The 45,418-nt window shown below is 51.2% G+C and carries 31 protein-coding genes and 1 pseudogene (1 of these 32 running past the window's edge); 24 read left to right on the plus strand and 8 right to left on the minus strand.

What is annotated here, in order from left to right:
- The 5 genes in view from I2D94_RS10450 to I2D94_RS10470 are tightly spaced (at most 31 nt apart) and all read left to right on the plus strand, a layout consistent with a single transcriptional unit that may run on beyond the window.
- Positions 1-328: the final stretch of a glycosyltransferase family 2 protein gene (locus I2D94_RS10450; protein ID WP_195396811.1), read on the plus strand. The gene continues 695 nt to the left of window position 1, outside the view; 328 of the gene's 1,023 nt are visible here — the last part of the coding sequence; the start codon falls outside the window, past its left edge; its stop codon occupies positions 326-328.
- Positions 329-332: 4 nt separating this feature from the next.
- Entirely contained in the window at positions 333-2,858 is a 2,526-nt protein-coding gene (locus tag I2D94_RS10455) for a YfhO family protein (protein ID WP_195396813.1), read from the plus strand.
- A gap of 31 nt (positions 2,859-2,889) precedes the next feature.
- Positions 2,890-3,849, plus strand: coding sequence for a glycosyltransferase family 2 protein (locus I2D94_RS10460; RefSeq protein WP_195396815.1), 960 nt, complete (start codon positions 2,890-2,892; stop codon positions 3,847-3,849).
- Positions 3,850-3,864: 15 nt separating this feature from the next.
- A complete protein-coding gene (locus I2D94_RS10465; protein ID WP_195396817.1) occupies positions 3,865-5,409 on the plus strand; it encodes a hypothetical protein in 1,545 nt (514 codons plus the stop codon).
- Entirely contained in the window at positions 5,406-7,463 is a 2,058-nt protein-coding gene (locus I2D94_RS10470; RefSeq protein WP_195396819.1) for a LamG-like jellyroll fold domain-containing protein, read from the plus strand. Before I2D94_RS10465 ends, I2D94_RS10470 begins: the two co-directional genes overlap by 4 nt.
- 116 nt (positions 7,464-7,579) lie before the next feature.
- Here the strand turns inward: I2D94_RS10470 and I2D94_RS10475 are convergent, their stop codons facing one another.
- Positions 7,580-9,100, minus strand: a complete 1,521-nt coding sequence (locus I2D94_RS10475; RefSeq protein WP_072686047.1) for an arylsulfotransferase family protein — start codon at positions 9,098-9,100, stop codon at positions 7,580-7,582.
- 164 nt (positions 9,101-9,264) lie between these two features.
- On the minus strand, positions 9,265-10,011 hold the full coding sequence (locus tag I2D94_RS10480) for a carboxylesterase (protein ID WP_072686049.1): 747 nt from the start codon (positions 10,009-10,011) through the stop codon (positions 9,265-9,267).
- Between the two features lie 111 nt (positions 10,012-10,122).
- Here I2D94_RS10480 and I2D94_RS10485 point away from each other — a divergent pair, with 111 nt between their 5' ends.
- Positions 10,123-11,505: an NAD(P)/FAD-dependent oxidoreductase gene (locus I2D94_RS10485; RefSeq protein WP_072686050.1), complete on the plus strand. Its 1,383-nt coding sequence runs from the start codon at positions 10,123-10,125 to the stop codon at positions 11,503-11,505.
- Positions 11,506-11,572: 67 nt separating this feature from the next.
- On the plus strand, positions 11,573-12,148 hold the full coding sequence (gene pduL / locus I2D94_RS10490) for a phosphate propanoyltransferase (RefSeq protein ID WP_072686052.1): 576 nt from the start codon (positions 11,573-11,575) through the stop codon (positions 12,146-12,148).
- A gap of 239 nt (positions 12,149-12,387) precedes the next feature.
- On the opposite strand, the gene I2D94_RS10495 is transcribed toward pduL, so the two are convergent.
- From I2D94_RS10495 to I2D94_RS10505, 3 genes are all read right to left on the minus strand, one after another.
- Complete coding sequence (locus I2D94_RS10495; protein ID WP_195396821.1) at positions 12,388-13,743, minus strand: hypothetical protein; 1,356 nt, start codon at positions 13,741-13,743, stop codon at positions 12,388-12,390.
- Between the two features lie 12 nt (positions 13,744-13,755).
- Entirely contained in the window at positions 13,756-14,760 is a 1,005-nt protein-coding gene (locus I2D94_RS10500; RefSeq protein WP_234973205.1) for a phosphodiester glycosidase family protein, read from the minus strand.
- Positions 14,761-14,931: 171 nt separating this feature from the next.
- Positions 14,932-15,939 carry an acyltransferase gene (locus tag I2D94_RS10505; RefSeq protein WP_072686055.1) on the minus strand — a complete coding sequence of 336 codons (1,008 nt, stop codon included), beginning with the start codon at positions 15,937-15,939 and terminating at the stop codon, positions 14,932-14,934.
- A 195-nt stretch (positions 15,940-16,134) separates the two neighbouring features.
- On the opposite strand from I2D94_RS10505, the gene I2D94_RS10510 reads away from it, so the two are divergent.
- Positions 16,135-16,923: a ZIP family metal transporter gene (locus tag I2D94_RS10510; RefSeq protein WP_072686057.1), complete on the plus strand. Its 789-nt coding sequence runs from the start codon at positions 16,135-16,137 to the stop codon at positions 16,921-16,923.
- Positions 16,924-17,077: 154 nt separating this feature from the next.
- Positions 17,078-18,949, plus strand: a complete 1,872-nt coding sequence (locus I2D94_RS10515; protein WP_072686059.1) for a serine hydrolase — start codon at positions 17,078-17,080, stop codon at positions 18,947-18,949.
- Positions 18,950-19,301: 352 nt separating this feature from the next.
- On the opposite strand, the gene I2D94_RS10520 is transcribed toward I2D94_RS10515, so the two are convergent.
- Positions 19,302-20,906: a sensor domain-containing diguanylate cyclase gene (locus tag I2D94_RS10520; RefSeq protein ID WP_072686061.1), complete on the minus strand. Its 1,605-nt coding sequence runs from the start codon at positions 20,904-20,906 to the stop codon at positions 19,302-19,304.
- A gap of 430 nt (positions 20,907-21,336) precedes the next feature.
- On the opposite strand from I2D94_RS10520, the gene I2D94_RS10525 reads away from it, so the two are divergent.
- Entirely contained in the window at positions 21,337-23,016 is a 1,680-nt protein-coding gene (locus tag I2D94_RS10525; RefSeq protein ID WP_229056848.1) for an FMN-binding protein, read from the plus strand.
- Positions 23,017-23,338: 322 nt separating this feature from the next.
- Here I2D94_RS10525 and I2D94_RS10530 read toward each other — a convergent pair whose 3' ends face one another.
- Together I2D94_RS10530 and I2D94_RS10535 are read right to left on the minus strand one after the other, a co-directional pair.
- A complete protein-coding gene (locus I2D94_RS10530; RefSeq protein ID WP_195396825.1) occupies positions 23,339-24,697 on the minus strand; it encodes a M14 family zinc carboxypeptidase in 1,359 nt (452 codons plus the stop codon).
- Positions 24,698-24,830: 133 nt separating this feature from the next.
- Positions 24,831-25,637, minus strand: coding sequence for a pantothenate kinase (locus I2D94_RS10535; RefSeq protein WP_195396827.1), 807 nt, complete (start codon positions 25,635-25,637; stop codon positions 24,831-24,833).
- Positions 25,638-25,839: 202 nt separating this feature from the next.
- Here I2D94_RS10535 and I2D94_RS10540 point away from each other — a divergent pair, with 202 nt between their 5' ends.
- The 14 genes and pseudogenes from I2D94_RS10540 to I2D94_RS10605 all read left to right on the plus strand — a co-directional run.
- Entirely contained in the window at positions 25,840-26,370 is a 531-nt protein-coding gene (locus I2D94_RS10540; RefSeq protein ID WP_195396828.1) for a hypothetical protein, read from the plus strand.
- Complete coding sequence (locus I2D94_RS10545; protein ID WP_195396830.1) at positions 26,360-31,666, plus strand: InlB B-repeat-containing protein; 5,307 nt, start codon at positions 26,360-26,362, stop codon at positions 31,664-31,666. The genes I2D94_RS10540 and I2D94_RS10545 overlap by 11 nt, the downstream gene beginning before the upstream one ends.
- Before the next feature lie 304 nt (positions 31,667-31,970).
- On the plus strand, positions 31,971-33,116 hold the full coding sequence (locus I2D94_RS10550; protein ID WP_072686071.1) for an anaerobic ribonucleoside-triphosphate reductase activating protein: 1,146 nt from the start codon (positions 31,971-31,973) through the stop codon (positions 33,114-33,116).
- A 21-nt stretch (positions 33,117-33,137) separates the two neighbouring features.
- Entirely contained in the window at positions 33,138-35,525 is a 2,388-nt protein-coding gene (locus I2D94_RS10555; RefSeq protein ID WP_072686073.1) for a ribonucleoside triphosphate reductase, read from the plus strand.
- Positions 35,526-35,675: 150 nt separating this feature from the next.
- On the plus strand, positions 35,676-36,383 hold the full coding sequence (gene deoC / locus I2D94_RS10560) for a deoxyribose-phosphate aldolase (RefSeq protein WP_072686075.1): 708 nt from the start codon (positions 35,676-35,678) through the stop codon (positions 36,381-36,383).
- Entirely contained in the window at positions 36,380-37,546 is a 1,167-nt protein-coding gene (gene nagA, locus I2D94_RS10565; RefSeq protein WP_072686077.1) for an N-acetylglucosamine-6-phosphate deacetylase, read from the plus strand. Before deoC ends, nagA begins: the two co-directional genes overlap by 4 nt.
- A gap of 134 nt (positions 37,547-37,680) precedes the next feature.
- Positions 37,681-38,223 (plus strand): DUF3783 domain-containing protein, encoded by a 543-nt coding sequence (locus tag I2D94_RS10570; RefSeq protein WP_072686079.1) that lies wholly within the window; start codon positions 37,681-37,683, stop codon positions 38,221-38,223.
- Positions 38,224-38,319: 96 nt separating this feature from the next.
- A complete protein-coding gene (locus I2D94_RS10575; protein WP_195396832.1) occupies positions 38,320-39,495 on the plus strand; it encodes a MalY/PatB family protein in 1,176 nt (391 codons plus the stop codon).
- A gap of 452 nt (positions 39,496-39,947) precedes the next feature.
- A complete protein-coding gene (locus I2D94_RS10580; RefSeq protein ID WP_072686083.1) occupies positions 39,948-40,520 on the plus strand; it encodes an HD-GYP domain-containing protein in 573 nt (190 codons plus the stop codon).
- Positions 40,521-40,618: 98 nt separating this feature from the next.
- Positions 40,619-42,574 carry a S9 family peptidase gene (locus I2D94_RS10585; RefSeq protein WP_195396834.1) on the plus strand — a complete coding sequence of 652 codons (1,956 nt, stop codon included), beginning with the start codon at positions 40,619-40,621 and terminating at the stop codon, positions 42,572-42,574.
- Positions 42,575-42,726: 152 nt separating this feature from the next.
- Positions 42,727-42,990, plus strand: coding sequence for a helix-turn-helix transcriptional regulator (locus I2D94_RS10590; protein ID WP_072686087.1), 264 nt, complete (start codon positions 42,727-42,729; stop codon positions 42,988-42,990).
- A 236-nt stretch (positions 42,991-43,226) separates the two neighbouring features.
- A complete protein-coding gene (locus I2D94_RS10595) occupies positions 43,227-43,934 on the plus strand; it encodes a hypothetical protein (RefSeq protein ID WP_072686089.1) in 708 nt (235 codons plus the stop codon).
- A gap of 79 nt (positions 43,935-44,013) precedes the next feature.
- On the plus strand, positions 44,014-44,760 hold the full coding sequence (locus I2D94_RS10600) for a 4Fe-4S binding protein (RefSeq protein WP_195396836.1): 747 nt from the start codon (positions 44,014-44,016) through the stop codon (positions 44,758-44,760).
- Positions 44,761-45,098: 338 nt separating this feature from the next.
- Positions 45,099-45,418: pseudogene (locus I2D94_RS10605) on the plus strand (3-deoxy-7-phosphoheptulonate synthase); the annotation flags it as partial.

Raw genomic sequence — 45,418 nt, forward strand, 5'->3', positions numbered from 1 at the left:
CGCCCAGGTGTTCTCCACGATTCTGGATCAGGCGGAGCGCTGCGCTGCGGTTCCAGCGTTGTTTTATTACCGGATTTTTGAAGCCTATAAATTCTCATTTTATCAGCTGCGCCGGATCAAGGGCACACCGGCGGAAAAACTGGAACATGCCGAAGTTCTGTACCGGCTGGTTGAAAAGCTGATGCCTCACCGGGCCGCGATCCTGGAAGGGATGGCGCGCTTCGGCTACACCGGCAGCCGCGAGCGGATGAAGGATAAGCTGGTTCTGACGGCGGGGATTTCGCATCCGGTTTACCGCCGCTGGGTGAAATCCTTCGTTAAGGAGTAACGGAATGCGCCGACTGAGATCCATCCGCCGGCCGTTTTTCGCGTTTCTGGGCGCAGCCGTCCTGCTTTGCGGAATTTTCGCGGCGCTGGGCTTCGTTCCATTTGGCGGCCGTTCGCTTTTGATCAACGACCTGAACATTCAATATGTCGAATATTTGAAATATCTGCATACGGTCGTCACCGGGCAGAACAGCCTGACTTATGCGCAGGCGGCGGGCATGGGCGGCAGCTTCATCCCGATTTTTTCCTACTACTGCTCCAGTCCGCTGCAGCTGCTTCTGGCCTTGCTGCCTAACGATGCCATTTTGCTTTCCGTCAGTCTGGCGACCCTTCTGAAGCTGAGCCTGAGCTGCGGGACAATGATGTTCTATCTGGAGGATCGTTTTGGTCCGCGCCGGGTTCATGGCTTGTTCGCGCTGAGTTACGCACTGAGCGGCGCAGCGCTGGCGTATTCTCAATGTTTAATGTGGCTGGACGGTTTAATCTGGCTGCCGATGGTGCTGAGTGGTGTTGAACAGATCCTGCGGGGGAAATCGGCCAAGGGATTTACGCTGGCGGTAGCGGCCAGCGTGTTTTCCAATTACTACACGGCGATCATGGGTCTGATGTTCGCCTGTCTGATGGCGTTGACGCGCTATTTCAGTGAGGACCAACACGCGGTTTCATTTTGGACAGTCTTGAAGAAGGGCATACTCGGCATGGCGATCGGCCTGGCTTGCAACGGCTGGCTGCTGATGCCCAGCTTCTTATCTGTGATCAACAACCGGCTTGCCCAGCCCGCAGAGGCGCTGCCGCTTTTCAGCTTCGCCCGGCTGGCAGGATTGAACAATGCGTTTCCAGGTGTGCCGGCTGTGACGCTGGGGCAGGAGATCACGTTTGATTACGCCGGATTGTTGTGTCTGATCCTCGTCTTTTCTTCATTTTTCCAGCGGCTGCGATCAAACCGGAAGAAGCTCGTCGATGGTCTGACGCTGCTTTTCTTTGCGGCGTCGGTGTTCTTCACGCCGTTGTATAAGCTCTGGCATTTTCTGTCGATGCCCTATGGTTTCCCAACGCGGTTCAGCTTTGTGATCGTGTTCTGGCTGATCGCCGCGGCGGCGGACGCGTGGGACACGCGCGACAAGAAGTCGCTGGTCTGCGGGGCGTTTGTAGTCTTGCTTCTGTTGGTCGCGAACGGAACGATGACGCTGCCGGCCAAGCTGATTACCGCCGGGTTCATCGCGGGGATCACGGCGCTGCTGTGTCTGGGGTTTCAGAAAGTGCTGGCGGTCACCGTCGCCGCCGAGCTGACTTTCGCTGGCGCGGCCACATTCATTTCACTGGATCGGGATAACGTCTATGACGGCTATGCCTCGGCCCAGACGGTGCTGGATTACCAAAACGAAGTGCGGACCGCCCTGGCAAGCTTTGCGTCTGAGCCGGGCTATCGGATTGAAAATCTGTCAGCGCGCAATCAAAACGAAGGGCTGGGCTATAACTACCCGAGCATCTCACATTACTCGTCAACCTACGATAAGAAGGTCAGCGATTTCCTCGAACATTACGGCGTCAGCCACCGGATGTTCGGCAGTACCTATCACGGCACGACGCTGGCGCTCGACGCATTTCTGGGCATTCGCTATGTGCTGCGGGAAAAAGGCGCCGTTCACGTTCAGGTCCAGACCGATCATTACCGGAAAATTGCGGAGACTGAAACCTTCGAGGTGCTGGAAAATCCCTACGCGCTGCCGCTGGGATTTGTCATTGACGATCATGATGAGACGCCGGTGCCTCAGACCTATTCGATTGCCGCGCAAAACGAGCTGGTCCGGCTGTGCGGCGGGGAACCGCTGATCACGCGGCTGGATGATCCCGATCTGTTTGTGTGGGATGGGGATGAATTGAGCCGCTCGCCGCTGATTGTGGCGAAACGGCCGGAGGCGGAAACCTCGGTTGCAATCTACACCCAATCCTTGAATGAGGAAGATCCGCTCTATCTTCAGCTGCCTTTTGAAACGGATGAAACATGGTTTCAGCTGTGGATCGATCAGAACTATGCCCAAGACGAGCATACCGGGATCGATGCGGGCGCGTTATATCTGGGCGCCTATCCGCCGGGACAGGATATCCTGATTCAGCTGGTTGTGCGCGATCAGCTGCTGCGCTTAACCCGGGCCGAGGTTTATTCCCTGGACATCTCGGCGTTAGCGCAATGGACACAGAAGCTGCAGAAGCAGGCGGCGCAGGACATTCAGATTCACGGCGCAACGATTACGATGCACGTTCAGGCGGAAGCGGGGCAGCGGCTGCTGACAACGGTTCCCTATGATAAAGGCTGGCATGCGGAAATCGACGGACAGCCGGCGGCGATTACGCCGTTTCAGAACACGTTCATCGAACTGCCGCTGAGTGAGGGAACCCATGAAATCAAGCTTGTTTTCCGTCCCCGCGGACTGACGCTGGGTCTGGTGATCACCGCCGGTGGCATCCTGACAGCGCTGGCCTGCGCGGGGGCAGAACGAAAAAAACGAACTGTGAAGTCACGATTATGATATACTTATTTCATCAGACAGGAGGAACGCTGTGGAACCCAAAATTACTGTGATTGTGCCCGTTTACAACGTGGAAAAATACTTGCCGGAATGTCTTGATTCGTTAGCCGGCCAGACCTATAAAAACTTGCAGGTGCTGGTGGTCAACGATGGTTCGACCGATTCCTCCCCGCAGATTATTGAAGACTATGTGCGTCGGTTTCCGGATCGTTTCGCGCAGTTGAATAAACCCAACGGCGGGTTGTCGGACGCCCGCAATTTCGCGATCGGCAAGGCCGAGGGCGAATGGATTGCCTTCCTTGACAGCGACGACTGGGCCGATCCTGAGTATTACGCGAAAATGGCGGAAGTCATGGTGCGGGGCGCGGACGTCGTGGTCAGCGATATCGAATATTTTTATGAAAACGGCCAGCCGTCCTGGATCATGCTGGGACTGAATCCGCATGTCTTCGACAGTCCGGTAAAGCAGGCGTTTCTATCGCCGATGTTCGCCTGGAACAAGCTCTACCGCGCGGACTTTTTCACCCAGAAGCATTACCGCTACCCGTTGGGTACCTGGTATGAGGATATCCCAGTCACGATGCCGATCTTCGCGCAATCCCAAACGATCGGAATTCAGCACGAGGCGCGGATTCATTACCGCCAGCGGGAAGGTTCGATCATGTCCGTCACTAAGAGCGAGCGGCTGAAAGAAATCTTTCCGGTCATGAAGCAGGTCCGCGAACAGTTTGCGGAAATGGGCCTCAGCGAACGGTATCACGATGAGCTGGAATATTTACATATTGAGCATCTGCGTCTGTACGGCATGTTCCGCTTTCTGCGCTCGCCGCTAACCAACGAGCTGAAAGCGATGAGCGACGCCGTGATGGCGGAATTTTACCCAAACTGGAAAAAGAATCCCTACATCCGCAATTTAGGCTGGAAGGATCAGCTGTTTTTGAAAACCTTCGGCAGTCTGACGCTGCCGCTCTACAAACACGTGATTCATTAAGATTAGGAGGAGCTTATGCGCACAAAATATTCATTTTACAATTTTTTGGTGAGCCTGATCACCAGCGTCGCTCTTCCGATTTTCGGATTTATCAAGGTGCGGATGTTCATCGACCTGTACGGCAGCGACCTCAACGGTCTGCAGCTGACGATCATGAACGTCATCACCTTTCTGAATGTCTTTGAGCTGAGCTATTCGCTGGCCTTCCGCCAGCTGTTGTTTAAGCCGCTGGCCGAGAACGACCAGGATCGGGTGCTGTCGATCTATAACGGCGCCGTCAAGGTGTTCCGTTTTACCGGCATGGCGGTCTTGGTTGTCGGCGCGCTGACCGCGCTGTTGTTCCCGATGTTCGCCGAATCACCGCTGGGCTACGGCGAAACGGTGACGATGTTTTTAATCCTTTGTGTTCCTTTTGGTTTGTCTTATTTTCTGATGGGACCGAATTTTGTCATCATCGCCGATCAAAAGGAATACAAAATCAACATCTGGATCCAGACGATCGCCATTTTGCGGATGGTGCTGATGGTCGGCGTCATCCTGCTGAAGCTGCCGTATATTTATATCTTCTTGATCGAGGGCTTGCAGGTGTTCATCGCCAACTTCATCGCCCGCCGGATCGCTTTGAAAAACTATCCGTGGCTGAAGGAAAGCAAGCAGCTGCCCTATGACGACGCGTTCCAGAAAAACGCCAAGTACACGATTATCCAGCGCCTCTCGACGCTGGCCACTAACAACACGGACAACCTGGTGATCACCTTTTTTATGGGCTACACGATGACCAGCGTCTATGGCTCTTACAGCTATCTGACCGAGTCGGTGTCCAAGATCATCAACTCCGCGATCACCTCGCCGATCAACAGCTTCGGCAACCTGTTCAACGATTCCGGCGCGGATTCCTACAGCGTTTTCACGGAGTTCTTTAACTTCGCCGTGTATATCGCCTCGATCATCGGCGTGTGCATCTTCGTTGTGATCGGACGGTTCGTTTTGATCTGGATGAAGATGCGGCCGGAGTATTCGGTGACGATTCTGATTGCCTTCCTGTTTGCGATCAATATTTTCTACATGACGATGCGCGAGCCGATCATCATCTGCCGCGACGCCAACGGTTTGTTCAAAGACGCGAAAAACAATGCTTATTTACTGGCGATTTCCAAGGTCGTCCTGTCGATTGCGCTGATCCAGCCGTTAGGGATCGCAGGCGTGCTGGCAGCGACGATGCTGACGAACTGGACTGTTGATTTCTTATACAATCCGGTTCTGGTCTATAAAAAAGTGTTCCATCTGAATCCGCTGCGCTATTACAAGATGGTGTTTACCCGGCTGGGTGTAGCGATCCTGATCGGCGCTGCGGCGTATGCCGGCTGGCAGACCCAGCAGGCGTTTGTGACGTCCTCGACCTTGCATTTTTTGATGGGGTGTGTTGTCCTGGGACTGATCGTGTTTGTTGTCTTTACGATTGTTTACTGGTTCTCCTACGCCTCCTTCCGCAAACTGATCCAGCGCGGCTGGCGTTTAATCCGGCATAAGATGAACAAGAACAAAGAGGTGCAGGCATGAAAAAAATGATTCAGTGGCTGTGCGGCTTTTGTCTGTTAGCGGGGTTGCTGGGCGGCTGTCATACCAAGTTTATTCAGGATCAGGTGGAGATCTACGCACCGGAGGATCCGGAGCTGTTCAGCACCGCGGGAATCGACGCGCAGGGCTATCGCCTGGATGCGCAGACGGAACATCGGATTCAGTCGCAGATTCTGCGCAGTTCCAAGAGCTTTACGATTTCGTTCTGGTTTAAACCGGAAGCGAACTTTGAGTGGACGACGCTGCTTTCGATGGGTCGCGACGACCGGCATGTGATGCAGCTGGCGACTTCCGGCAATCCAACCGGCGAGCGCTGCGGACTGAATTATTCGATTCAGTCGGGAAACAAAGCGTACCGGGTTATCTCCGAGAAAGAAGCGACGGTTGAAACCGGCATCTATAACCATATCGTGCTGACCCAGGAGGGCAACACGGTCACATTGTATATCAACGGCGAGGAAACCGCGTCGGGCAATGTGGCCAAGCAGGTGAAACAGCTGCGGACAGACGAGCTGATCCTTGGCAAAAGTTTGATCTACAACGACCCGCAGGCGGAAGGCACGTTCCAGAATTTCCAGATTATCAACCAGGCCTGGACCGCCGAGGAGGTCCTGGCGGAGTTTGACCGTTTCTATCCAAAAGCTGTGCTGGATACGTTCCATTTCAGCAATCAGGACGATCTGACCGACAATCTCTGGTTTGCCGAGAATCCGGTGCGCGATCTGTATTTCAGCTGGTCCAGCGATAAGCCGGAGATCATCACTGATCAAGGCAAGCTGACAAAACCGACGGCGGCGCAGGGCGATCAGGAAGTGACGATCACCGCGAAGGTGGAACATAAAGGGCAGACCTTTACCAAGGACTTCAAATTTGCGGTGCTGGCGGATTCGCCGAAGACGCGTTTAAAGCGCGATCGGATCGCCGTGAATAACGATTTCCAGCCGCTGATGAACGAAAACGACGTGCTGCCGGCTGCGGCGGAAAATGGCTCAGGGCTTGAATGGACAGTGCTGTCCGGCGGGATTGAGCTGCAGGAAAACCGAATCGTTAAAACCACGGCTTCGGAAAAGGTTAACGCCCGGCTGCGGGTTACAATCCGGCAGGGAGAGCTGAGCGAAACAATCGAACGCGATGTCGTCGTACTCGACGCGTTTACCGGGTATGTGCTTTCCTATTTTAACGGCGAGCTGGGCGAGGAGCGCGGCAAGCTGGCTTACAGCCGCGACGGGCTGCATTGGACTGATCTGAATCGGGGGGAAGCCGTGCTGAGCTCTGAGCTGGGCAACGGCCGGATCCGTGATCCGTTTATCGGCCGGGATCGAGATGGAAATTTTGTGCTGCTGGCAACGGAGGGATTTGACAATCCGGATATTTATCTCTGGCGCAGTTCGGATTTAGTGACGTTTACCGATCATCAGCTGGTGCCGGTTTCACTGTGGGATCCGTTTTTAAAGATGAGCGGGACCCGTGCCTGGGCTCCGGAAATGAGCTACGACCCGCAGCAGGATCTGTATTACATTTATTTCTCCGATCCGACAGAGAAGGATGAAAGCGCGCTGTATTATGTGACAACGCGGGATTTCGAACATTACAGCTATCCGGGCAATTTCTTTAAACCGGGCTATACCGTGATCGACGGAACGGTGCTGCAGACACAGGGAAAATACTGGCTGTTCTATAAGGATGAACGAAAAGCGGCGCAGACGATTTATTACGCGTCGACGGACGCGCTGTCCAAGCTGTTCGGCGAAGCCTATGATCAGGAATTCCTGTTTCCGCTGCGGTTTATGGAAGGTCCGTTCGTCTTCCCAGTCAACGGCGAAGATCAATATTACCTGTACGAGGACTATTACCCGTACGGAACCTTCCATGTCGCGCAGTTCTCAACGCTGGGCGAAGACAGTGATCTGCGCTGGCTGGAAGAATCGGAATATACGCTGCCGAATGAGGATGTCCGACATGGATCGGCCACGCCGGTGACGGAGCAGGAATTGCAGCGGCTGCTTCAAGCCTATCCGCCAGCTCTGATCGATTAAAATGAAAAAAGTCAGGAAGAGAAAAAACCACTTCTTTGCCTGGCTTTTTAATATGAAAAAAATGGAAGCAAAGTACGAGAATTCCAGTTCTTTCCTGTGGATGTAAAAACGCATTTCTACTTGAACTTCACAACCCGGTAGCTGTATTGTCCATACGCCGGAATCATTTCCGCAATGACCTCCCGGTTCTCAAAGTCGATCTCGCTCATTAAGGAATGGACGCTGCCCGTGCCCCAGCCGATCACATAGGTGTCCGCTTCGGTCTTCATCACCGAGCCGGTCGCAAACGAATATTTTCCCGCAACGATCCTTTCCTGAAACGATGTCACGGACTGATTCTTTTCATTCAGCTTGAATTCCAGAATCCGCGTCTGTTCGTTGGCGTTGCCGTTATCAAACAGAAGCAGTGTTCCCGCATCCGTCAGCTTGGCGTAATGCTGACGGGAGAACCGCTGGTCCTCGGTTAACCCGAAATCATCGCCCAAACCGCCTAAAGTCCAGAGAATCTCGCCGGTCTTCCGGTCGATCTTTAATACCTCGTCCAGATTGCGGAACGAAGCGATCACATGGCCGTCGCTTGGGTCGACGCACAGGCTGTTGATATGCGCGTAATCCGCGGCATAATAAGTATCGTTGGTATTGGTATAGTCGTTGTTTTCCACAGATTGTTTCAACAAGGCCGGATGATCGCTGCTGCACCACTCAAAGATGACCTCGTCATCCTGAATTTCCTGAATCAGCGCCGCCTTGATCCGGACATACCGCCGTTCACTGGACATCCATATATTCTGATCCACAGAACCGGTGATCAGATAATGATTTTCTCCCAGCATCAGAAATTCATGATTTTCACACATTCCGCCTGATGGCAGCGCCTTGGAAGGCAGAAGTTCAACTTGTTTAACCGGCTGATATTGATTATCCAGAATGTTGATGTGACCCACTTGCACGCCCCTGTATAACAGATGATTGGAGACATCTGCCGTTGGTTCAAAGAAGGAGTAATAGATAACGCCGTCAATTTCATGTTTTTGAAAGTTCATGACCGAGCCGCTCTTATTATAGAATCCGCGGTAGTAATACAACAGCTGTCCGTCATTATCCATTTTAAAGATGTAGGAATCGCCGTCATCATTCATCAGATCCCCATAGAAATCCCCTTCGCTGCGGCTGTGACCCGTAAACTGCACGGTCGGAAAGCTGTCCGGCAGCGTTTGAATGGTGACGCTGCGTTGGCAGTCTCCTTTGCGGATCGTCAGCGTGGCGGTTGTCTGCGGACTGAGCTGATCCACTTCGATCATGGCCGGGGATGACAGCTTCTGACCATTCCAGCTGAGCTGAAGATTCCGGTCGCTTGTCGTCCAGGTCAGGATGTTCGCCGTCTCACAGCTTAAGGACACTGGCGCGGCGATCGGTGCGGTTTGGGAGAGATCCAGCGAGAGCGGCAGACCATTGATCTGAATTTCCAGATCGCTGGTCGTCAACAGGTCGCCGAGATGGCTGCCGTCAGCGCTGATGCTGACAACACAGCCCGCAGCTTCCTTGGACGAAAAGCCCACAACAGCGAAAAAAAACAAAGCAGCGCCGAATAACCCCCAGGGTAAAATTCGAAGCAGAAGGGATCGATCCAATTTCATGTCTGTTCACCTCATGAAATTATTATAAAAAACAATCATGAATTTCGTGTGAAATATGTCATAAAAATGTAATAATTTCGAAATAAATGTTAAAAAAGAAATTGGCTATCCGCAGCCTGAGAAAAGACTGGGATAAACCAATTTCATATTTCATACGGGTAATTTTAATCTTCAACGGTTTCTGCCGCTGGCGTCGCTTTACGAATCACGATCTGATCGTTCAGATACAACTGAATCAAGGCGAGCGCTTCCTGACAGACACCTTCATCCTCAAACATCACATGATGACCATTTTCAATGATAAACATCTGTTTCTGCGTTGCCGGCATCCGTGAAAACGCGATTTTGGAACTCTGCGGGGAGACAATCCCATCTTGAGAACCATGAATTAACAACACCGGGCAGGTGAGCCGTGAAGCATAAGGCCGGAATTGAACGACCACGTCGATCAGCGTCTGAAAGAAATTCGCAGGCAGGCCGTTGAAGTTGGCGATCTCCTGCGGCGAATCCAGATGCGTGAAATGCGTGATCAGCGACGCCAGAATATTTCCGGTATTTTTCAGATTGATCAGATCGAAGGCTGGCGCGACCAGAATCAGCTTTTCCACCGGAAGCATCGAGGCGATCCAGCTGGCGATCACGCCGCCCATCGAAAATCCGCCCAGGATGACCTGACGTTGTTTTAACAGTTCCTTCTCAACGACGTGCAGCGCCCGGTTGGCCCACAGGATTCCGTTGGAATCCCTGGGATCTTCGGGATCGAAAAGCTCGGGCATGAGAATATCGTAATCATGTTCAAACGCTTTTTGAAACGCCTCCAGCTCGCCTGTCCGTTTTCTTCCAAAGCCATGCAGGAAGATGATGACCGGCCGTTTGGCGCGCGTTCCTTTCAGCTGTTTTTCAAGAATCATTTTGTTTCCTCCAATTTTGTCCTATTATATCATACAAACATTGGGAATCCCTCTTTTTTGTGCTAAAATGAAGGTCGGGAAAAGGTCTTAACAGAAAGGCAGGAATGAGGGTTGAATTGTAACAACAAGTATGATGTCGTCATCATCGGCGGCGGCATCGGCGGACTGATGTGCGCTTATCGCATTGCCGAGCGGGATCCAAAGGCGTCGGTTTTGCTTCTGGAGCGAGGATTGGATTTAGAGCATCGCCAGTGTCCGATCATTTCAGGAAAGGCGGATAAATGCCTGAAATGCGAGCCTTGCGCCGTAATGGAAGGCATCGCCGGGGCCGGCGCGTTTTCCGATGGCAAGTATATCATTTCAACGGAATACGGCGGATGGCTGCCGGATTTCATGGAACCGGCCAAGGTCATGGATTATATCGAACAGGCGGATCAGGTGCTGATGCGCTTTGGGGCGCAGAAGGAACGATTTGTGCCGAACGATGAATTAAAGCAGCTTTGCCTGCGCTACGATCTGCACATGCAGCAGGCGCAGCTGAAGCATTTGGGAACGGACGCCAACCTGAAGACGATGCAGCGCTTAGTCGACGATCTGAAGCAGCGCGTTCAGATTGAAACGCTGTGCACCGTCACGGATGTCAACAAGGAAACCCACGAGGTCTTCTTTACCCACCGCGGCAAGCAATACAGCGTCGTCGGCGATAAAGTGGTCTTTGCGGTTGGCCGGGCGGGCAGCCGGGTTTTCCTGGACTGGTGCAAGCGCAACGGCGTGGCCTGCGCGAACAATCAGGTCGATATCGGCGTGCGCGTCGAATTGCCGGCGATGGTGTGGGAACACTTCTCCAGGAAAATTTATGAGCCGAAGATCCTGTACCGCTCGAAAGCATATGGCGATACGACGCGGATGTTCTGCTTCAATGAGCGCGGACTGGTCGTTACGGAGAATACCGACGGCGTGCTGACGGTCAACGGCCATGCATACAAGGAGCTCGACCGCAAGACGGACAATTCCAACTTCGCTCTGCTCTGCACGATCCGGTTTACCGAACCGTTTAATGATCCGATTGATTATGCCCGCTACGTCGCCTCACTGGCGAATAAGATTTCCGGCGGCAGCGTGCTCGTGCAGCGCTTGGGCGATCTGGAAAGCGGCCGGCGTACGGATGAGAAACGCTTGAAGCAGTCGACGGTCAGACCGACGCTGAACGCCGTGCCGGGCGATCTGAGCCTGTGCATGCCGAAGCGCCAGCTTGACAACATCATTGAAACGCTGCACGCGCTCGATAAAGTTGCACCGGGTACCGCAAACTATGATACGCTGCTGTACGGCGTGGAATGCAAGTATTACTCCGCCCGTCCGGACTGCGTTGACTTTGAGATCAAAGACTGTCCGGGAATTTACGCTTTAGGCGACGGCGCAGGCTTTACCCGCTCGCTGTCCCAGGCGGCGGCCAACGGGCTGATCATCGGCGAAATTTTGACTAAAAAATAAATCAATTCCATTGCCGAAGGCCCATAAATTGACTATAATGAACATGAAAGAAAGAGGGAGTAAAATTATGTCAGAAGAAAAAGTATTAGTTGAAGTTTCCGCACGGCACATCCACCTGACCGATGCCGACGTTGAAGCTTTGTTCGGTCCAGGATACAAATTAACGGTCAAGAAAGAGCTGTCTCAGCCAGGTCAGTTCGCTTCCAATGAGAAGGTAACGATCAAGGGTGAGCGCGGCGAAATGAAGCTGTCCGTTCTGGGACCAACCCGTCCTGAAACGCAGGTTGAGCTGTCGTTGACGGATGCGCGCACGGTCGGTGTGAAAGCGATGATCCGCGAATCCGGCGATATCGAAGGCACACAGGGCATCACGATCATCGGTCCGGCCGGCTCGATCGAGGTTTCCAAAGGCGTGATCGCGGCGAAGCGGCATATCCACATGACTCCGGCCGATGCTGAAAAGTACGGCGTAACCAACGGTCAGATCGTTTCCGTTAAGATTGATACCGACGGCCGCAGCCTGACCTTCGGCGATACGGTTGTCCGCGTTTCTGAAAAGTACGCGCTGGCGATGCATATTGATACCGACGAAGCCAATGCAGCGGCGATTTCCGGTTCCGCCATGGGCGAAATCATCAAATAAGGCATCAGGATTTCAATTTTGTCTATCCCTTGAAAAAGCGGCGAGTCCGCTTTTTTTTGTGTGATTGGATGTTTGTCTGATCCTGAGCTTGCGCGTTCCCTCCGCAGCAGCGCCGCCTGCTCTGCCAAACAAGGTTCTGCACAGACAATTCCCATAAAGTGCGGCGAAGCAAAAAAAGAAAACCGGGATTTCCGGTTTTCCATGAGGAGGATTGTTTTACTGGGATGGTTGAGCTTTGCTTATTCCGTCTCCATCTCCGTCTCTGTCTCTGTCTCTGTTTCCGGCTGGCTTTGATTGGCGATCACTAGATTGCTGCAAAGCCATTTGCCGCTGACGTTTAAGAACGTCATCTGATACGTGTTGGAATAAGTCTGTGACTTCTCGCCTTCAATCGTGACGACGTAGTCGAATGAGATCGTGCCGGTGAAACCGACGTCCTCGCCATAGCTGATCAGATCGCTGATATGCATGTTATCGAAACGATACGAATCATGGGTGGAGAAGTACCGGTTGACAAAGCTGGAGATCGCTTTGTAATAATCTGTGCGGCGGTATAAATACTGCTGCAGATCAGAGAAGCGGGTGTCCTCGGAAATGTACTTCGCATAGGTCATCGCGGTGTCGCGGATGCGTGTCCGCATAATCTCTTCCATCGCTCCGTCCGGTTTTTCGGCGATATAGAAGCGATCCTGCAGCGCGTCCTTGACGACGCTGTATTTTGTATCGTCCTGAGTCGTAACGGCCGGGACGGTGACCAGATTGTCGATGTGATAACGGGTAACCAGCGGCGCCTGATTCAGATCGAATAAATTGGAATAGGCGTCGGAGCTGACGTTGCGCTCACTGATGTAATGCTCATTCAGCCGGATTCCGTTGACATAAACCTGCGCATCGCCGAAGACCTCGATGTAGAAATTGCGCGCGTCGATGACCGTCCGCACATTCCATTGCCGGGCCTCTTCATTGTAGATCAGCTCCAGCGTCGAGATTTTCTGCTTGTCGACGATCATGTCGTAATAGAGGAAGGTATCATTGGAGTAAGCCTTTTTGGAGAATACCGCCTTTTTCAGATTGACGTCCTCATAGATCGACTTCAGATACTCGATATAGGGCTCTTTCTCATTGAACTGCGTGAAGATCACGGTTGAGTTTTCATAAATCTTATCATAGTTGTTTGCCTGAAGCAGGTGAACGTAAGCGCTCATCGCGCCGTTGGGCGTACTTTTTTCGTAGTTTTCCAATACCTTCCACGTCAGAAACATGATCGCGCTGCCCAGAATCATCAAGGCTAAAAACAGTTTGAGCAGAAAGTAGAGGAACTGCTGGTTTGAAGAATTGATCTTCCTGCGCTCACGCTCGGAAGCTTCGCGAATCCGCTCGACCGATAAATGCCACAGATCGGTGGTTTCCTGTTTCCCGCCGATATGGCCTTCGGGACTGTGATGCAGGACGGCTTCGGTTTTCTTCTTTTTTTTCTTAACCGGCTGATCGGCCGCTTTAGCCGGTTTTGCCGGCCGCTTGGCGGTCTGGCTGCCTGCGGGTCTTGTCTTTTTCGGCGCGGCCGCGGTTTTTTTTTGTTCGTCGTTGTTGCTCATGAGGCCCTCCTATTATTTCACGATAAAGGCGGTCGGCACTTTGCGGTCGCCGTTCATGGAAACCACGTTGTTGATAATCTGACCGTCGTAGACCATGACGGACGAAGAACCGCCGTCCAGGTTCGCCGCATTCATTGCGCCGTATTGGGTCATGATGTCGATGCAGTCGGAATAGGAAGCGCCCAGACTGGTCGTCTGCCGTCCGTCGATGACTAACAACAGCACCGCGCCGTCTTCCCGCTGGCCGATGACAGTGCGCGGATTCACGCCGCCGCCGGTGCCGGTAACTTCAACCGGAACATAGTTGACGATGAAGATCGGTTTAAAAGTAACGGCGTCGCGCAGGCCGTATTCCAGCGCCTGCCGCCCTGTCATGTTGCCCACGATCAGTTTGTTCTGTTCATTGAAGCCGATGACCGAATTGTAATCATCCAGACTGCCGCTGACCAGCTCGCCGTCCTGAATGACGATGCCGTAAGGAATTCCGCCGGTTCCCTGACCGTTGGGATCGTCGAAGCCTCCGGCGTTGATGCCGGCGATCGCGTCGTTCGCCTTGACGTATTCCTCCACGAAGTACCCCTCGTTGCCATTGCCCAGGTCGGAATTGACCGCCAGATGGATTCGCGAAGGATCGTAGACGATCATCAGCTTCCCCTCATAGGTCGGACCCTTGATATCAATAATTTCAATTTTATCTTTCTTGCTTTCGTCAATCACGAAATCCGTTTCCGAATCGGTGATTTCATCCGTGTCGCTGACGGAGTTGCGGTTCATGATCGTTTCCATTTCCTCTTCCGAGAAAAACAGCCGGGCGATACTCTTTAACGTCCGGGTTTCCATCATCGTGCTCGTCAGCAGGTTGCTGACGGTGACTGACGGCCCTTTCAGCACGATCATAGCCGAGCCGTAAACCGTGATCATGCCGGCCAGGACAAAAACACCGGCGATCATATATGTTTTCTGTAAAATCGTAAAGGGTTTGATTTTCCGCGTGCGGTTTCGCTTTCGCTTTGCCACCCAATCCCACCTTTCTATCTGTTGGAACTTTTAGATTAATTGATCCGGCGAAAGTTTACATTCCGGCTCAGATCAGGCTTTTTAACAGATTCGTGTATCATTATAGTATAAAAGAGAGAAATTGTCATAGGAAAAAGCTTTCATTCCGCGAACACTTTTGTAAGGATCGGGCTATTTCAGAAACGGCAGCCATTTGCGGATGATCGCCGTCATGATCATCGTCAAGGGGAAAACAAAGCAAAACCGCACCGCGCCGTTGGTTAAATACAAGGAACCCAGCAAGATTTCGCCCAGCTCCAGAAACATCGCATGACAAAAATAAATGACGGTGCTCGACTCGCGCAAAGCTTTGAAGTTCAGTTTCCAGTTCAGTGGGATCCGTAATAATCCCGCGAACCAGTATAACGTAAACGGCACTGTCATGAAATACATGTTGTAATCCAGCGCCCAGTGAAAATGCCGCACGGTAAACGCCTCGATCACCAGCAGCCCAAACGCCGCGGCCGCCTTGGCAAACGGATGGCGGATCGCTTCTACCCGGTTCTGATCAGCCAGCGCCATGCCCAGCGCGACAAACAGCACACCGAAGAACAGGCCGTTGCGGGTCGTGAACATCAACAGAAAGTACGTGTTGACTGACTGCAGCAGGATTTCATTAGTGATCAGTCCGTGGTAGGTTTCGATCAAACCGAATAAAAACAACACGCCGCCGGTGATCAATAAAGCCTTCATTGAAAATTTTTTTAAAAACAGATGACAGAACACCATCGCGAAGATCAGCGCCGACATATACCACAGATGAAAGTAGGTGCCGATGTTGAACAGCGCGATCGGCAAGGCCGCCAGCCACAGCGCGCCGCTGATTTCCATCATGGTGCCCAGCTTGTGCATGCCGAAGGGGATGTAAATCACACTCCAGATCAGATACAGCTTGACTAACCGCTTGATATAGCTGCGGAAGTAATTCTCATCCTTGTGGCAGCGGCCGATCTGCATGAAATATCCGGCCGAAATAAAGAAAAACGGAATGACGATTCTTCCTAATATATTGCTTGTCACAAAGCCGAGATCCGGCCAGACTTCATAGAAGGGATAAGTGTGAACGACGATGACGAGGAAAGCACAGATAAATTTCATCATGTCGACGGCAGGATACTGACGGGTTTTGGCAGAGGTCATGGTATCGCTCCTTTAATCTACTCTGTTTTCATTAGGATACCACATTTAGGAAACCGGTGGGAATAAAACCTTCAGCTCTGAAAGAAAGATGAAAGAATTAAAGCCGGAAAGCGTCTGAATTGACTTTCTGCGCCGCTTTCTTTACAATGAATTCATAAAGTTAAATAAATCTAACAAACTCAAGGAGGAGTGAAGATGAATGCAATAGCTTATGCGGCCCTGGGCACCGGATTTACGTTTCTTCTGACTTCGGCCGGCGCGGCGGTCGTCTTCTTTTTCAAAAATCAGGTAGGCGGGAATATCCAGAAGGGATTTCTTGGCTTCGCGGCGGGCGTGATGGTCGCGGCTTCGGTGTGGTCGCTTTTAATCCCGGCGATCAGCGAGGCGGAGGCGATGGGCTTGATCGGCTGGGTTCCGGCGGCGATCGGCTTTGTCGCAGGCGGCGTGTTCCTGTATGCTCTGGATCATCTGCTTCCGCATCTGCATCTGGAAGAGAAACAGCCGGAAGGGCTGAGCAGCAGCTGGAAGAAGACGACGTTGCTGGTTTCCGCGGTGACGCTGCACAACATCCCCGAAGGCATGGCCGTCGGTCTGGCGTTCGCGATGGCGGCCCAGCATCAGGATCCGGCGATGATGTCGGCGGCGATGGCGCTGGCGATCGGCATCGGGATTCAGAATTTTCCCGAGGGCGCGGCGATTTCGCTGCCGCTGCGGCAGGAAGGCTTCAGCCGTTTTAAAGCATTTCTGTACGGGAGCTTGTCGGGGATTGTCGAACCGATCTTCGGGATTTTGACAGTGCTGGCAGCTTCGCAGATCGCCGGATTGATGCCGTGGCTGCTTTCGTTTGCGGCTGGGGCGATGATCTTTGTCGTCGTCGAGGAACTGGTTCCTGAAGCCCACCTGAGCGAGCATACTCATATTGGCACGCTCGGCTTCATGCTTGGCTTTCTGATCATGATGATTCTCGACGTCGCGCTGGGCTGAGCGAAGAAATAAAGAATGCTCGACAAGGCAGGAACGCTGACTTTTTCATTGCAGAAATAACCGGCAGGACAACCCCGGCGGCTGATGATGCCGTCCGTCCTGTCTTTTCTTTTTTGTTTGCGGTATAATGGAAAAAAATAAGGAGTGAAAAGATATGGATTGCGAATGGAGTAAAAGAACCTCGGATTTTTTAAGCATGACGCTGGCGAAGGACTATACGTCGGTTTCGTATGCTTTGCAGGTCAATGGCGAACTGGTCGCTGCGGACGCCCTGGGTTGGCAGGATCAGCCGGAAAACGTGAAGGCGGACACGCGCTGCACTTACAACGTGGCTTCGGTATCGAAGATTTACTGCACGGCGGCGGTGATGGTATTAGTCCAGCGGGGTCTGGTGGATCTGGATACGCCGGTCGTTCAGTATGTGCCGGATTTTAAAATGCTCGATGACGATTATAAGAAAATCACGGTGCGGCATTTGTTAAACCATGCCAGCGGTCTGCCGGGAACGCAGTGGAAGGGCTTTTCCGTCACCGCGCAGACAGAGCGGGATTATTATAAAGAAGTGCTCGACTATCTGGCGGTCAGTCATCTGAAAGCGCAGCCGGGCGAATATTCGGTTTACTGCAATGACGGCTTCACGTTGGCGGAAATTGTCGTGGCACGCGTCAGCAATCAGCGCTACTGCGATTTTCTGCGTGAGAACATCACCGCTTTAATCGGCGCCGAATCAACCCGCACGATTGAAGACCGCAATCCGGAATATCCGTTGGTCCATGAAAAGAAGAAACCGGCCGAGCTGTTGTTAGTCGAAGGCGCGGGCGGATTGACGACGTCGATGATCGATTTGTGCAAGTTCGGTCAGCTGTTCCTCTCTGAAAATCCTATTCTGACGGAAACGTCCAAGCAGGAAATGGCAAAGAAACAGGGCGTTTCCTTTCTGCCGCAGGATCAGAAAAGCCCATCTTATGGCTTAGGCTGGGATACGGTGTGTTTCAGCGATCCGGATTTTGACCTGGGCGAAGGCGTGCTGCGCAAGGGCGGCAACAGCTTTCAGTTTACCTCCCAGCTGATCGTCATCCCGAAGTACAACGCCGTGCTGGCAATCAGCGAAACGCATGACTGCAAGATCGACGTCACGCAGGCCGCGCTGCATATTTTAGCGCAGTGGCTGCTGGAAAAACGGGGAATTTCGATTTACCGCCGGGCACAGGCAATTCCGCAGGCAATTTCCGACGCCTTCAGCGGAACGTATCTGATGCCCAGCGCGATTGCCAAGGTCGCGATGCGGGGCGCCATCGCTCACTTTCAGGACACGCCGTTAAAAGCTCAGGCCTATCCGTGGGAAACCTACTTACGCTATGACGGAAGCCGCTGGATCGCCAGTGAAAAGGTGAATTATTTCTTTGCCGAAGCGCAGGGCGACCTGTATCTGATGAGCGGGATGAACGGTCAGACCTATCCGGTCGCAATGAAGGCGAAAGCCTTCAGCCCGTTAAGCGAAACCTGGAAACAACGGCTGGATCATCCGTATGTCGTTGTCAATCCGACGCCGGAGGATTTAGTCATCGGGGAGATCATGACCGGTTTTCGTCTGCAGGCGCTGCCGGACTTCGACGGCGTCCTCGTCGCTTCATTCAGCGGACGGCAGGGCAGTGATGTGTACAGCGGCGGCTTTGACGGCAGCTTTATACCGGCGGACGAAAATCATGGCCGGGGTTTCCTGCGCACCCCATGCAACGGCAGCCGGGATCTGATCGATCCGTATTTCTTCACGCAGAAAGAGGCGGAATTCTGCGATGTCGCGTCCTACCGCTATCAGCGGGCAGACACGCTGCCGGTCTATGAAGGGCAGGGCTTTGCCGATCAGCCGCAGACGTTCCGTCTGGATCATCGCTTTGATGGTACGCTGAGCGTTCCGGAAGGCCGGCGTCTGATGGTGCTGGATAACGATCTCAACGTAATCGGGGATACCTTAAGCGATGAAAAGATCCAGCCGGCAGAGGCGGGCTACCTGCTTTTGATCTGATGCTCAGAATTTTCACAATTTTCTTTTTACGTAAAAGGACAGGCGGAGGATTTTGTCAGCCATGTGAGGCTGGCGGTGAGAAAGGAAAGTAAAACGCTGAGCGGCAAGGTTCATTCCAGCCGTTCAGCGCTTTTTGCATTGTTTTTTAGCGAGTGAGATTTTTTAAATTCTTATGAAAAACAGACGATATGCCTTCTTCTCATTAAAATACTTGTTTTTTATGATCTGCTTTATATAAGGCGGTCTTGAAATTTGAAGGCATTCGCCTGACCATCAGGCGGCTCGCTGTCTGCTTGCGGCAGATAAACTGGTTGGAAACTTGCACCATCCGTCTCACATCAAATTCTGAGTCTTAAGCGTGCGCAAAGCCGCCGTCGTGAGTTGTTTTGGCTTGGTACAAGGCGGCGTCCGCGGTTTTCGCCAGCTGAGCGTAATTGCTTCCCCGGCGTGCGATCACCGCACCGGCGGATAAGGTGATGTTCGGCATGTGCCGGCGGGCGGATTCTGCTATCAACGTCGCGTTGATATCGCCGACGATCTTTTCGGCAACGGTGTAATCCTGCGTATTCGCGATAAAGATTGCAAATTCATCGCCATGCAGACGCGACGCAGAGTCCACGGTTCGAATACGGCCGATGATCATCTGCGCGGCCAGCTTGATTACCTCGTCGCCCATCTGATGCCCGTAATTGTCATTGATCGTCTTGAAGTGATCGCCATCCAACAGGATCAGAATACCGCTGTCGGTTTCCTGCATGCTCTGAATCTGATCTGTCACGTTCTGCCGGAACGATTTAAAATTCATCATGCCGGTCAAGTCGTCGATGGCCGCCGCTTTCTGCGCGGCTTTCAAGGCGATTTCCAGACGTTTCTGCGTCTGGCCCAGCTCGACGTAGGCCTGCTGCAGCTCGCGGGTGTTCCATTCCTTGCGGATGCGGCTCAATCCGTAAACCAGCACCAGTTCCAGCAATAAGAACGGAAGCAGCCAGACCTGCGCGGTTGCGGCGAGCATCGCGCCCAGCGGGACCAGAATCAGGATCTGATAATCTTTCCCGGGACTCAGATAACCATAAACCTGTTGGGAACCCAGCTTGATCAACATGGCCTGCTGCGGCCGGGCGAGCAGCTTTTGGAAACCGGCGTCCCCTTGTTGGCGGAAGTGGGCGAAGGCTTCGGCGGCGTCGGCTTGTTCTTTGGCTTTCTGCCACGCTTCAGTGCCTTCTTCCAACGTTTTGACCGCAGCCTGCGCCTGCTGCAGGGCAGCGGGGGCAAGAGCGGCGTTTGGACTCAGTGTGCTGCCCAGATATGTTTCTTCCGTACTCCCGATAATCGTGCCATTGGCGTCGTAGACCAACAGCTGTTCGTGCGCATAGCTGCCTAGCTCGCTGACTAACCGCTGGATATTGCCCATTTTGATATCGTAGGCGAAGACCGTTTTCTGATCCGGCTGCAGCTGCGAGATCGTCGAAAGAATATAATGGTTGGCATAGCTCATGTAGGGTGGCGTGAAGACGATCGCGCCCTGACCCTTGACGGCATTCTGATACCAGGGCCTGTCCTGCGGCCGGTAACCGGTGCTCTCATATTGCGAATACGGCGTATCCCAGCTGTAAAGATAGCGGTCCTGATACACCATGTAAACACCGTCGAAGGTGTCGCCCTCAATCGCCGCCAGCGGCCGGTCCAACGTTTTCAGATGGTCCCAGATGAAATCAGGATCCGGATGATCGCTTACGGTTTGCTGAAGCAGCTGCGCAAACAACTGGAATGAATGAGTGTAATCTGCCATGACGCTGCCGAGTTTTTCCTGAGCCTGCTCCCCATGATGCGTTAAGACTTGCTGAACGTGGCGTGATTCCTGGACGGCGATTAAACTGCCGGCGATCAGATTCACACCGAGGAAAAACAGAACGAGAACAAGCTGACGGTGCTGTACTTTGCTTTTTGACGCTTTCAATGAAACTCCCCCTTATTATAAAACACAGAAACGGCCCGGTTCGCGAGGCGATGCAAGAAAACGACAGCCATCGACATCCGGACGGCAGAAAAACAGAAGATGAGATATTGTATAAAAATCGGAGGGATCAAGATAATTTAATCATAGACCTTTGTTAGAAAAAAAGCCAATTTATTCTTACGTTATTTGAAATTTGTTCGATTACGAGCACATTTTAGCTTTTTTAAGGAAGTCAAAGAGACTGGATTACAAAATCCCCGGTCCCCGCAAAGAAAAAAAGTAAACGCTTTCTTCTATTCCCTATATCTAACCCTTCCTCATCTAGTGTTTATCCATAATAGTTCTATGTTAATCCATACTGTGTGAAGCAGACGGCTGTCCCGCCCCGCTTTGACATGCTATGCTAAAAACATCACAGGGAGGAAAAATTATGAAAAAATGGACTCGGCTTCTGGCCGCAGCCGTACTGTTGATATCCGCAGCGGCGTGCAGCACTCCGGAAGCCAAAACCGAAACGTTGGAAGGCAAAGGCAACGGGTTCGGTGGTTTGATCACCGTCACTGTAACGCGCAAAGATGGCAAGATCACAGACGTCAAGGCGGTGGGCGATCAGGAGACGCAGGGAATCGGCTCCCAGGCGATCGAACAGCTGCCGCAGGCGATCGTCAAGGCGAACTCCACCGACGTCGATAATGTCAGCGGAGCGACGTTCTCCAGTCAGGGAATTAAAGACGCAGTCAACAACGCGCTGGATCCGCAGACCTATCCGTATGTGGCAAAGGCGGAAAAAGAAGAACAGCCGAAGGAAGTCGTGGCATCCGATCTGAATCAGGGACTTGCGATCGTATCCAACGGCCGGTTAGGTCCGGGCAAGGATGATCAGGAAGTCTCCGTTTACAGCTTCAACGAAGTGGTGCTGAACGCTTTATTTGATAAGGACGGCAAGATTCTGGATCTGAATATCGACGAGCTGGAAGTTGCAACGCCGAATTATGACGGTGCGGATATGCCGCAGTTCTCCGGTTTCCCGGGTCAGGGTGGCTATAACTATGATGAAAATCACGATGGCAAGGTCGAAGGTAAGACAGCTGACAGCGAGGAACAGTTCTTGGCTGAGTTTGATACCTGGAAGACCAAGCGCGAACGCGGCGAGAGCTATAAGCTCAACAGCGGTACCTGGGCGAGTGAGATGGATGTTTTTGAACAGCTGTTTGTCGGTAAGACGGTCGCGGAAGTGGAAGACTGGTTTGCCAAGTACACCGATGCCAACGGCCGGCCATTGCAGGCGGAAGCCAAGAGCGATGAGGACAAGGCAAAATTCAGCGCGTTGAGCGATGAGGAAAAGAAGATGCTGGAAGACGTCCGCACCGGCGCGACGATCTCTTTAAAAGATGCGCACGGCGATTTTATTACGGCATTGAAAAAAGCGTATGAACTGCGCCAGCCGTTAGACGTCAGGGAAGCCGCGGCGGAAGGGCTGGGCGTCGCTTCCAACGGCCGTGTCGGACCGGGCAAGGATGATCAGGAGGTTCAGGTTTACAGCTTTAATACGCTGGTGGCCAGCGCGTTGTTTGATGCGGAAGGCCGGATCGTATCGTTGAAGCTGGATGAACTGGAAGTCGCGACGCCGAATTACGACGGTGCGGATATGCCGCAGTTCTCCGGATTCCCGGGTCAGGGCGGATACAACAATGATGAAAATCACGACGGCAAGGTCGAAGGCAAGACAGCCGACAGTGAGGAACAGTTCTTGGCTGAGTTTGATACCTGGAAGACCAAGCGCGAACGCGGCGAGAGCTATAAGCTCAACAGCGGCACCTGGGCCAGCGAAGCCGATGTGTTTGAGAAGTTGTTTGTCGGCAAGACGGTCGCGGAAGTGGAAGACTGGTTTGCCAAGTATACCGACGCCAACGGCCGGCCATTGCAGGCGGAAGCCAAGAGCGACGAGGACAAGGCAAAATTCAGCGCATTGAGCGATGAGGAAAAGAAGATGCTGGAAGACGTCCGCACCGGCGCGACGATTTCCTTAAAAGACGGTCATGGCGACTTCATCCAGGCGATTAAAAACGCTTACGAAAACCGTCGTCCGATCACATTGAAAAGCGAATAACAACCAACGGGAATCATCAGCTGGAAGTTTCAAATCACCCCTTTTAAACACGGGTATGATGGTTATTGGCGCAAAAAGACGAACTTCAATTTGTTCGTCTTTTTTACTTCTGTCATGACCAGCCCGAGGTTTGATCAAAACTGAGGATCGAAATTCTATCCCGCAATGAAGAGTGAGAATGGAATGAGTGTGGCGGCGATGCGAGTTCAGGCAGCCTTAGGCGCAATGACGTTTGATCGGGACTGCCGCCGCAAAAACAGCGGTGGATAAAAAAGAAAAATATAAAAAAGGAAAATCTGAAACACGATTTTCCTTTTTTCCTTTATTTAGAACGAAGGAGATCGGCCACGAGCATACCGCTTTCCAGCTGCACGCCGATCAGGCTGCGGATCGGAACGACAGAATAGTCGATGTCGTTTTCAAGTGCCGCCGCCAGAGTGTCAAAGCCGGCCTGTGCCTGATTCAGAGCGGTCTTGGCCAACTGCGGATCAATGTCGGTGTGCTCGATTGCGTAATTGATTGCGCGGACGCTCAGACCCCAGCTTAACAGTGTGTAGAAACGGGTGATGTCCAGACAGTCGAAGGCTTCCGATTCCTTGCACGGCTGCTGGTAAGCTTCCGTCTTTTTATAATAATCAATCTGCGCCTGCGTGGACGCGTCGTTTTTATCCACGGAAAGCAAAACGATCTTCGGGAATGGATTATCTTCGGTCAACCATGGTTTAACCGGTTTTAGGATCTTGCCGATCTGTTCGATCTGATCATGTTTGACCTGTTCGCCCTGGATCGCCGCTTCTGCCCGGGTGAACGGCATGATCGTATCGGATACAATTTTGCGGGAGAAGAAATACGGCAGCTCGGCGACCAGCGTGTAAGTGCCGTATTGCGAAGCATAATCGTCGGAGCTGGTGCCGCAGCTCATCATCTCTTCCGGATGTTCCATGCTTTTCTCATAATAGTCGTAGGAATCCTTGGAGCCGGTCATTTTGTAGCAGGCCGGGGCGTATTGGGTGACGTAAACCATTTCCGGTTCGCCCAGATTCAGCGGTACATTCTGCTTTTCCGCCGCCTTGTAGAAGCCGTCCCATAAGCTTGGCTCATCGCCGGATACATACCAATACGCGCCGCCGAAGCCGGCGTTGTGCAGCGAGTACATGAATTCCGGTTTGACACGGTCGATGATGTTCATCAGCACCTGAGTTTCCGGGATCGGCGTCGTCCAGCTGTAATTTTTATAGGTGAACGGGAATGTCCATTCTGCCTGTTCCGAACCGACCGGACGGAAGAAATTCCGGGCGTAATTGGTGATCGTAAACGGTCCCTTGAACCATCCTTCATTCAGCTTTGTGCCGTCGACGTCGATGCTTTTGATCAGATACCAGGTATACCCCAGTTCACTGCGCAGCGCTTCATCCTCGCATAAGCGGCGTGAGAAATATTCCAGCATCATCGCGCCCATTGGTTCGTTTGGATGCGGACAACCGAACATAAAGGCGTTTTTCGAGCCGTCGCCGATCTTCAGACAATAGATCGGATGGCCGCCGCGGGAAGTCCCTTCCTTTGTGACCGTGACCAGATCCGGATATTCTTCGGCCAGCTTCAGGGTGCTGGCATCCATTTCATCCACGGTCAGAAAATGATCGTAGGCCGGGATTTCGTCGATGAGTTTTTTAAAGTCCATACTTTGTTTCTCCTTTCAGCAAGTAGATTCATTTTATCATGGGTCATTCAGTTTGGGCGGCGCTTTCTGAAAAAAGAAAGACGAAAAAACGAAATCCTCCTTTTTCAACTGTAACAATTTTCAATCCGAAGTGTTAAGGAATTGCCAGCACCGCGCCCAACGCCGCGGCATAGACGGCATGCGCGGGAATCAGAAAGTTCACATTGTAAATCTGGCTCATTCTTTCATAAAGCGGTTTGGCCTGCGGCAAAGCCGTCAGAGCACCGGTCAGCACGATCGTCTGAGTGGTGTCCCGGCGCAAAGCCAGAATCGCCATGACGCCGATGGTTTCCAGAATCATATTGATCACGCCCGCCGCCTGATCTGCAGGACTGCCGATGGAGTTCAGCTTTCCCAAATTGGCGGCCGTCAGATTGGCGGTCAGCGACTGTGTTTCATCGCGGGTCAGATCGCCCACCTTCAGATCGACATTTTTCAAATTACCGGACCCGGCCAGCTCAATAAAATCGGCCAGCGCGGCAGTTCCGTTTAACCGCAGCGCCAATCCCGCCAGGGTTCCTCCGCCGACGCCGGTTCCGCCGATGTGGCTGATCTTTTCATGATCAGCCCGAACCAGCGCTGTCCCTGTGCCCATACTGACGGCCAGAATGTCCCATTTCTTTGACAAAGCCTGCGCACCCCGGCCCACTGCCTGCATTTCGTCGATTTTCAGCCAGCCTGGCCGATCTTCGATAAATGAGCTGCCGACTCCTGTTAAAGCAATTCCGGATACCGTCTGATTGCCGCAGTGTGACGCCAGAAAATGACTGAGCGCAGCATCCAGTTTTATCGGACTGCGCAATGCGGCCAGCTGTTTTTCGGCCACAATTTGACTGCCGGGGTGAACAGCGATCAGTTTTGTTGTGGAACCGCCAAGGTCAATTCCGATTCTGATAGTCATGGGTTATCCCCCGTTTCTGTTCTCTTATAATAAGTTAGTTATATCGTGGACTGTAAAATTTCGCAAGCGTGAATAACTGATTATCCACTAAAGGAGAAATTAAACTGTTTTATTTTTTCAATCTTTCTCCCTGTAAAACCAGATATCTAACCAATTTATAACCGCCTGCTGATAGAATGAAAATGTCTTGGAGGTGTAGCGTATGCGGAAAAAGTTAGTTCTTGGGTTAATGGCAGCGATGTTGGTAATGAGTCCGATACGAATTTTAGCGGATTCTGCGACACCGGAGCCGGAAACTGAACAAATTGACGATGAAGAAACACCGCGGGCTGCCCGCAGAAATCAGGACTCTGCGCTCCTCTTTGCTTTCCTTGGCGCCGGCATCGTTGTGATTGCCGCAACCTGGAAAACAAAAAATCAGAATCTGAGTTTATTTGTCAATCAAGTGGATTCCAATGGAGACGGCAGTTATACAGTCACCTGGGGTTATAAGAATCCCAAGCATTCCAAGATCAAATACGACAAGGATGAAGCCGGTTTGAAAATAAAACGAGGCACTGCGATCGTCCTGAAAAAAGCAGAGCCGACAGAATTTGAACCAGGTATCCACAAAGACGCTATCATTACGGTCATTAACGACGAAACTGAAATCGAATGGATTGCGGGAAATCAGAAGGTCGGCGTTAATGGAAGAATGATCAAAATAGAAGGGAGGAACGAGAATGAAGATTAAAAACAGGTTTGACAGAGTATTAAAGATGTTGACCGTCTTCGCGATGACGATGTCCTGCTTTGTGGACATGCCGATTCGGGTTGTAGCGGAAAGCTTTGACGTCGATTCTGTAATCAGCATTGAATCACACAACAACGAGACCGATGTGAATGATAGCGAAGCGAGCTTAGCTGTAAGCGTTACTGTCAATGGTCAGACAGCAACAGCGCAAAAATCAGTCGCATCGGGTACTCTGACCGTAAGGGCCAACGATGGTTTTGAAATTGATTCAATGATTTTGGACGGCGTGGAATTCAGTGAATCCACAGACGTTCAATCGGGGGAACATTCTCTTAACATCACGGCTCACACAACAACTTCTCAGATTGATAAATCTAAAGAAAACCAACAGCCGGATCCGACGGTGGAACCAACACCGACGATTACTCCTGATCCAACACCAGAGGCGAGTGAGGAGCCAAAGACCACGGAAACTCCAGTGGTTACGGAAACACCGAAGGTAACGGAAGGACCAACGGAATTTATTCCTCCAACAAGTAACGCCATTATTCAAAATATTGAAGGTGATGATGTATATCTTCTCACTATATACTATGTTTATGGGGAAGATGCAGCTCCAGAAATTGCGAACACGGCAGCGCAAGCAACGTATTATGCAGATGTAATTGCTGGAAATGAATACAAAGTTACTTCTAAAGAAATTCAAGGATATGAGGCAAGTCAAAGCCTTGTAAGTGGAATAATGCCGTCGGAAGATCTGACGATTACCGTTACGTATCATCCTACTGAGACTGCGTATACTGTTAATCATAAATTCATACAACTTGATGGTTCATTTATTACGGAGTCAGAAACTTTGTATGGCAAATTTGGAACAGAAACTCAGGCAGTTGCCCGGCAAGTCAATGGCTTTGAAGCTGGTGTAATCGAAAACACTCTAATTTCGGCGAACACAGTTGTTGAAATTGAGTATACACGAATCAATTATACAGTGCGATTTGACTCTGATGGAGGTAACTATATCAGCGCTGTGGAAGCACCTTTCGAAACAGTAGTTGATTTATCAACGAAAGTACCGACGAAAGCAGGCTACGATTTTGCTGGATGGTATAATGGAGATTCTAAAGTTGAAGGATCTGTTAGTTTGACGGAAAATATAACTTTAACTGCTCATTGGACATTAAAAGCAAATCAGAAAGCTGATTATCAAGTTATTTTCTGGGTTGAAAAGGCAGATTCTGAGGATTATGATTTTCTGTATAGTCAAACAGTATACAATGCTCGGGTCGGCAGTGAAATTAAGAATTATCCAACCTTTGATAGTTCAAAATTATCAGCAATAGGTATGAATCCGGCCGGATTTAAAACACCGGTTATGGAAACTGGCAAAACAGTTGCACTAGATGGCAGTACAGTTTTAAATGTTCGTATTAATAGAAAAGTTTTTAGCTTATCATTTTATAATGGCCGGCAATTAGAAAAAACTATAACTAAAAAATACGGAGCGAATATTACTGCACAGTGGCCTTCGGGAAATTTATGGCGAGAAGATTCCCAGTATTGGACAGGAATGCAGCAAATGCCAGCTGAAGATAAAACTCTATATAAGGTAAATTCATCTGGAAAAACATATAGTCTTCATTATATGGTGGAAAGTTTAAAAGACAGTTCAACTTATGATGAACACCATGTTGACAGCTATGAATATAGGACGTCAATGAGCTTATCAAATGAGGATTGTTATCCGATAGAGGGTTATAAATTCGTAAAATCAAATCCGAAGGCAGGTCAAACTATTAGAGATAAAGCATATATTTATTATAGCCGAAATTCTTATACATTAAGTTATGATGCTAACGGTGGTAAAAATACCCCTATTTCCAAATCGATAAAATACGAAGAAGTTTTACCTGAGACAGAGACGATCCCTACAAAAGAAGGATATGAGTTTACAGGTTGGTATTACGATCCAGGAGCACAAGAAAAAGTTAATTTTGGTAAAGATAAAATGCCAGCTCATAATACAGTATTGTATGCAGGGTGGGCAGTTAAAACTTATGAAGTTAAATTTGATTTGAATTATGACGGTGGCATAGATTTCATTGTAAATGCAAATTATAATTCCCCAGTCAAAATTCCGGATGCTCCTGAACGCGATGGATACACTTTCTTGGGATGGTCGATTAATTCTGAGACTTTAGTTAAGTATGATTTTGGGACTCCGATTAAGGACAATATCACGCTTTATGCTCATTGGCAGGCTAAGAATTATACCTCTTATAATATTCGTTATTTGTTAGAAGGTACTGATACGGAACTTGCTGATTCGATAAAAGTTGATAATCAAAGAGTAGGTAAAACAATTACTGTTTTTGCAAAGAGTATTGAAAATTATATTCCTTTATTGTCAAGTCAAAGCTTAACTTTAAAACAGACAGATAATGAAATTATATTCTATTACTCTCAGGCAAAAGAAAGAGGATATACGATCATTGCGATGGATGTAAGTGATCCTGAAAAACCAGTTGAGTTAATTCGTAACGGAGATAACAAAACAGATCGTGCTGCAGTAGTAATTGATGCTCCTTCAATTAATGATTATATTCTTGCTGATGGAGAGACTGCTCGAAAAACATTAGTTGTTTCTAATAACGAAACAGAAAATGTTGTTACATTTAATTATGTAAAACGCAATGTTGGTTATACTGTGAATTATTACAAAGATTCGACAGATGAATCAAATTTACTCAAATCTGAAACAGGAACTGGGAGAATAGGAACAACCATTCCTTATGAAAACGGCAAGTATTTACCTAAAGGATATGTTGCTCCAGGAACTGTAACAGGACCGGAAAAGATAACTAATATTGCCGCAAATAATGTCATTAATATCGTTTATGCAGAAGCTGCAAAAATAACGATCAACTACGCAGCAACAACAGGCGGAAGCGTGGATCGTTCAAGTGAAAGCTTAGCACCGGCAACGGGCGAAGCTCAGGGCTCGACGGCAACAGCAAGCGCAGGATACCATTTCGTGAATTGGACGAATGCGGAAGGCACAGAAGTCAGCACAGACGCTCACTTTACACCAGAAAAAGTTGATGGATTGAATGTAGCGGCAACGTACACTGCAAACTTTGCGGAAGATGCGAACGTAACGATCAACTACGCAGCAACAACAGGTGGAAGCGTGGATCGTTCAAGTGAAAGCTTAGCACCGGCAACGGGCGAAGCTCAGGGCTCGACGGCAACAGCAAGCGCAGGATACCATTTCGTGAATTGGACGAATGCGGAAGGCACAGAAGTCAGCACAGACGCTCATTTTACACCAGAAAAAGTTGATGGATTGAATGTGGCGGCAACGTACACTGCAAACTTTGCGGAAGATGCGAACGTAACGATCAACTACGCAGCAACAACAGGCGGAAGCGTGGATCGTTCAAGTGAAAGCTTAGCACCGGCAACGGGCGAAGCTCAGGGCTCGACGGCAACAGCAAGCGCAGGATACCATTTCGTGAATTGGACGAATGCGGAAGGCACAGAAGTCAGCACAGACGCTCACTTTACACCAGAAAAAGTTGATGGATTGAATGTAGCGGCAACGTACACTGCAAACTTTGCTGTCAACTCCTATAACTACAAAGTTTCCCATGTCTACCGTGATGCTGATAACAATGTTGTTGAAGAACTGACAACGACGGCAGCTGACGAGAAACGTGATTACCTGTCTGCTATTTCTGAATCTCCAAGAGGTCCAGAAAATGCAAATGGCAATTTCGTTCTGTCGAATATCGAAGTTGACAGTGTTGATGAATCGACATTGCAGGCAGATGAAGAAGGCAATATTACGGGAACCATGCCAGCTGAAAATCTGACAATCACGTTCTACTATGATGCAGATAATATCGGTGAGAAAGATCCTGAAGAAGGAGATGGAATCGCAGATAAATATCAAATCACGGTTACGTATGACGCTGTAAACGGCAAAGTTGTTGCTAATCAGGGGCCATTTGTATTGACGAAATACAATGCCAATCATGAATATGCAATGGATGGAGTCGCTTATCTGGCTGAAAATCAGATCGCAACAGTTGAACCTTATTCAGGTTATCATCTGGCAAGTTGGGCACCAGAAGAACCGACAACAGAAATCGCATTGAATAAAGATACGGAATTCGTAGCGACATTCGTCATTAATGAATACCAAGCGACAGTGAAGTACGTTGATGAAGATACAAAGGAAGAAATCGGGACAGCGAAGGAAGTCACAGCGAAGCATGGGGAAACGATCAATGGTGCGGATCATAAGATCAACATCGAAGATTACGTTTATACCTATGCGGAAAGCAAGGAAATCACGGAAGACGGAATGATTGTCAACGTTTATTACAGCGCAGATAAAAATCATGACGAGATTCCGGATAAGTATCAGATTCACGTATACTACAATGCGGTGAATGGTACGATCACTGCTAACCAGGGTCCGTTTACCTTGAATAAGGTCAACGAGAAAGGCGAATATGCGGTTGATGGCATCGCTCATCTGAGCGACGATCAAATTGCGAAGGCAAGTCCGAATAACGGATATCGGGGTGGTACTTGGAGTCCAATGGCTCCGACGACTGCACTGGATCTGACAGAGGACATTACTTTCACGATTACCTTTACAGCAAATCCAGTCGATCCGGATCCTGTTAACCCAGGCTGTCCGGCAGGAACGGAATGGAACGAAGAAGCCCAGGCTTGCTTAGCGCCAGTCGTTCCGCCAGCACCAGTTGTACCTCCGGGACCAGGTCCAAATAATCCTGAACCGGAAGAAGAAGTCATTGTTGAACCGACAACACCGGAAGGCGGCGGAGAAGTAACGCCAACACCGACGCCGGAAGTTGAAGAGATCGAAGAACCGGAACAGCCGCAGGTCAGCCACAAGGGTTCTTGGGCTCTGATCAACCTGATCGCCAGCTTGCTTGGCTTGTTAGCGGCGCTGTTCCTGATTTTCGCGAAGCACTCGAAAGAGGATGACGACGAGGATGATCAGAATCAGACCGCAGCGATGAATGAAGAAGAAGATCCGGAACAGCTGAAGCGCAAGAGAATCTACAAGTGGATCTCGGGCTTAACGGCTGTCATCTCAGTCATCGTCTTCGTTCTGACCGAAAACATGCGGCTGCCGATGGTCTTGGTAGATAAGTGGACGCTGTTGATGGTCGTCTTCTTCCTGATCAATGCCGTAACGCTGTACTTAGGCAGAAAATGGCATGAAGATGAGGATGACGAAGAACAAACACAGGCGTAATTATCACAAAGTTAACGGAAAGGTCGAGCATACGCTCGGCTTTTCTTTTGCTTTTCAAGCTTGGAATAACCATCATTAAAATGAAAACGCATGTCAGTCATCAATCCGGTTTATGGAAAACTGAAAATGATTTCAAGATTAGAAGGGGCTAACCTGTCAAAATCCGCCTGGTTAAAGGACTTAGCTCTTTTGAGTGAACTCAGTCGAAATCTGAATAAAAAATTCAGGAGAACAAGGCTTGATGGAGCAGGTTATACGTGCTATCATTTCAATAGTTGAGTTTCCAACTAATTGAGGTGAGGGGATGAAAAAGACAGGACGGCTGTTGACGGACTCGTCTATTTTGTATCGCTGTTCGCAAAAATACTACGATAAAGTGCTGGACGCCTATCAGCTGGGTTCCGGACAGCTTCCGTTTTTAATTTTCATTTATGAGAACGAAGGCATTACGATGAACGGTCTGGCGCAGCTGGGCTGTTATGACAAAGGAACCGTAACCAAAGGCGTTCAGCGGCTGGAAGAAGTCGGATATGTCACGATCGAGGTCAGTCCAACGGATAAACGCGTGCGCACGCTGCGAACGACGGCGAAAGCGAAAGAGATTATCGGTCAGATCTATTTGATTCGCCAACAGTGGTGGGATCAGATCACGCAGAATATGAGCGAGGATGAAGCGGCGCTGTTTGAAAAGCTGCAAAGTAAGGCGGTTGCCAACGCATTAGATTATCTGGCGGAAGAAGAACAGGAATCGCAGCGGGTGGGAATTTTCGGCATTCAGAAAATGACGCTGCTCGATTATCCCGGCAAGATCGCATGCACGCTGTTTACCGGTGGCTGTAATTTCCGCTGTCCGTTCTGCCAGAACTCTGATCTGGTGTTTCTGGCGGAGAATATGGCACAGATTCCCAGGGAAGAACTGTTCGACTTTTTAACCCGCCGTCAGGGAATTCTGGAAGGAATTTGTATCAGCGGCGGGGAACCGCTGCTGCAGCCGGGGATCGAAGCTTTCTTACGCCGGATTAAGGAATTGGGTTATCCGATCAAATTGGATACCAACGGCAGTTTCCCAGATCAGCTGGAGCATCTGATCGACGAGGGATTGATTGATTACGTGGCGATGGACCTGAAAAACTGCCGTGAACGCTACAGCGAAACGGTCGGTTTGACAAAGCTGGATCTTGCGGCTGTTGAAAAAAGTGTCGCGCTGTTAATGCAGGAGAAGATTCCGTATGAATTTCGAACGACAGTAGTCAAGGAGCTGCATACCGCTGAGGATATGCGGCGTCTGGGCGAGTGGATCAAGGGCGCCCGCAAGCTGGTTCTGCAGCAGTTTGTCGACAGCGAGCGGGTGATTCAGCCCGGCTTGCACGCCTGCACCAAAGAAGAAATGGAAGCGTTTCGGAAGATTCTGCTTTCGTGGGTACCGGACACCGAGCTCCGGGGGTTATAGAGGAAAGAAAGGTAGAGACGTATGTATAAAGTAGTTAAACGCGACGGCATGATTACGGAATTTGATATCAGCAAGATTTCACTGGCGATCACCAAAGCCTTTGAGGCTCAGCAGAAACAATACCATTCCAGCGTGATTGATATGCTGGCGCTGCGGGTAACCGCGGATTTTGAAAGCAAAATCAAAGACGATCTGATCCAGGTGGAAGATATTCAGGACAGCGTGGAATCAATTCTGATCCAATCCGGATATTCCGACGTCGCCAAGGCATACATTCTATACCGCAAACAGCGGGAAAAAATCCGCAATATGAAATCGACGATTCTCGATTATAAAGAACTGGTCGACAGCTACGTCAAAGCGACGGACTGGCGCGTGAAAGAAAATTCAACCGTGACTTATTCGGTCGGCGGTTTGATTCTGAACAACAGCGGTGCGATCACCGCCAACTACTGGCTTTCGGAGATCTATGACGAGGAAATCGCCAACGCACACCGCAGCGGCGATATCCATCTGCACGATCTTTCGATGCTGACGGGCTACTGCGCCGGCTGGTCGCTGAAGCAGCTGATTCTGGAAGGCTTAGGCGGCGTACCGGGCAAAATTACCTCCAAACCGGCGAAACATCTGGCTTCGCTGTGCAATCAGATGGTCAACTTCCTGGGCATCATGCAGAACGAATGGGCGGGCGCACAGGCGTTCTCCTCGTTTGATACGTATCTGGCGCCGTTTGTCAAGGTCGATCAGCTGAGCTATGACGAAGTCAAGAAATGCGTCGAGTCGTTTGTCTATGGCGTCAACACACCGAGCCGCTGGGGCACGCAGGCGCCGTTTTCCAACATCACTCTGGATTGGGTTGTGCCGGCGGATTTAGCGCAGCAGCCGGCGATTATCGGTGGTCAGCCGCAGGATTTCACCTATGGCGACTGCCAGAAAGAAATGGATCTGGTCAATAAGGCGTTTATTGAAGTTATGATCGAGGGCGACGCCAACGGCCGCGGCTTCCAGTATCCGATCCCGACGTATTCGATCACGAAAGATTTCGACTGGTCGGACACGGAAAATAATAAATTGTTGTTTGAGATGACCTCGAAGTATGGCACGCCGTATTTCTCCAATTACGTCAACAGCGACATGCAGCCCAGCGACGTCCGCAGCATGTGCTGCCGGCTGCGGCTGGATCTGCGCGAACTGCGGCGGAAGTCCGGCGGCTTTTTCGGCAGCGGCGAAAGCACCGGTTCGGTTGGCGTCGTGACGATCAACCTGCCGCGGATCGCTTACCTGGCCAAGGACAAAGATGATTTTTATGCCCGGCTGGATCGTTTAATGGATATTTCCGCGCGGTCGCTGAAGGTCAAGCGTCAGATCATCACCAAGCTGCTCAATGAAGGGCTTTATCCTTATACCAAGCGCTATCTTGGATCGTTTGATAACCATTTCTCAACGATCGGACTGATCGGCATGAACGAGGTCGGACTGAACGCGGCCTGGCTGCGCGCCGATCTGACGCATAAGGAAACGCAGGAATTCGCCAGGGAAGTGCTGAACCACATGCGCGAACGGTTAGTCGTGTACCAGGAAGAATACGGCGATCTGTATAACCTGGAAGCCACGCCGGCGGAATCGACGACCTATCGCCTGGCCAAGCATGACAAGCAGCTGTATCCCGACATCATCACCGCGACGGAGGACGGCAACACGCCGTATTACACCAACAGCTCGCATTTGCCAGTTGGTTATACCGAGGATATCTTTGAGGCGCTGGACGTTCAGGACGAGCTGCAGACGCTGTATACTTCCGGTACCGTCTTCCATGCTTTCTTAGGCGAAAAGCTGCCGGACTGGAAAGCCGCCGCTTCCCTCGTCCGCAAGATTTCCCAGAATTATAAACTGCCTTATTATACATTGTCTCCGACATATTCGATCTGCAAAGACCACGGTTATATCGCGGGAGAGCAGTATGTCTGCCCGATCTGCGGCCGTACAACTGAGGTTTACAGCCGGATCACGGGTTACTACCGGCCGGTTCAGAACTGGAATGCCGGCAAGACGCAGGAATACAAGGAACGTAAGGTCTATGATATCGGTCATTCCGTCCTGAAAGGCCGTCAGGCGCTGAAAGAAGCCCCGGTCCAGCCGGAAAGCCGCGAGGAAAAGAGTGTGCCGTCCTCTTCCGCGGAAGGCCGTGTCCTGTTGTTTACGACGAAGACCTGCCCGAATTGCAAGATGGCCGGCCGGCTGCTGGAGAAAGCCGGGATCGCCTATGAGCTGATCGACGCCCAGGAACAGGCGCAGCTCAGCGAACGCTTCTCGATTATGCAAGCGCCGACGCTGGTCGTCGTAGATCAGAATTCCAACTGCGTCTACAAGACGAATAACGTCCAGGAATATATCACGCGGCAGCGCTGAGGAACAATCCCATTTTCCAATGTCAGGAGGATGGGATTTTTTATTCTGAAAATTGAGTCAATCTATGAATAATACTGGCATTCATGAAAGCGCTTCGTTATAATGAAAGCAGACAGAACGGAGATTGAAAAGAAAGCGAGGAACAGGAAGATGGAAGAAAAGTTGGAAGCGCAGCTGCGCGAATTGGCCGGGATGATCGACCATACGATACTCAAGCCGGACGCGACAAAACAGAAAGTGCTGGAGGTTTGCCAGGAGTGCCGGGATTATCATTTCAAGATGATCGCGATCAACTCCTGTCAGGTGACGTTGTGCCACCATGCCTTAAAGGGCAGCGGCGTGCATGTCGGAGCGGCGATCAGCTTTCCGCTGGGCCAAACTGAACTGAACGTCAAGCTGCTGGAAACGGAGCATGCCATCCGCCAGGGCGCAGACGAGATCGATTATGTCGTCAACCTGACGGAGCTGAAAAGCGGCAACTGGGATCTTGTGCGCAAGGAGATGGATCGGATCACGCGGCTGTGTCACCAATATGGCAAGATCTGCAAGGTCATCTTTGAAACATGTTATCTGAGCGAGGAAGAAATCATTCGCCTGGCGCAGATTGCGCGCGAGGTGAAGCCGGACTTCATCAAGACCTCGACGGGTTTCGGTCCGGCTGGAGCGACAGCCAAGGACGTGTTTATCATGAAGCATGAAGCGGGCGAGGACGTCCAGGTCAAGGCGGCCGGGGGCATCCGTTCCTTAGCGGCGCTGCTGGAAATGAAGAAGGCGGGAGCGACACGTTTCGGCACCTCCTCGTCGATCAAGATCATGGAAGAAGCCCGGAAGCTGCTGGAAGAAGGCGGTACGCTGTGAAAACGCTGATCCATAACGCGCATGTGATCGCCGACGGGTTTCGCGAGATTCCCTGCGGCGCGGTGCTGGTCGAGGAGGGAAAGATCGCCGCGTTGATGCCGGAAGCGGATTGGTCTGCGCAGGCGGAGAACGCGGACGAGGTCATCGACGCGGAAGGGTTGATGCTGACGCCGGGCTTGATCGACATTCACATCCACGGGGCGGCCGGGGAAGATCTGATCAGCGGGAAGGCTGAGGCGGCGGAAGCGGTGAGCCGCAACGTCGCGATGGACGGCTGTACGGCGTTCATGGCTTCGCTGACGGTCGTTTCGCATGAACGATTGTTGGAAATTCTGCGCGGCCTGGCATCGGTGGCGGACTTGCCGGGGGCCGCGATGCTGGGCATTCATTCGGAAGGCCCGTATTTAAGCCCGGATTATAAGGCGCTGATGGATGAACGCTACCTGCGCGATCCGTCGTTAAAGGAACTGCGGGACATGGTTGAAGCGGCGCAGGGACGCTTGAAAGTGATGACCGTCGCGCCAGAGCGGGCGGGCATGGATGGCTTTATTCAGGCCGCGGTGCAGGCGGGAATCACGGTGATGGTCGGCCATACCAACGCGACCAGCGCCGACGTTCACCGCGCCAGTCTCGCCGGGGCTGCCGGCTTCACCCATTTATACAACGCGATGAGCCAGCATCTGCACCGCGATCCCGGCACGGTCACGGGCGCGTTTTTAGAGGAAGGCATGAAGGCGGAGCTGATCGCGGACGGCTTCCATGTCGATCCCGAGGTTGTCCGGATGACGTGGAAACATTTCGGTTCACAGCGGCTGGTGCTGATCACCGACGCGATGCTGGGCAAAGGGATGCCGGACGGCGACTTCGAATTCAGCGGGCTGCATTGCCGCAAGCACGGCCAGCATGTTCAGGTAGTGGAAACCGGCCGGCGCGCGGGATCGGCGATCGGCATGAACGACGCGGTGCGGATGATGGGTGAGATGTGCGGCTGCACGCCGTGCGAGCTGGTTCAGATGGCCTGCGTCAACCCGGCTTCCTTAGCCCAGGTCGGAAATCGTAAAGGCCGTCTGGCAGCCGGTATGGACGCCGATCTGGCGCTGTTTGACAAGCAGTGGCAATGTCGGGGAACCCTGGTGGAAGGGCGTTGGGTTTACCGCCCTTGATCACAGCGGAACAGTCTGGCGAACTCCGTGTCCAAAGAAAGTGCTTCCCTTGGTAAAAAATTAAAATTTCGGGTTTAAGATTGGATATTCTTTCCAGCTTCGGGTATAATACAAACCACTGGAGGCATAAAACTATGAAAAAAGCGATTTATTGTTATAACATCGACGACGTCGATCAGCATATTTTAGAGACGATTACAGCCCCGATGAACATTGAGCTGGGCTTGTTGGACGACGGCATGCTGAAGCTGACGGTCGAGGAAATCCTGCAGCGGCAGCCTGCCAGCAATCAGGACTGCACGCGGTTCGATATTTCGTTTATGCTGATGGATGAGCTGAGCGATGAAGAGATGAAGCAGATTTTAAGCGCGGGCGAACAGGCGCACTGGCACTTTGATCCGATCAAAATGTTCGTGACCGAGCACAATCGTTCGTGGACGCTGGAAACGCTGTTTGGCGAAGTGATGAAGGAACATCACCTGTTTGCCAAAGCCGAGCAGGTCGCCGCGATTCTGCGCCGTGCGGATCAGCTGGATTTGAAAAGCTGGCCGTCTGAGCAGGCGGAACGCCTGAACATCGCGCTGATGAAAGGCTATATGTTGTTAAAGAGCGGCCGGTTTGACGAGGCGCAGCTCGATCAGACGCTGAGCGAACTGACGCAGGCGATGGGGGAGTGAATTTCATTCTCCCTTTTAATTTGACTTAAAAACTCGCAGGCAAGCTACCAATCTTGAATAAATTATGCTAAACTGGGAGAGCAGAGGTGAATAAATATGAAATATAATTTTGATCAAGTGACCGACCGCAGCCATACCGACGCCACGAAATGGTTTGTTGTACAGGAAACGCTGGATATCCCGGATGTGACGCCGCTGTGGATCGCAGATATGGATTTCGCGGTTTCCGATCCAATTCAGGCCGCGCTGAAAAAGCGCATGGAATGTCCGGCTTACGGCTACACGGAACGTGGTCCAATTTACGCGCAGGTCATGGCCGACTGGTTCAACCGCCGCTATCAATACGGCGCGGATCCGGAAATGATGATGATGTCGACCGGCGTCATGTACTCAGTGTCCGCCGCGATCCGGCTGTTCAGCCAGGAAGGCGATAAGATCCTGATTCCGACTCCGGCGTATGAGCCGTTTGTCGACAAGACGCTGTCCAACCGCCGCGTGCCGACGCTGTGTCCGATGCACGAAGAGGATGGGTATTATACGCTGGACTTTGAGGACATGGAGAAGAAAATTGACGAGCAGACGAAGATTTTCATTCTGTGCAATCCGCAGAATCCGACCGGCCGCGTCTATACGAAGAGGGAACTGGAACAGATCGCCGCGTTCTGCGAGAAGCACCAGCTGAAGATCATCGCCGATGAAATCCATGCCGATTTCATCTTTGACGGTCAATTTACGCCGATCATCAATATCAACGACTACACCCGTCAGAACACGATCGCCTGTGTCTCCTGCACGAAGTCGTTCAATCTGGCCGGCTTGAAAATTTCCGGCGTGATCATCAAAAATCCGGAGCTGTTCAAAGCGTTTAAGGCCGAGGCGGTCAACGTCGGCATCGCGAGCATCAACATCTTCGCACTGGAAGCGATGAAAGCGGCGTATCAGTATTCCGAAGACTGGATGGATCAGCTGCTGGAATACATCAAGGCCAACCGGGATTACGCTGATGACTTTTTCCGCACACGGCTGCCGATGATCAAGACGCGCAAACCGGAAGGAACGTATTTCTTCTGGCTCGACATGCGAAATTGCGGCATTGCGTGGGACAAGCTGAACCAGACCTGCATCGAGGAAGGGCATGTCTATCTGTCCGAAGGCAAATTCTTCGGCGAAGACTATCTGGGCTTTGAGCGGCTGAACCTGGCCAGTCCGCGCGCCCAGCTGCAGACGGGTTTGGAAAAGTTGGAAAAAATGGTGCTGGCGCATCAGAAATAACAACCTTACAACGAAAGCGGTGAACGCCGCTTTTTTTTGTTTCTTTCATATAAAGCGTGTCTGCGGGCACTGTATGGAATAAACAATAAAGAGCACTGTGCGGCGCGATGCCAAAGCAGGGGCTGAGCTGGTGATGGCGAAAAAGGCAGGCGCTGCGGTGGATTTGCGATCCGAAGGTTTCCACGCACTTTTTTCCTTTTCAATCAGGAAAAACATTGCCTCGAAAAGCAAAAGCGTTATGATAAAATGGAATTGTCATCCAAAGGATATGCAGTCAGAGTCTCCTCCCTTTCTCTGAGGGCATATCTTTTTTTGCGTCTGTTTCCATCGTGCTTGGCGGAATGGGAGAGTTTTTCAGCCCCTGTCAAAAATGTGTTGGTTCGGTTCATCTGCGCTTGTTTAAATAGCGTGTTTTTCGCCCATACTGCTAAAAAAGAAGGGCGGGATCACACATGAAAAATAAACTGACGCCGCGGCAGGCCGCCATGGAAGCGTATTTGTCGGCGCTGCGTTTGCGGGATTTGGAGACCTGCCGCCACAGTCTGCGCGTCAGCCGGCTGGCTTACGAAATGGCGCAGGAACTGGCGTGGTCCGAGGATCGCTGCCGCAAGCTGAAAGAAGGAGCGCTGCTGCACGACTTGGGCAAGCTGGCAACGCCCGACGCCGTGCTGTTAAAACCAGATCGTTTAGACCAGGGGGAATGGCGGCAGATGCAAAAACATCCCGCTGAAGGCGCGCGTCTGATCAGCGTAACGCTGCTGAACGATCTGACGCCGATCATCCTGCAGCATCATGAACGTTGGGACGGCGGGGGATATCCTTATGGATTAAAAGCTTCTGAGATCTGTGAGGAAGCCCGCGTGCTGGCGCTGGCCGACGCGTATGACGCGATGATTTGCCGCCGCCGCTATCATGACCCGCTGCCGCAGCGGGAGGTTCTGCGCCGGATTGAAGAGGGCCGGGGAACGCAATTTGATCCGGAGCTGACCGATTCCTTTTTGTCGCTGCATCGGCTTCTGCGCTGATCTTTTGAAAAGTAAATGAATAAAAATGAAAGTCGGCTGATTCAGTTTGACATCGCTTTCATCCCATTGTAAACTGAGGATCAGAAGGAGAATATCGAATGGAAAAATTTGAACTGAACGACTTTAGAAAACTTCGCGAGTTGAGCGACGTAACTTTCTCCCCCGACGGCCGGCACATTGCCGTCGTCGTCAAAGCCTGCAACGAGCAGGACGGGTATGATTTTACGATCTGGGCGCGCCCTGAGGATGGGGAATTCCGCCAGCTGACCAGCTTCGGCAAGGAAAGCAGCTATCTGTGGGACGATGCGAAAACAATGATGTTTTTATCGCTGCGCGATCCGGCGGATCAAAAGCGCGCTGAGGCCGGCGAGGAATTGACCGGCGTTTACCGCCTGAGCCTGGAGGGCGGCGAGGCGATCAAGGCGTTTACGCTGCCGATACAGGCGGGAAAGCTGGAAAAGCTGAAGAATGGCCTGTATCTGGTCACGGCCCGCTGCGATGCGAACGTGCCGGATTATTATAAGATGAACGCCGAGGAGCGCAAGCAGGTTGCCGAGGATAAGAAAAAGAACGCCGAGTTTCACGTATTGGATGAAACTCCGTTCTGGTCTAACGGCACGCCGGGCTTTACGAGCAAAATGCGCACGCGCTTATTTGTTTACGACGAGAAAAAAGCCGAGCTGACCCCATGCAGCGAACCGCTGTTTCAGGTCGAAGCCAGCGCTGTCGTGGGCCGGAAGATCTATTATTCCGGCTGCGCGTACACATTGCGCACCAAGCTGCAGAAGGACGTCTGGTGTTACGATCTGGATACCGGTGAAAACCGGCAGGTCTACGTCAACGAAGGCTTCGGCAACCGCAGTCAGAACGTTGCGACCGACGGCACAAGGGTGCTGTTCTGCGCTGCCAAGGGCGAAACCTGGGGACAAAACGAGCATCCGAATTTCTACGAACTCGATCCGGCATCAGGAACGCTGACGCTGTTGGCGGAAGCGGATCTGTCCTACTATCTTGCCAAACCCAAAGAAGGCGCGCTGTGGATCAACGGCAGCGACCGGATTTCGAATAATCTGTTCTGCTTCGGCGGGGACAATGAGTTGAAAAAGATGTCCGACTGGAGCGGCGATATCGGCAGCTTCGATATCTTTGGCGATCAGGCTGTCATCGCCGGCAAGCAGGGAACCGATTTTGACGAGGTCTGGACGATTGATCTGAAAACGCAGAAAGCCTGCTGCCTCAGCGACTTCAACCGTTCATTCTTACAGACCAGACAGGTCAGCAAATGCGAACCGCTGACGATTGCCAGTCACGATTGGGACGTCGACGGTTGGGTCATGAAGCCGGCCGACTTTGATCCGGAAAAGACCTATCCGGCGATTCTGACGATCCATGGCGGGCCGAAGGGCGCCTATCACGGCACGTTTGGGGTCGATATGCAGACCTGGGCTTCCGCCGGTTACTTCGTCTTCTTCTGCAATCCGATCGGCTCTGACGGCCGCGGCAACAAGTTTGCGGAAATCCGGGAAAAACACGGCACCGTCGATTATGAAGACATCATGAACTTCACTGACGAAGTGCTCAAGCGCTATCCGCAAATCGACCCGCAGCGGATGGGCGTCACCGGCATTTCCTATGGCGGCTACATGACCAACTGGATCATCGGCCATACCGACCGGTTTAAGGCGGCCTCCAGCCAGTGCTCGGTTGTCAACTGGGTTTCGATGTACGGCGTGTCCGACATCAGTATGGAATTCGTTCCGGATCAGATGGGCGGCTCGATCTTTGAGAAAACGCAGACGTATTGGGACCGCTCGCCGCTGAAATACGCGTGCAACGCGGTGACGCCGACGCTGTTTATCCAGCCGCTGGCGGATTTCCGCTGCCATCTTTCCGACGGCCTGCAGATGATCACGGCACTGATGGACAAGGGTGTGGAGACCCGTGTCGTCTGCTTTGACGGCGATCATCATGGACTGAATCATTTCGGCAAGCCGTCGCACCGCGAACGCTCCTATTCTGAAACGCTCAACTGGATGGACAGCCATCTGAAATAAGCAGCACACCGGCCGCACACGTCAAACTGTGCGGCTTTTTCGCGTCAGAAATAAAAATTTTGAACTTTTTTAACCTTTTTGGCAGGCATTTTGGAATTTTCCGCAATATTAATAATGGAGATATGAATTCCAAAGAAAGGTAGGGATTAAACATGCACGAAAAAAACACGGTGGAAAAGGATTGGACGATCAAGCTGCTCAAGGAGGTCATGCGTCAGACCGGCATGGATGAAGACGAGCTGTGCCGCAAAGCCCGGCAATCACCCGGCTGGATGGGCCGGCTGAAACGGAAGGAGGAGGAAGCGACGCTGCAGGATTGTTTCGCTCTGGCGAGCGCTCTGGACCTGTCTTTACATGAATTTTTTATCCGATTTGATGAAGATGAACGGAATAAAACTTGTCAAATGATGAAATAGTATTTATTTCCGCAAGCTTAAAGGATTAAAAAACGATCGAAACTTCCAGAAAAAGAATACGAGGTTTGAAAAACGACTTTTTAATCTGATCTGACAGGCTGAAAAAGTGACGGCTGTCACTTTTTTAGTCTTTTCTCGCTGTAAAAACAAAACAATTACCGTAATTTGTTATTTTCATTCTCAGGGGTTGCTGATATAATTTATCTGGCGTTAATTATAATTAAAGGAGTAATGGAATGGGAGCTAAAATCACAGATTACAAATCGCTGATTGAGAACCTGAAAACCGAGGCGGCTCAGACCGGCGATTCTTATTTGGAATGCTCGGCGAAAGAACTAATGGGCAAGCTGAATGAAGGCAATGCGACGCTGATTACCTGCTGCAGCGCGATGCGCCAGTGCATGCTCAGCGGCGACGAAATGATCGTTGCGCCAACCGGCAAGAAGAACGTCAGCACCAAGATGAAGATTCGTTATTACCTGAATGATCTGGACAGCCGCGAAAGCGCGTATATTCCGAAAAAACGCGGCCGCAAAGCCGGATCCACATTGAAGAAAACTCCAGGTCTCAAGCGTAACCCGAAGACGGGCAAGCTGGAAGCAAAATTTAACAAGGCCTATATGACCCTGTCCCTGCAGAACTGGCTGGATAAGAAAAAGCTGACTTATAAAGAATTGGAAGATGCGTACCTCGTCGATACTCCGGAAGGAAAATGGCTGATCGAGGTCGATTATGAAAAGCGCGGCAAAAAGCAGACGTTTAATTCGAAAATGTACTCGCTGATCAAAAGGATGGATCCGGCGATCGCCAAATATTCGATCCTGATGGAGTCTAAGATTTCCTCCAAGCAGGAATGGAAACAGTTGAGCGATTATATGAAAAGCCGCCTGGGCATTTCGTTGATTTTTGTGAATCATCAGGGAAAAGTGAAAGAATATCGCTAACCATAACGACAATCCATCGACGGGGAAATCCATCTCCGTCTTTTTTATAAATCCGGCTGCGGATAAAGGAGGAAGTTCGATGCGTTTAGTCACAATGAAATTCAGCGCTTCTCAAACTACGGCAAGGGTCGTTGATCAGCTGTGCGCCGGGTTAAGACTGCCGCGGAAAGATCTGAATCTGAACGAGGGCGTCAGTCTGGGGCCGCAGGATTGCCTGATTGCGGCATTTCCGGTATTCAGCGGAAGGCTGCCGGCGTTTTTCCAAGCCTGGATGAATCAGATTCAGGGACGAAACACGCCTGCGGTTGCGGTCGTCGTTTACGGCAACCGAGCGTATGAGGACGCGCTATTGGAACTGAGCGATGCTCTGAGTGCCGCCGGGTTCACCGTGGTCGGCGCCGCTGCGGTCGTCGCACAGCATTCGATTTTTCCGACGGTCGCAAATGGCCGTCCGGATGCCGCTGATTTCGCTGGAATTGCCCACTTTGCCCGAGCTTTGCTTGAAAAGGGGCTGGATGCCGCGCACCCGATGATTTCCTCGATTCCCGGTCAGCGCCCTTACCGGAAAATTACGGCGCTGCCGCTGAAGCCCCAGACGAATTCTCGTTGTCTTCGCTGCGGTCGTTGCGCTGTGGTCTGTCCGGTTCAGGCCATTGACCCGGCCCAACCGCACATCACGGATAAGGCGCGCTGCGTGTCCTGTACAGCCTGCATCCATGTCTGTCCTGCCGGTGCACGTCAGTTTCCGCCGGTGCTCTATTACCCAGCGCAGCTTGTTTTCCGGCAGAAGATGAAACAACGTCGTCAGCCGGAGTGGTTCCTGTAAGCACGCTTTTAAATGGAGGATGTAGAACCTTGGGGATACGCTGAAGAGGCGGAACATCCGCTTACCGGTTTCCTGGAGATGGAAGAAAGGGAAACCTGAAAATGTAAAATTCTTGCAAAAAATAAATGAAAGTATTGCTTTCAATTTGAAAGTCATGTAAACTAAGAAGCAGGGAGTGATATTCCATGTTAAAAATCAAATTGAACCACTCTTATTATTATTATTGATAGACCAATGTAACCCAAGATTCCTTGGAATTTTCGCGTTATATTGGTTCAAGAAAACATCAAAGCGGATTTGATGTTTTTTATTTTTTAACGGAAAAGAGGAGAAAACGTATGATTTTAACCGTAAAAAAAGATTGTGATCGCAATGAACTGCAGCGGCTGATGAATCAGCTGGAGAAAAAGGGGCTGGAACTCAATTTCAGCGAAGGCGCCAACTATATCGTTCTGGGATTGGTCGGCGATACAACCGCGCTGGACGTCGACTGGCTGAAAAGCTTCACCTGCGTCAAGGAGGTAACCCGCGTTCAGGCTCCTTATAAAAAAGCCAACCGGCTGTTCCATCCGGAAGATTCCGTGATCGACGTCAGCGGCGTCAAGGTCGGCGGTCATGAAAAGATCGCCGTGATCGGCGGCCCCTGCTCAGTCGAGGG

It is taken from the genome of Holdemania sp. 1001302B_160321_E10 (assembly GCF_015552275.1).
Classification (GTDB): domain Bacteria; phylum Bacillota_I; class Bacilli_A; order Erysipelotrichales; family Erysipelotrichaceae; genus Holdemania.

What these genes read in the sequence shown, in the direction of transcription:
- I2D94_RS10455 (WP_195396813.1), top strand. Translation starts at nt 333, where the DNA reads ATGCGCCGACTGAGATCCATCCGCCGGCCGTTTTTCGCGTTTCTGGGC.
- I2D94_RS10465 (WP_195396817.1), top strand. Translation starts at nt 3,865, where the DNA reads ATGCGCACAAAATATTCATTTTACAATTTTTTGGTGAGCCTGATCACC.
- I2D94_RS10470 (WP_195396819.1), top strand. Translation starts at nt 5,406, where the DNA reads ATGAAAAAAATGATTCAGTGGCTGTGCGGCTTTTGTCTGTTAGCGGGG.
- I2D94_RS10475 (WP_072686047.1), bottom strand. Translation starts at nt 9,100, where the DNA reads ATGAAATTGGATCGATCCCTTCTGCTTCGAATTTTACCCTGGGGGTTA.
- I2D94_RS10480 (WP_072686049.1), bottom strand. Translation starts at nt 10,011, where the DNA reads ATGATTCTTGAAAAACAGCTGAAAGGAACGCGCGCCAAACGGCCGGTC.
- pduL (WP_072686052.1), top strand. Translation starts at nt 11,573, where the DNA reads ATGTCAGAAGAAAAAGTATTAGTTGAAGTTTCCGCACGGCACATCCAC.
- I2D94_RS10495 (WP_195396821.1), bottom strand. Translation starts at nt 13,743, where the DNA reads ATGAGCAACAACGACGAACAAAAAAAAACCGCGGCCGCGCCGAAAAAG.
- I2D94_RS10505 (WP_072686055.1), bottom strand. Translation starts at nt 15,939, where the DNA reads ATGACCTCTGCCAAAACCCGTCAGTATCCTGCCGTCGACATGATGAAA.
- I2D94_RS10510 (WP_072686057.1), top strand. Translation starts at nt 16,135, where the DNA reads ATGAATGCAATAGCTTATGCGGCCCTGGGCACCGGATTTACGTTTCTT.
- I2D94_RS10515 (WP_072686059.1), top strand. Translation starts at nt 17,078, where the DNA reads ATGGATTGCGAATGGAGTAAAAGAACCTCGGATTTTTTAAGCATGACG.
- I2D94_RS10525 (WP_229056848.1), top strand. Translation starts at nt 21,337, where the DNA reads ATGAAAAAATGGACTCGGCTTCTGGCCGCAGCCGTACTGTTGATATCC.
- I2D94_RS10530 (WP_195396825.1), bottom strand. Translation starts at nt 24,697, where the DNA reads ATGGACTTTAAAAAACTCATCGACGAAATCCCGGCCTACGATCATTTT.
- I2D94_RS10535 (WP_195396827.1), bottom strand. Translation starts at nt 25,637, where the DNA reads ATGACTATCAGAATCGGAATTGACCTTGGCGGTTCCACAACAAAACTG.
- I2D94_RS10540 (WP_195396828.1), top strand. Translation starts at nt 25,840, where the DNA reads ATGCGGAAAAAGTTAGTTCTTGGGTTAATGGCAGCGATGTTGGTAATG.
- I2D94_RS10545 (WP_195396830.1), top strand. Translation starts at nt 26,360, where the DNA reads ATGAAGATTAAAAACAGGTTTGACAGAGTATTAAAGATGTTGACCGTC.
- I2D94_RS10550 (WP_072686071.1), top strand. Translation starts at nt 31,971, where the DNA reads ATGAAAAAGACAGGACGGCTGTTGACGGACTCGTCTATTTTGTATCGC.
- I2D94_RS10555 (WP_072686073.1), top strand. Translation starts at nt 33,138, where the DNA reads ATGTATAAAGTAGTTAAACGCGACGGCATGATTACGGAATTTGATATC.
- deoC (WP_072686075.1), top strand. Translation starts at nt 35,676, where the DNA reads ATGGAAGAAAAGTTGGAAGCGCAGCTGCGCGAATTGGCCGGGATGATC.
- I2D94_RS10570 (WP_072686079.1), top strand. Translation starts at nt 37,681, where the DNA reads ATGAAAAAAGCGATTTATTGTTATAACATCGACGACGTCGATCAGCAT.
- I2D94_RS10575 (WP_195396832.1), top strand. Translation starts at nt 38,320, where the DNA reads ATGAAATATAATTTTGATCAAGTGACCGACCGCAGCCATACCGACGCC.
- I2D94_RS10580 (WP_072686083.1), top strand. Translation starts at nt 39,948, where the DNA reads ATGAAAAATAAACTGACGCCGCGGCAGGCCGCCATGGAAGCGTATTTG.
- I2D94_RS10585 (WP_195396834.1), top strand. Translation starts at nt 40,619, where the DNA reads ATGGAAAAATTTGAACTGAACGACTTTAGAAAACTTCGCGAGTTGAGC.
- I2D94_RS10590 (WP_072686087.1), top strand. Translation starts at nt 42,727, where the DNA reads ATGCACGAAAAAAACACGGTGGAAAAGGATTGGACGATCAAGCTGCTC.
- I2D94_RS10595 (WP_072686089.1), top strand. Translation starts at nt 43,227, where the DNA reads ATGGGAGCTAAAATCACAGATTACAAATCGCTGATTGAGAACCTGAAA.
- I2D94_RS10600 (WP_195396836.1), top strand. Translation starts at nt 44,014, where the DNA reads ATGCGTTTAGTCACAATGAAATTCAGCGCTTCTCAAACTACGGCAAGG.